Annotated in this window: 51 protein-coding genes, 1 rRNA gene, 1 pseudogene and 1 riboswitch (1 of these 54 running past the window's edge); of the genes and pseudogenes, 26 read left to right on the top strand and 27 right to left on the bottom strand. The window is 40.4% G+C overall.

Going from position 1 to position 57671, the window contains the following annotated elements:
- The 3 genes from ACJJVX_RS05950 to ACJJVX_RS05940 form a co-directional block, all read right to left on the bottom strand.
- Nucleotides 1-1201 carry the 5' portion of an aspartate aminotransferase family protein gene (locus ACJJVX_RS05950; protein ID WP_054204543.1) on the bottom strand. It extends 5 nt beyond the left edge of the window, so only the first 1201 of its 1206 coding nucleotides appear in the window; it begins with the start codon at nt 1199-1201; its stop codon lies beyond the left edge, outside the window.
- 379 nt (nt 1202-1580) lie between these two features.
- Nucleotides 1581-2741: an HDOD domain-containing protein gene (locus tag ACJJVX_RS05945; RefSeq protein ID WP_054204544.1), complete on the bottom strand. Its 1161-nt coding sequence runs from the start codon at nt 2739-2741 to the stop codon at nt 1581-1583.
- A 42-nt stretch (nt 2742-2783) separates the two neighbouring features.
- On the bottom strand, nt 2784-3365 hold the full coding sequence (locus ACJJVX_RS05940; RefSeq protein WP_054204545.1) for an aminodeoxychorismate/anthranilate synthase component II: 582 nt from the start codon (nt 3363-3365) through the stop codon (nt 2784-2786).
- Between the two features lie 414 nt (nt 3366-3779).
- Between ACJJVX_RS05940 and ACJJVX_RS05935 the strand changes: the two genes are divergently transcribed.
- Genes ACJJVX_RS05935 through ACJJVX_RS05925 form a run of 3 tightly spaced genes read left to right on the top strand, consistent with a single transcriptional unit; the run spans nt 3780 to nt 5197 of the window.
- Nucleotides 3780-4076, top strand: coding sequence for a hypothetical protein (locus ACJJVX_RS05935; protein ID WP_054452879.1), 297 nt, complete (start codon nt 3780-3782; stop codon nt 4074-4076).
- Nucleotides 4077-4112: 36 nt separating this feature from the next.
- The gene (locus ACJJVX_RS05930; protein WP_054452881.1) at nt 4113-5009 is read left to right on the top strand and encodes a TraB/GumN family protein; all 897 of its coding nucleotides are present in this window, start codon (nt 4113-4115) and stop codon (nt 5007-5009) included.
- Nucleotides 5009-5197 (top strand): hypothetical protein, encoded by a 189-nt coding sequence (locus tag ACJJVX_RS05925; protein WP_054452883.1) that lies wholly within the window; start codon nt 5009-5011, stop codon nt 5195-5197. Before ACJJVX_RS05930 ends, ACJJVX_RS05925 begins: the two co-directional genes overlap by 1 nt.
- A gap of 41 nt (nt 5198-5238) precedes the next feature.
- Here the strand turns inward: ACJJVX_RS05925 and ACJJVX_RS05920 are convergent, their stop codons facing one another.
- Nucleotides 5239-5634: a thioesterase family protein gene (locus ACJJVX_RS05920; RefSeq protein ID WP_054204549.1), complete on the bottom strand. Its 396-nt coding sequence runs from the start codon at nt 5632-5634 to the stop codon at nt 5239-5241.
- 33 nt (nt 5635-5667) lie between these two features.
- Between ACJJVX_RS05920 and ACJJVX_RS05915 the strand changes: the two genes are divergently transcribed.
- The gene (locus tag ACJJVX_RS05915; protein WP_054204550.1) at nt 5668-6372 is read left to right on the top strand and encodes a 2OG-Fe(II) oxygenase; all 705 of its coding nucleotides are present in this window, start codon (nt 5668-5670) and stop codon (nt 6370-6372) included.
- Nucleotides 6373-6502: 130 nt separating this feature from the next.
- Here the strand turns inward: ACJJVX_RS05915 and ACJJVX_RS05910 are convergent, their stop codons facing one another.
- The 6 genes from ACJJVX_RS05910 to ACJJVX_RS05885 form a co-directional block, all read right to left on the bottom strand.
- Entirely contained in the window at nt 6503-7735 is a 1233-nt protein-coding gene (locus ACJJVX_RS05910) for a cysteine desulfurase-like protein (RefSeq protein ID WP_064435718.1), read from the bottom strand.
- Nucleotides 7736-7744: 9 nt separating this feature from the next.
- Complete coding sequence (locus ACJJVX_RS05905; RefSeq protein ID WP_082355588.1) at nt 7745-8377, bottom strand: 2OG-Fe dioxygenase family protein; 633 nt, start codon at nt 8375-8377, stop codon at nt 7745-7747.
- 250 nt (nt 8378-8627) lie between these two features.
- Nucleotides 8628-11225 (bottom strand): bifunctional aconitate hydratase 2/2-methylisocitrate dehydratase, encoded by a 2598-nt coding sequence (gene acnB / locus ACJJVX_RS05900; RefSeq protein WP_405630933.1) that lies wholly within the window; start codon nt 11223-11225, stop codon nt 8628-8630.
- Between the two features lie 266 nt (nt 11226-11491).
- Complete coding sequence (locus tag ACJJVX_RS05895; protein WP_054204552.1) at nt 11492-12556, bottom strand: OmpA family protein; 1065 nt, start codon at nt 12554-12556, stop codon at nt 11492-11494.
- 465 nt (nt 12557-13021) lie between these two features.
- The gene (locus ACJJVX_RS05890; RefSeq protein ID WP_405630607.1) at nt 13022-14437 is read right to left on the bottom strand and encodes a protein adenylyltransferase SelO; all 1416 of its coding nucleotides are present in this window, start codon (nt 14435-14437) and stop codon (nt 13022-13024) included.
- 8 nt (nt 14438-14445) lie between these two features.
- Entirely contained in the window at nt 14446-15147 is a 702-nt protein-coding gene (locus ACJJVX_RS05885) for a DNA-3-methyladenine glycosylase I (RefSeq protein ID WP_170174031.1), read from the bottom strand.
- A gap of 180 nt (nt 15148-15327) precedes the next feature.
- Nucleotides 15328-15521: riboswitch (Lysine riboswitch) on the top strand.
- Nucleotides 15522-15658: 137 nt separating this feature from the next.
- Here ACJJVX_RS05885 and dapA point away from each other — a divergent pair.
- From dapA to ACJJVX_RS05860, 5 genes are all read left to right on the top strand, one after another.
- Nucleotides 15659-16543: a 4-hydroxy-tetrahydrodipicolinate synthase gene (dapA, locus tag ACJJVX_RS05880; protein ID WP_054452893.1), complete on the top strand. Its 885-nt coding sequence runs from the start codon at nt 15659-15661 to the stop codon at nt 16541-16543.
- A gap of 15 nt (nt 16544-16558) precedes the next feature.
- Nucleotides 16559-17299, top strand: coding sequence for a 2,3,4,5-tetrahydropyridine-2,6-dicarboxylate N-succinyltransferase (locus tag ACJJVX_RS05875; protein WP_054206877.1), 741 nt, complete (start codon nt 16559-16561; stop codon nt 17297-17299).
- A complete protein-coding gene (locus ACJJVX_RS05870) occupies nt 17299-18504 on the top strand; it encodes a PLP-dependent decarboxylase (RefSeq protein ID WP_405630604.1) in 1206 nt (401 codons plus the stop codon). Before ACJJVX_RS05875 ends, ACJJVX_RS05870 begins: the two co-directional genes overlap by 1 nt.
- Nucleotides 18505-18509: 5 nt before the next feature.
- Nucleotides 18510-19631 carry a succinylglutamate desuccinylase/aspartoacylase family protein gene (locus ACJJVX_RS05865; RefSeq protein ID WP_054452897.1) on the top strand — a complete coding sequence of 374 codons (1122 nt, stop codon included), beginning with the start codon at nt 18510-18512 and terminating at the stop codon, nt 19629-19631.
- Nucleotides 19632-19841: 210 nt separating this feature from the next.
- The gene (locus ACJJVX_RS05860) at nt 19842-20882 is read left to right on the top strand and encodes a phospholipase A (protein ID WP_054206880.1); all 1041 of its coding nucleotides are present in this window, start codon (nt 19842-19844) and stop codon (nt 20880-20882) included.
- Between the two features lie 55 nt (nt 20883-20937).
- Here ACJJVX_RS05860 and ACJJVX_RS05855 read toward each other — a convergent pair whose 3' ends face one another.
- On the bottom strand, nt 20938-21831 hold the full coding sequence (locus tag ACJJVX_RS05855) for a bifunctional GNAT family N-acetyltransferase/hotdog fold thioesterase (RefSeq protein WP_054206913.1): 894 nt from the start codon (nt 21829-21831) through the stop codon (nt 20938-20940).
- Nucleotides 21832-22064: 233 nt separating this feature from the next.
- Between ACJJVX_RS05855 and ACJJVX_RS05850 the strand changes: the two genes are divergently transcribed.
- The gene (locus ACJJVX_RS05850) at nt 22065-22754 is read left to right on the top strand and encodes a spermidine synthase (protein ID WP_054206881.1); all 690 of its coding nucleotides are present in this window, start codon (nt 22065-22067) and stop codon (nt 22752-22754) included.
- Between the two features lie 13 nt (nt 22755-22767).
- On the opposite strand, the gene ACJJVX_RS05845 is transcribed toward ACJJVX_RS05850, so the two are convergent.
- From ACJJVX_RS05845 to ACJJVX_RS05830, 4 genes are all read right to left on the bottom strand, one after another.
- A complete protein-coding gene (locus ACJJVX_RS05845; RefSeq protein WP_054206882.1) occupies nt 22768-24354 on the bottom strand; it encodes a PAS domain-containing methyl-accepting chemotaxis protein in 1587 nt (528 codons plus the stop codon).
- A gap of 297 nt (nt 24355-24651) precedes the next feature.
- Complete coding sequence (gene dtd, locus ACJJVX_RS05840; RefSeq protein ID WP_054452901.1) at nt 24652-25089, bottom strand: D-aminoacyl-tRNA deacylase; 438 nt, start codon at nt 25087-25089, stop codon at nt 24652-24654.
- Nucleotides 25077-26030 carry an alpha/beta fold hydrolase gene (locus tag ACJJVX_RS05835; RefSeq protein ID WP_405630600.1) on the bottom strand — a complete coding sequence of 318 codons (954 nt, stop codon included), beginning with the start codon at nt 26028-26030 and terminating at the stop codon, nt 25077-25079. Before ACJJVX_RS05835 ends, dtd begins: the two co-directional genes overlap by 13 nt.
- 31 nt (nt 26031-26061) lie before the next feature.
- Nucleotides 26062-26955: a virulence factor BrkB family protein gene (locus ACJJVX_RS05830; protein WP_405630597.1), complete on the bottom strand. Its 894-nt coding sequence runs from the start codon at nt 26953-26955 to the stop codon at nt 26062-26064.
- Nucleotides 26956-27042: 87 nt separating this feature from the next.
- Here ACJJVX_RS05830 and ACJJVX_RS05825 point away from each other — a divergent pair, with 87 nt between their 5' ends.
- From ACJJVX_RS05825 to ACJJVX_RS05815, 3 genes are all read left to right on the top strand, one after another.
- On the top strand, nt 27043-27699 hold the full coding sequence (locus ACJJVX_RS05825; RefSeq protein ID WP_054206886.1) for a DUF2959 domain-containing protein: 657 nt from the start codon (nt 27043-27045) through the stop codon (nt 27697-27699).
- A 142-nt stretch (nt 27700-27841) separates the two neighbouring features.
- Nucleotides 27842-28933 carry an MBL fold metallo-hydrolase gene (locus tag ACJJVX_RS05820; protein ID WP_405630594.1) on the top strand — a complete coding sequence of 364 codons (1092 nt, stop codon included), beginning with the start codon at nt 27842-27844 and terminating at the stop codon, nt 28931-28933.
- A 101-nt stretch (nt 28934-29034) separates the two neighbouring features.
- Nucleotides 29035-29568, top strand: coding sequence for a methylated-DNA--[protein]-cysteine S-methyltransferase (locus tag ACJJVX_RS05815; protein WP_054206888.1), 534 nt, complete (start codon nt 29035-29037; stop codon nt 29566-29568).
- Nucleotides 29569-29875: 307 nt separating this feature from the next.
- Here ACJJVX_RS05815 and typA read toward each other — a convergent pair whose 3' ends face one another.
- Complete coding sequence (gene typA, locus ACJJVX_RS05810; protein WP_054206889.1) at nt 29876-31699, bottom strand: translational GTPase TypA; 1824 nt, start codon at nt 31697-31699, stop codon at nt 29876-29878.
- A 509-nt stretch (nt 31700-32208) separates the two neighbouring features.
- Here typA and glnA point away from each other — a divergent pair.
- The 5 genes from glnA to ACJJVX_RS05785 all read left to right on the top strand — a co-directional run bounded on the left by glnA (nt 32209) and on the right by ACJJVX_RS05785 (nt 37307).
- Nucleotides 32209-33615: a glutamate--ammonia ligase gene (gene glnA / locus ACJJVX_RS05805; RefSeq protein ID WP_054206891.1), complete on the top strand. Its 1407-nt coding sequence runs from the start codon at nt 32209-32211 to the stop codon at nt 33613-33615.
- Between the two features lie 133 nt (nt 33616-33748).
- Nucleotides 33749-34261, top strand: coding sequence for a DUF4124 domain-containing protein (locus ACJJVX_RS05800; protein WP_231659121.1), 513 nt, complete (start codon nt 33749-33751; stop codon nt 34259-34261).
- A gap of 90 nt (nt 34262-34351) precedes the next feature.
- Entirely contained in the window at nt 34352-35422 is a 1071-nt protein-coding gene (glnL, locus tag ACJJVX_RS05795; protein ID WP_405630589.1) for a nitrogen regulation protein NR(II), read from the top strand.
- A gap of 17 nt (nt 35423-35439) precedes the next feature.
- On the top strand, nt 35440-36828 hold the full coding sequence (ntrC, locus tag ACJJVX_RS05790) for a nitrogen regulation protein NR(I) (protein WP_054206894.1): 1389 nt from the start codon (nt 35440-35442) through the stop codon (nt 36826-36828).
- Between the two features lie 20 nt (nt 36829-36848).
- Nucleotides 36849-37307, top strand: a complete 459-nt coding sequence (locus ACJJVX_RS05785; RefSeq protein ID WP_054452909.1) for a cyclic nucleotide-binding domain-containing protein — start codon at nt 36849-36851, stop codon at nt 37305-37307.
- Here the strand turns inward: ACJJVX_RS05785 and ACJJVX_RS05780 are convergent.
- Together ACJJVX_RS05780 and ACJJVX_RS05775 are read right to left on the bottom strand one after the other, a co-directional pair.
- The gene (locus tag ACJJVX_RS05780; RefSeq protein ID WP_054206896.1) at nt 37296-38099 is read right to left on the bottom strand and encodes an arylamine N-acetyltransferase; all 804 of its coding nucleotides are present in this window, start codon (nt 38097-38099) and stop codon (nt 37296-37298) included. The genes ACJJVX_RS05785 and ACJJVX_RS05780 overlap by 12 nt on opposite strands.
- A gap of 79 nt (nt 38100-38178) precedes the next feature.
- The gene (locus ACJJVX_RS05775) at nt 38179-40881 is read right to left on the bottom strand and encodes a putative bifunctional diguanylate cyclase/phosphodiesterase (protein ID WP_405630587.1); all 2703 of its coding nucleotides are present in this window, start codon (nt 40879-40881) and stop codon (nt 38179-38181) included.
- Nucleotides 40882-40943: 62 nt separating this feature from the next.
- Between ACJJVX_RS05775 and ACJJVX_RS05770 the strand changes: the two genes are divergently transcribed.
- Nucleotides 40944-41918: an extracellular solute-binding protein gene (locus ACJJVX_RS05770; protein ID WP_054206897.1), complete on the top strand. Its 975-nt coding sequence runs from the start codon at nt 40944-40946 to the stop codon at nt 41916-41918.
- On the opposite strand, the gene ACJJVX_RS05765 is transcribed toward ACJJVX_RS05770, so the two are convergent.
- Nucleotides 41915-42577, bottom strand: a complete 663-nt coding sequence (locus ACJJVX_RS05765; protein ID WP_170174023.1) for a hypothetical protein — start codon at nt 42575-42577, stop codon at nt 41915-41917. The genes ACJJVX_RS05770 and ACJJVX_RS05765 overlap by 4 nt on opposite strands.
- Nucleotides 42578-42633: 56 nt before the next feature.
- Nucleotides 42634-42921: a hypothetical protein gene (locus tag ACJJVX_RS05760; RefSeq protein WP_054206899.1), complete on the bottom strand. Its 288-nt coding sequence runs from the start codon at nt 42919-42921 to the stop codon at nt 42634-42636.
- 257 nt (nt 42922-43178) lie between these two features.
- Here ACJJVX_RS05760 and ACJJVX_RS05755 point away from each other — a divergent pair, with 257 nt between their 5' ends.
- The 5 genes from ACJJVX_RS05755 (at nt 43179) to ACJJVX_RS05735 (ending at nt 48372) form a co-directional block, all read left to right on the top strand.
- Complete coding sequence (locus ACJJVX_RS05755; protein WP_054206900.1) at nt 43179-43562, top strand: RNA-binding S4 domain-containing protein; 384 nt, start codon at nt 43179-43181, stop codon at nt 43560-43562.
- A 73-nt stretch (nt 43563-43635) separates the two neighbouring features.
- Nucleotides 43636-44055, top strand: coding sequence for a hypothetical protein (locus ACJJVX_RS05750; protein WP_054206901.1), 420 nt, complete (start codon nt 43636-43638; stop codon nt 44053-44055).
- A 367-nt stretch (nt 44056-44422) separates the two neighbouring features.
- Nucleotides 44423-47170 (top strand): aconitate hydratase AcnA, encoded by a 2748-nt coding sequence (acnA, locus tag ACJJVX_RS05745; protein WP_054206902.1) that lies wholly within the window; start codon nt 44423-44425, stop codon nt 47168-47170.
- Nucleotides 47171-47297: 127 nt separating this feature from the next.
- A complete protein-coding gene (locus ACJJVX_RS05740) occupies nt 47298-47561 on the top strand; it encodes a hypothetical protein (protein WP_054452915.1) in 264 nt (87 codons plus the stop codon).
- Complete coding sequence (locus ACJJVX_RS05735; RefSeq protein WP_405630583.1) at nt 47554-48372, top strand: hypothetical protein; 819 nt, start codon at nt 47554-47556, stop codon at nt 48370-48372. The genes ACJJVX_RS05740 and ACJJVX_RS05735 overlap by 8 nt, the downstream gene beginning before the upstream one ends.
- Nucleotides 48373-48381: 9 nt before the next feature.
- On the opposite strand, the gene ACJJVX_RS05730 is transcribed toward ACJJVX_RS05735, so the two are convergent.
- From ACJJVX_RS05730 to ACJJVX_RS05710, 5 genes are all read right to left on the bottom strand, one after another.
- On the bottom strand, nt 48382-48912 hold the full coding sequence (locus tag ACJJVX_RS05730) for a DUF4124 domain-containing protein (protein ID WP_170174020.1): 531 nt from the start codon (nt 48910-48912) through the stop codon (nt 48382-48384).
- A gap of 43 nt (nt 48913-48955) precedes the next feature.
- Nucleotides 48956-49693, bottom strand: coding sequence for an ABC transporter substrate-binding protein (locus ACJJVX_RS05725; protein WP_169328165.1), 738 nt, complete (start codon nt 49691-49693; stop codon nt 48956-48958).
- A gap of 99 nt (nt 49694-49792) precedes the next feature.
- Nucleotides 49793-50533: a phosphoadenylyl-sulfate reductase gene (locus ACJJVX_RS05720; RefSeq protein WP_054206907.1), complete on the bottom strand. Its 741-nt coding sequence runs from the start codon at nt 50531-50533 to the stop codon at nt 49793-49795.
- 43 nt (nt 50534-50576) lie between these two features.
- Nucleotides 50577-52274, bottom strand: coding sequence for an assimilatory sulfite reductase (NADPH) hemoprotein subunit (cysI, locus tag ACJJVX_RS05715; protein ID WP_054206908.1), 1698 nt, complete (start codon nt 52272-52274; stop codon nt 50577-50579).
- Nucleotides 52275-52338: 64 nt separating this feature from the next.
- A complete protein-coding gene (locus tag ACJJVX_RS05710; RefSeq protein WP_054206909.1) occupies nt 52339-54147 on the bottom strand; it encodes an assimilatory sulfite reductase (NADPH) flavoprotein subunit in 1809 nt (602 codons plus the stop codon).
- 409 nt (nt 54148-54556) lie between these two features.
- On the opposite strand from ACJJVX_RS05710, the gene ACJJVX_RS05705 reads away from it, so the two are divergent.
- The gene (locus ACJJVX_RS05705; protein WP_405630579.1) at nt 54557-56179 is read left to right on the top strand and encodes an endonuclease; all 1623 of its coding nucleotides are present in this window, start codon (nt 54557-54559) and stop codon (nt 56177-56179) included.
- A 231-nt stretch (nt 56180-56410) separates the two neighbouring features.
- Here ACJJVX_RS05705 and ACJJVX_RS05700 read toward each other — a convergent pair whose 3' ends face one another.
- Nucleotides 56411-56587 (bottom strand): hypothetical protein, encoded by a 177-nt coding sequence (locus ACJJVX_RS05700; RefSeq protein WP_161803869.1) that lies wholly within the window; start codon nt 56585-56587, stop codon nt 56411-56413.
- A gap of 563 nt (nt 56588-57150) precedes the next feature.
- Here ACJJVX_RS05700 and ACJJVX_RS05695 point away from each other — a divergent pair.
- A pseudogene (locus ACJJVX_RS05695) lies at nt 57151-57405 on the top strand (transposase); the annotation flags it as partial.
- A 146-nt stretch (nt 57406-57551) separates the two neighbouring features.
- Here the strand turns inward: ACJJVX_RS05695 and rrf are convergent.
- Nucleotides 57552-57666: ribosomal RNA gene (gene rrf / locus ACJJVX_RS05690) — 5S ribosomal RNA — on the bottom strand.
- Nucleotides 57667-57671: the final 5 nt, after the last annotated feature.

Below are 57671 nucleotides of genomic sequence, written 5' to 3'. Positions count from 1 at the left end.
CGTTCACAACTTTAGCTACTGCTTTTTCAAAGCGTGCCATACCTTCGCGAATATCCGCTTCAGGAATTACTAATGATGGGGTAAAACGTACAACATCAGCACCCGCAACTAACGACATTACGCCTTCACTTGTGCCCGCGACTAAAAATTCTTTAGCGCGACCTTTAAATTGTTCGTTAACAACAGCACCAATAAGCAAACCTTTACCACGAATTTCAGAGAATACGTTGTATTTATCGTTGATTGCCGTTAGTAATTCACGGAATAACGCTTCTTTCGCTTTCACGCCGGCAAGTACTTCTGATGTGTTAACAGTATCAAATGCTGCTTCACCAACGGCACACGCTAATGGGTTGCCGCCATAAGTAGAACCATGAGTTCCCACTTTAAGATGCTTAGCAATTTCAGTCGTTGTGATCATCGCGCCGATTGGAAAACCGCCACCAAGCGCTTTAGCTGTTGTTAAAATATCAGGTGTTACATCCAAACCTTGGTATGCGTATAAATCACCAGTACGGCCAACACCGGTTTGTACTTCATCAAAAATAAGCAACGCATTGTGCTTAGTACATAACTCACGAACGCCTTTAGCAAATTCATCCGTTGGTGAAATAATGCCGCCTTCGCCTTGCAAAGGTTCCATCATTACTGCGCATGTTTTATCTGAGATAAGCGCTTCAAATGCCGCTAAATCATTGTAATCACAATGTACGATATCGCCTGGTTTTGGACCAAAACCGTCAGAATAAGCAGCTTGACCACCTACTGTTACGGTAAAAAATGTACGGCCATGGAAGCCTTTGTTAAATGCGATGATTTGTGATTTTTCGGCACCAAAGTTTTCAAGTGCTAAACGACGCGCAAGTTTAAGGGCAGCTTCGTTTGCTTCTGCACCAGAGTTGGCAAAATATACTTTTTCAGCAAATGTCGCATCTACTAACTTTTTAGCTAAGCGCAGTGCTGGCTCATTCGTCATAACATTTGATAAATGCCAGATCTTCTCACCCTGCTCTTTTAATGCTTTAACTAATGCAGGATGACAATGGCCTAGACAATTAACAGCGATACCACCGGCAAAATCGATATATTCACGGTCTTGCTGATCCCATACGCGTGAGCCTTCGCCACGAACTGGAATAATGCTTGAAGGTGCGTAGTTAGGAACCATTACTTGATCAAATAAATCGCGATTAACTGTCATTTTATATCCTCTTAATTGTGAGCACACAGAGAGTGTGAATATCGAAATGATGGTATAAAATACCATTCTCTTTGGCGTAGATGAGCATAGCTTAAATTGCCAAAAAATACTCTCTGGTTCAATTTTCAGACACGCATTATTTCAGAATTTTAGTCATCTGTCTCTTAGAATACTTTCATACAGCCCTTGTAAATAAAGGGTTTGAGATATTATTTCAGAGATAGTGAATAACTATTTGAAAAAGAAAATCACAGTAAATTTGTTCTAAATTGCAGCCTATAACATGCCCAGCAGAGCTATTGAACTAAAATACAGCGCTACTGGTGAGCTTAATGATGAATGAATAGTCGCAAAAAAAATTAACAATTATTTTATAAAACTAGTCAATTTTAATATGAAAGTGTTGAAAATTAGTTTTTTCGAGTAGATTTAGCTCAGATTGCGTAAAGTTGAGGTGTTTTAGCCAAACAGTTTTTTCATCAGCTTCGATCAGTTGATGCTCTTCCAGAGTGATATATTGTGAATAGCAGCGAGCCTTCTGCATTAATACCGTTAATGGCAATAAAGATTCGCCTTTAGGAAGCGGTGCCGTTAGTTGCTCCATTACTGTATTAAAAGGCAAATAACGAAATGACATTTTCTCAATCACTTTTGCAGTTACTTTTAATGCATGCTGGCTGAGTAGCGTGCTTAAAAACAACGGATCTGGTTTAAGTTCCAGTAAAGCCGTATGTAAGTCTTTATGTTGCTCTTCGCGCGCGATAGACACTTTACGCTGCCAAACAAGTTCAAAAGTTCGTAAGTAAAGCCTAACTAAAGCAATTTTACCCACATCTAATAGCATCCCCAGCGTGAAAGCATGCATTTCATTCATACCATTTACCTTAGCCAACTCTTGTGCAGCAATAGCGCAGGCCATCGAGTTATCACGTAAGCGACGCTTTAATAATGGGAAAGGTTCAGTACTGTGTGGCATCCAGTGGCGTACCGCAAAGGTGGGGACTACAAACTGCAAGTTATCTAAGCCAATATAACGCAGCGCCAAAGATGGGTTATCAACTTTTACTGATGTGTGCTTATTACGCTGCTTACGGTAATAAGGCAGATTCACAAAAGAGACCAGTTCTCGACCTAACCAACTTAAATCATTTACTAGGGGCTCTAAACGCCCTACCGACGCAGATTTAACGGCTAAAACTTCTAAAATTGCAGGAACGTTATCCTCTATACCTATTGTTTCATGCAATACCGTGTCTATATCTGCCAATTGTTTATTCATGGCGGTTTCGATCACTTGATGTAATTGCTGGCTTGCTTGAGCGCGATACTTATGATGAGCCGTACTGGATTTTTGTCGCTTTTTTTGCGCAGCCATTTCAACTTCAAGTAAAGTGCGCTGCTTCATTGGCGCGCCATAATCAATTTCTAAAGTATGAATATAGCCGATTTGACGTTGCGCAAAACTGTGACCAAGCAGCAGATCATGAGCTCGCTGTTCAAGTACTTTTGCCGTTCTGTGTTCGCGCATTTCATCAGTCATTCATTAATATCTTTCTTTAAGTAAAATCAAACCAGTTTAAGCCTAGAACCGAGTTATAAAGTTGGCAAGTAATTCAAGCCCCTGCTCCGTTAATATTGCTTCAGGGTGGAACTGTACCCCTTCTAACGCTAAGCTTTTATGCACTAAGCCCATAATCTCATCAAACTGACCATCGCTGGTCTGACTCCATGCAGTGATCGATAGCTCAGCAGGCACACTGTTTTTTTCGACAACTAACGAATGATAACGACACACCGTTAGTGGATTAGCCAATCCTTTAAACACGCCTTCTCCTGTATGGCAAATAGCAGAAGTTTTACCATGCATCACTTGCTTTGCTTTTACCACTTTAGCACCCAATGCTTGTGCAATTGTTTGATGGCCTAAGCATATTCCTAATATAGGAAAATCACCTTTCAATTTGTCAACAACATCTAATGAGATACCAGCCTGATCGGGTGTACATGGCCCAGGAGATAACACTATATGTTGAGGGTTCAACTGTGCAATTTGGCTTACGGTGATTTCATCATTACGCTTTACTAACACATCCTGATCTAAACGCTGAAAGTATTGCACTAGGTTATAGGTAAACGAATCGTAGTTATCGATCATTAACAACATCTGGTTAGTAACTCATTTGTATTTAGTAGCTAAAAAGCAATATGATAATTCGCCCGCATTCTAACTCAATCAAAAAGAACTTTCAGTTAATTGTCGATTGAAAACATCATGCAGATGCAAAATTAACTTTTCATTTTGTTCATATTATCCTTTTACCGATACTAACCTTGATAAAAACACACAATAAAACCTTATCTTGCATCATAACCTTTAACGATAAACCATTGATTATAAATAAATTTAAAATCTAAAACCTTATAATTAAATTGCTCATATCTAGATAAGCGACTTATTCCCTATCACCCCTTAATATTCACTCATCGCTACCGCTTAGCGATAACATTTTTTAACTTAACATTACTTACCACATCACATATTGGTAGTAATACAGACTAAATAATAAAGGAATAAATCATGAAATCATTTACTAAAATCGCAACAAAAACCGTTTTAGCAAGTACGCTTGCAGCAACTTTATTTAGTGTAAACGCAGCAGAGAATGACATTGAAACACACACTATTACTCCTGTAACAGCCTCAGTACAAGTAAAGGAAGTAACAACAGTTGAATATGATTTCACGAGTGACTTTAACGCTTCAATTGAAAACCAATTAAATCAAATTGATGCTGCAATCAACAAAAAGATTGATAGTTCAATTCAAAAAATAAACCAAACAATTGCAGAAAAATTAGCAAGCTTGTTTAATTAATATCGTTTTTAATCACCAAACAATAAGGAATGAGGGATGTTCAATTTTCGCAAAAATTTATTAAATAAAAGCCTACTTATAGGCTGCTCTTTGCTAACTTTAAGTGCCGCCGCCCAAACTTCTGTTTGGCAAGTTAAGAAAGGTGAAGATACAGTGTATATCGGCGGCACTTTACATATTTTACCTAGCAGCCAAATGCCACTGCCTGCTGAGTTTGAATTTGCTTATCAGCAAAGCGATACCGTTATTTTAGAAGCTAAAATGCCTGATCCAACGGATGCTCAAGCACAAATGAATATGATACAAACATTGTCATATAAAAATGATGAAACGCTCAGTGAAAAGCTGACGCCACAAGTAAAGAAGCAACTTGAAGCTAAACTAGCACAATTTGGTACTAGTTTGAATGAGCTTAATAGCTTTAGACCATTTATGGTCAGTGTTGTTTTAATGTCAATGGAGCTACAAAAGCAAAGTTTAATTGGTGAAGGTGTCGATGCGTATTTTGCAAAACGGGCTAGTGCTGATAATAAACCACAGCAGTATTTAGAAGATATTGCATTCCAGCTGCGGTTATTTAAAGAAATGGGTGAAAACAACGAGAATAAATTCATTCAATCTAACTTAGACCAACTCAATGATTACAGCACTTTATTTAATAGCATGATGAAAGCGTGGCGCAGCGGCGATACTGAGTTGCTCAATGAATTAGTGGTATTACCTTTACTCAAAGATGATCCTGATACATTCAAAAAGCTTTTAAAAGATCGCAATTACAATTGGTTACCTAAAGTAGAAGCCATGTTTGGTAATGAGCAACAAGAGCTCGTCCTTGTAGGAGCAGCGCACTTGGTTGGTGAGCATAACTTACTATCGCTATTAACAGAGCAAGGCTACACAATTACTCAGCTAGATATCGCAGGTCAACAATAATGAATAGAACAGATAAACAGGCAATTTCTATGCTCACTATTTTTGCAACTTTAATGCTGGCGAGCATAGTGCTACCTAGCCAAGCAGCCACTGTGGACGCAACGACTGTTAATGCAAGTAGTGAAGTACTAACCACACTGCCCGCCGCCCAACAATGCCTTATTGGCAGTGATATTTTCTTACAGTGATGCAACCAACCAATACGCTGAAGCGCAACCACTTCAGCGTATTACTTATCGACTAAATGATCCGTTAACGCTGCTTTTTCATTTTGCGATAATGGGGTAGAACTTTTATTTATAAAATCATATCGCACCATGACTGTTTTCCCTACTGCACAGCATTTACCTTGCTGATATGCCTCTTGACGAATAACAAATGAGCTTGAACCAATATGTTCAACGGTTGATTTTACTTCAACCTCATGACCATAAAATAATTCCCCCAAAAAACTCACCTCTACTTTAGCTATGATCAATTTCCAATCATGTGGATTGAGATCTGGCGTAAAAAATCTAAAAATAGGTGCCCGCGTGGCTTCAAACCATACGGGGAGTACGGTATTGTTAATGTGTCCGAGCACATCTGTTTCACTAAAGCGCGGCATAATTTTTTCAATAAACATAATAATCCAATAATAATTATATAAAGGCAGCCCATGACGGACTTTATTCGCGTTTACGATAACGCCCTGAGCAAAGATTTTTGCAATAACTTTATTGCTGAGTTTGAACAAAGCCCGCATCTTAAGCAAGGGATGACATCGGGCGGTATCGATTTAAATAAAAAAGACAGCCATGATTTACACCTCAGTAACCACCCTGAATACACAGAACAACTAAAACACATTCAACAAACAACGGCCGGTTACGTATTTAAATACCTTGAAGAACATATTTTTATGATGATAGGTGCATTTGGTTTAAAAGTGTATCATCCAAAAACTGGCGTACCCACTGACTTGACGCAAGCGAACTTTGAAGAGGTGGGAAAACCTCAGCTACCACTACTTGTCCAGCAAATTTTTCGCTTAGGTAATATCCAAGCACAAAAATATCAAATCAATAAAGGTGGCTACCCATATTGGCACAGTGAAGTATACCCTCAGACTGGCCATAATGAGGCTTTGCATCGCGTACTGTTATTTATGTTTTATTTAAATGACGTGCAAGAAGGTGGTGAAACTGAGTTTTACTATCAAGAACGTAAAATATCACCAAAACAAGGTACCATGGTGATTGCTCCTGGTTACTTTACCCATACACATAGAGGGAATAAACCCATTTCAAATGATAAATATATTCTCACATCGTGGGTGTTGTTTAACCGCGCCGAGCAAATATATGGGCAACCACAATCGTAAGCGGTAAGCGGTAAGCGGTAAGCGGTAAGCGGTAAGCCAAAAAGTTTGAGTGTTGCCAATTATTATGCCAACACTTAAACAGGACTCGGGCAGCTTATAGCTTAAAACTTACAGCTTATGACTTATAGCTCTAAAGTAATTGATCAAACAAATCAAACAACTTATCTAGCTCTTCGATGGTGTTGTAATGCATACAACCGATGCGCACAACACCACCGGAATCTAATACACCTAGCTGCTTACATAAGCCTTGTGCATAGAAATTACCATCCCATACACAAATATGCTGCTTACCTAAAAATTCGGACACTTCACGTGGTGCGAGTCCTTCAAAGGTTAAAGCAAAAGTGGGAGTGCGCTCAGCTAAGCGATCTAAATCATCAATTCCAAACAGCTTAATATTAGGGTAATTAACTAAGCGGGTTAGGAAGTACTCACTTAATGCCATTTCGTGCTGTTTTGTTTTAGTAAATGCCACGGCCAATTTTTCACGGCGTGGGTGGCTGTCATCTAATTCACTTATTGCAGCAATGTAATCCACTGCAGCAATCAAACCTGCGAGTGCTTCAAAATTTTGCGTGCCCGTTTCCCAGCGACCTGGGATCACGTCTTTTGCTGGCTCTACTTTATAAGGCGTAAACCCTTCTAAGTGTTCGCGCTTACCATAAACCATACCTAAGTGTGGGCCAAAAAACTTATAAGCTGAACAGGCTAAAAAATCACAATCTAAGGCTTGAACATCAATCAGTTCATGCGGCGCATAATGCACGGCATCTACATACACCAATGCACCTACAGCGTGTGCAAGCTCAACAATGCGCTTAATATCGTTAATAGAGCCGGTTGTATTTGATGCATAGGTCACAGCAACTAACTTAGTATTGTTGTTTAGTAAGCTTTCAAAATGCGCTAAATCTAAACTGCAATCAGCTTCGCTAATAAGGGCGGTATTAACTTTAACGCCTTTATCTTCTGCTGCTTGCTGCCATGATGATACATTTGAGAAGTGATCTGCATTAGTAACAATGATCTCATCACTTGCTTGCCAGTCCCGTGAAATCGCGCGGCTAAAACTAAACGTTAGACTCGTCATATTTGCGCCAAATACAATTTGATCGCTCGATGGCGCATTGAGTAAATCAGCAGCCGCTTGGCGAGCATTAGTCATTAGTTCAACAGTTTTATCGCTTGAGAAAAAAGCACCACCTAAATTAGAGTTGTAATAACCTAAATAAGCCGACATGGCGCTTAATACTGATTGCGGGACTTGCGAGCCACCTGGACCATCTAAAAATATGGGCGACTTTCCTGCTACTTGCTGCATTAATGCTGGAAATTGACGTCGTAGTTTAGTTAAATTCATCGTTATTCCTTAAGCCGTCAACACAAAACAATCAAGGTAGCCTGCTTTACTCGCATCAATTTTATTCATTGGAGTCGCGTTGTGCCACACTTCACGGTCATTAATAAGCGCAAACATACCGTCTTTAATTTCCATTTTGAAACACGGCTCAGCTTGTTTGTTTTCATACACAAGTAGCTCGCCACCTTCTAAATTCTCATGTGAGACACCACAAATACACACATGGTCAAAACCATCTTGATGAATACCTTCGGGCGCTGGCGGTGTGTTGCTTTCAATTGCAAGCATGCGAAATTGATGAATTTCAATATCACGTTCTTCGCTTATACCTGTAATAGCACGAAACTCATTCACGATGCTTTTCATACCATTGCTTGCTAATAAGCTCGGCTCTAGATTTTCATAAGTGCGCTCTACATTACCTTGAAAAGTATTAATTGAATCATCTTGTACAAATGCTTTTGCAGCTTGCAATACTAGTTCATCATTTTGGACTTTAATCACTGAATAACGGCGTTTACGAAACGCACCATCGGCATAAGGATTAGCTGGGAGATTAGCAAATGATGGCTTTACCGCCTCGATATGAGCTTGGTTTACAAAACGAAGTTGTAGGAGGTTTTGGTTGTTTAATGCTGTCATAAAGATCTCGCCTAAAAATAAGAGGATTAACCCATAGAATAATGCGAGGATTTTAATGCAAACTCAGTAGATAATTGATTTTATATCGACACAAAGAAAAAATAGTTAACATTAATATTGCTCTAAATAACTAAAAATCAAATTAAATAACCAAACAAATTAGACTCTCCTGAATTGGTAGCTGAAATTGTTAGATATAAGAAATAAAAAAGCCTGCAGTGCAGGCTTTTATCTAACGATTAAGTAATATTTAAACTGCTTGCTGAATGATCACTTGGTCTGCTTTTTTAGTATAAGCAGGCATGCGATGGAAATTTAAATAACGGTATGTATCTGCTGCTGTTGCATTGATTTTCGCTGCATATTCTTGATATTCATCAGCCGTTGGTAGCTTACCTAAAATAGCCGCTACTGCTGCAAGCTCAGCTGATGCCAAGAATACATTTGCGCCATTACCTAAACGATTTGGGAAGTTACGGGTAGAGGTAGAAACCACTGTGGCTTTATCTGCTACACGTGCTTGATTCCCCATACATAATGAACACCCAGGGGTTTCGATTCGTGCACCAACACGACCAAAAATACCGTAGTAGCCTTCCTCTGTGAGTTGGTCTTTATCCATCTTAGTTGGCGGAGCAACCCACAGCTGCGTGGGAATGCGACCTTCAAAGCCATCGAGTAGTTTACCCGCTGCACGAAAGTGACCAATATTAGTCATACATGAACCAATAAATACTTCGTCGATTTTCTCACCCGTAACATCTGATAATAAACGTGCATCATCAGGATCATTTGGCGCACAAAGTATGGGTTCTTTAATGTCAGTTAAATCAATTTCAAGTACGTGTTTATACTCTGCGTCTGCGTCAGCTTCCATTAGTTCAGGATTTGCTAACCAGTCTTGCATTGCTGTAATTCGACGCTCAATAGTACGCACATCGCCGTAGCCTTCAGAGATCATCCACTTAAGCATTACAATGTTAGATTCAAGATATTCAGCGATAGACTCTTTAGAAAGTTTAACCGCACAACCCGCAGCTGAACGCTCTGCCGACGCATCAGATAATTCAAACGCTTGCTCAACAGTTAAGTGCTCAACGCCTTCAATTTCTAGTACGCGACCAGAAAACTCGTTGATCTTACCTTTTTTCTCAACGGTTAATAGGCCTTCTTTAATACCGTAGTAAGGGATTGCATGTACAAGGTCACGTAACGTGATACCTGGTTGTATTTCACCTTTAAAACGAACCAAAATAGACTCTGGCATATCAAGTGGCATTACACCGGTCGCAGCTGCAAATGCAACGGCTCCTGAACCTGCGGGGAATGAAATACCTAATGGGAAACGTGTATGTGAATCTCCGCCCGTGCCTACGGTATCTGGTAATAGCATACGGTTTAACCATGAGTGAATTACACCATCACCAGGGCGAAGAGAAACGCCTCCACGGTTCATGATAAAATCAGGGAGCGTGTGATGTGTGTTTACATCAATAGGTTTAGGGTAAGCCGATGTATGGCAGAAAGACTGCATTGTTAAATCTGCTGAGAAACCTAAACAGGCTAAATCTTTAAGTTCATCACGCGTCATTGGGCCTGTTGTATCTTGCGAACCCACAGTGGTCATTTTAGGCTCACAGTATTGACCTGGGCGAATACCTACAACGTTGCATGCTTTACCAACCATTTTTTGAGCCAAGGTAAAGCCTTTGTCAGATGCTTCCGTAACCGCAGGTACTTTAAACACATCTGTTGCACCTAAACCAAGTGATGCACGCGCTTTATCAGTTAAACCGCGACCAATAATCAGCGGAATACGACCACCTGCACGCACTTCATCTAAAATCACCTCAGATTTAAGTTCAAAAGTAGAGATAACTTCATCAGTACCGTGGCGCTTAACAACACCTTCGTATGGATAGATGTCGATTTGCTCGCCCATATTGAGTTCATCAACATTTAACTCGATTGGTAATGCGCCTGAGTCTTCCATTGTGTTGAAAAAGATTGGCGCAATTTTATTACCTAAACATACACCACCAACACGCTTGTTAGGTACAAACGGAATATCATTGCCCATAAACCAAAGCACAGAGTTAGTCGCAGATTTACGTGAAGAGCCCGTACCTACAACATCACCTACATATGCAAGTGGCAAACCTTTTGCTTTTAATTCTTCAAATTGTGTAATGGGGCCAACTTCGCCGCCTTTATCGGGTGTGATCCCATCACGTTCAATTTTTAACATTGCTAAAGCATGCAATGGGATATCAGGACGAGACCATGCATCTGGTGCTGGCGACAAATCATCAGTATTTGTTTCACCCGTTACTTTAAATACAGTCACTGAAATTTTTTCAGCAACCGCTGGCTTAGTCATAAACCACTGTGCATTTGCCCAAGATTCGATGATTTGCTGAGCAAAAACATTACCCGCTTTTGATTTTTCTTCAACATCATAGAATGCATCAAACATTAATAATGTGTTTGCAAGGCCCTTAGCTACAATTGGCGCTAATGTTTCGTCATCAAGTAGGTCAATCATTGGCGCAATATTATAGCCACCTAGCATGGTGCCTAATAATTCAGCTGCTTTTTCTTTTGATATGAGTGGTGAAATGGCTTCCTCTTTAGCAACCGCCGCTAAAAAACCAGCCTTAATGTAAGCAGCATCATCCACTCCAGGTGGCACACGATTTACTAATAAATTTAGAATAAACTCTTCCTCACCTGCAGGTGGAGTTTTTACTAATTCGATAAGATCAGCCGTTTGCTGAGCATCTAATGGCGCTGGTACGATACCTAACGCAGCACGCTCTTCGACGTGTGTACGATAATCTTGTAGCACAATATTTGCCCTCTTGGTGACGTTAAAGTAGCCAGCAGTGCGCGCTTTCACGAAACTTACCAAATACTTATAGAATTTTGACAATTAATTATAGAGCTTTTAAGTATAGATTAAAGCCCATACAGTAAAGCTAACCGCAATACCCACTATAAATAAAATAAATACAACTTAAAGAAGTCACTATTCACATGAATACCAATTGCGAATCATTATTATCAGACATAAAAAAACCCAGCACTTGGCTGGGTTTTTAAATACTATAACTATTAACGTTTAACTTTTACACGCTCAACAGTTGATACATGTGCTTCAACACGACGGTTTTCTGCGTGTGCAGCTCGTGTGTTAGCTGTATTTTTAAGACGCTCTTCACCGAAACCAACAGTAGTGATACGGTCTCTTGAGATGCCATCTTTAACTAACTCATCAGCAACATCATCTGCGCGCTTCTTAGAAAGTTTTTTGTTGTAACTTGCGTCACCCACAGCTGAAGCATGACCTTCAAGTAATACTGTTGTATCTGTATGCTCTTTTAAGAACTTTGATACTGAAGCAATATCATCGAAGTACTGTTGCTTAACCATTGCAGAATCATGCGGGAAAGTAACTAATAAGCTAGTTGTTACTTTAGTATCTTTATACAAAGTACAACCGTTAGCATCAACTGCATCAGCCATTGGTGTATTAGGGCAGTTATCATTTGCATCAGCAATATTATCGTTGTCGCTATCAGTAGGCTCTACAGCAACAGGTACTACAGCAGCAGTCACTGGCGCAGGTTTAACTGGCGCAGCTGACGAAGTTTGATTACCAAATAAGTAGCTTAAACCTAATTTACCAGCAACATCTGTGTAACCACGGTCAAGGCCTTGGTAGATAGACGTTTCAGCATTAAATGCAAAGTTATCTGTAAAGTAATGTTGGTAACCAGCACCTACGTTTGCAAAAGTAAGTTTTTCCATAACATCGATCTGTTTAAGACCGAAGATGCCATAAAATGGACCGCCGTCGATGTGGTAAAGACCATCGATACCTAAGCGATCGCCGCCCATACTTGTTTTTGTCATAGCAGGATTTGCATTTGAGATATCAAAATCCATATCAGCGTACTCAAGACGTGCACTCCAGTAATCGTTAAAACGATAACCTAGTTCAGCACCCCAGCCTGTTGAATCATCAACGTTAGTACCAGCGCTGCCACGTACATTTTCCCATGAAGCATCGTAATAATCGCCAAATGCGCCAATAAAGAAACCTTCTTTCTCAGCAGCGAAACTTGAAGCGCTAGTTGCAGCTAGTGCTAATGCAATTGTAAGTGATTTTAATTTCATTGTTTTCTTCCCATTTTAACAATTAAAACTGTAGCTAAGTAGTCCTAGCTCATTAAGTGTGCCCAGAGTACCGAATCTTTTGTTAATCATTACTTAACGAAAACACTTAAATTGTATTTTTTACAAAATAAAGTATTTATTAAAAATAAAGCGCCCTACATTATAGTTCAGATAAAAAACTTTACCTAACCTACTTAAATCTCGTACTGGATTAGTTAGTTAATAGATGACAACCATTTCCAGTTGAATAACATCTTAAGGAACAAGGCCTTTTTTCACTAATCCTAGTGGTGTGCATTATATTGGTTAATTTTAAATCAACAAGTAGAAAACGCATTTATTTCATATAATAAGTAAGAAATAATCATGAAAAATTCCTTTTATCATGATAAATGCTGTAGCTTGATTATTACCTTTAATAATTAACCCATTATAGGTCCGAAATACATCTATAAATTCATCAATTTAGGTACCACAAAAGGTTTTATATTGCGCACCGCCATCGGCAGGTGGTTGTAGCCATTGTGCGTTCTCTATCATTAACTTATACGGATTTTGCAGTGCAACTAAATATGCAGCCAATACCTCACTTGAACCTTTATTCTCAAATTCTTCAATAATAGCTTCAACAATATGGTTCCGTGGGATCATCATTGGGTTTGCCGCTCGCATTATCGCAAAACTATGTTGGTCGGTGCGTTTTAGCCACTTTAGTGACCACGCTTTTAGTGGCTGAGATATTACCTGCTCACCCTGCAGTGACTTGGTAAGCTCATCAAAGGTATTGGTATAATCTAATTTGTGGTCTTTTAATATCGCCAATAACTCAGCAACTAACTGCGCATCATCTGTATGGTGACCTGCAAAACCGAGTTTTTGAGCCCACATTTGCGTAAACGCTTGGTTAAACTGCTCAGCAAAACCATTTATTAATGGGCTAAGTAATTCGACGGCTTGTTCATCATCTTCGTGTATGAGTGGCAGTAAGCTCTCAGCCAAACGCGCGCAATTCCAGTTAGCTATGTTAGGCTGACTGCCAAATGCGTACCGCGCTTGTCGATCAATTGAGCTAAACACAGTATCAAAATCAAATTGATTCATCATCGCACATGGGCCGTAATCAATCGCCTCACCACTTATTAGTGTATTATCTGTATTCATCACGCCATGAATAAAACCAACCCGCATCCAACTTACGACCAAAGTGATTTGCTTTTCAATAACAGCTTTTAAAAATGCTAAGTAACGATCTGACCCTGTGGATTGAATTTCAGGGTAATGGCGCGCAATTGCACTATCAGCTAATGCCTGTAACGCTGACACGTCCCCTTGAGTTGCTAAATACTGAAAAGACCCCACTCTAATATGGCTACTTGCAACACGCGTTACTATCGCACCTTGCTGTGGTGGTTGCCTATAAACCGTTTCTCCACTGGCAACCACGGCTAAACAGCGTGTAGTCGGAACACTTAAGCCATGCATTGCTTCACTCATAATGTATTCACGTATCGCAGGGCCAATAGCACAGCGCCCATCACCACCACGAGAGAATGGCGTAGCACCGGACCCTTTTAACTGAATATCCCACAGCTGTTGATGTTGATCAGATACGGCACCCAATAAATGCGCGCGGCCGTCTCCTAAGCGTGGTGAAAAATGCCCAAATTGATGCCCTGAATACCCCAACGCAACGGCCGCAACAGTGCTGTTACTGGTATTTCCGCTAAAGATGGATGCGCGCTCTGACGGACTCACTTGAATATCGAGCTGTTTAGCTACCGCCTCATTCCAAAGTAATAAAGTTGGTGCAACAACAGGGCTAGGTAAATCAGGGACTGCAAAATCTTCTGCAATGTGAGTATAGCGACTAACAAGTTTCATTGGATTCCTTAGGCTTCGGTTGTTTGTATGCCAACGCGGTTATCACCCACGCTGTATGCCACTAATAAACTCAGCACTTGGAGGCTTAAGCCACTTTGCTGCTGTAATTCATTAAAAAAGTGCTGTGCGCTATTTAGTGATTTTTTAGTTTGCAAACCACCATCAATAATTTTATGCCCACGAAGATAAGCCTCAACATCACGCGACAACAAAAAGGTATCTTTGCCTAATGCGCGCAGTGTGTACGGGCCTGTGTTACCCCCTAAACGTGCACCGTGCTTTTTAAAATACGCCCACAAACCAATTATATCGTCACTTGGCCAATCAGCCACAAACTGACTAAAACTGCCATGCTGCTGAGCAACGTCGTGAATCATATATGCATTTTCTGGAATAGTTTGTACTTTTTTAAAGTTGCGAATAATACGTTCGTCAGTTGCTTTTTGCTCTAGCATATCAGGTGGCATCATCAGTAATTTTTCTACATTAAAGTCCCAAAAAACCTCTCTAAAGCCTGTCCATTTACTATTAATAACCGACCAATAAAAGCCGCTTTGAAATACCTTACGGGTAAACTCTTCAAGCCATGCATCATCAGGCAAGCATTTTAGTTGCTTATTAGAAAGCGGCGCGTAAAGCAATTGCTCAAGCATCGCTTCACTGCCTTTACGCTGCGCTGCTCGCTGATAAATTTCCTGAAATTTTTCCATTACTGAATACCCTTAAACCGACTTTGTTTGCTAGTGTACGAAAAAAAACATTAATACGTAACCACCCTCTCGAAGCGATCGTTCAAAAGCCAACTTGACACCTAGACGGCTAAAATGCTTTAATCACTGCCATTACCCCTATTTAAGGTGTAAGTTTTTTATTTAATGAAACTTACACTGTGGGCTAGAAGAGGTGCGTTATTCAGGTAACGTATGTGAGGAGCACACACTCCAATGATCATACGTGAGGGGAATTAACGCCGAGAAGTAACATTTTTTGTGAAGGGTTACTTCGGGCGACTGGGTTGAATCCCAGCGACTGTCACCAATAACAGCGCTGCTGTTAAATTTTTTGGTGGAGAGCTTCTGGTCTTAGCATGATAAGGCCATTGCGCCCTATTATATTAAGCCCATTCGCTCTTCGGATTATATTAGTTCGAATGACTACGATGCGGCGCACTTTCACGTACCCCACAGCATACTCATCGAACACTCTATAAGTTCGTTGTAGATGAAAAACAATTTTGATTTAAACAACTATCCTTTATGGACAGCACTTGTAACGCCTTTTACTGACGCTGGCGAAGTCGACTATGCGATTCTTGATCAATTAGTTGCGCAACAGCAAGCAGCAAATAACGGCATTTTACTGCTTGGCAGCACAGGCGAAGGCCTTGCCTTAACGCTTAAAGAGCAACAAGCCATTGTTGAACATGTATGCCAATTAAATCCGACCGTACCGCTTATGGTTGCTGTTGGCGGTATGAACCTCAAACAACAAATTGCTTGGGTTGAATACTGCAATAAACTGCCTATTCACGGCTACTTACTTGGCTCTCCTCTTTACGCAAAGCCAGGCGTGATTGGTCAAACCCACTGGTTTGAAAACCTACTCGATGCCAGTGTTCATCCATGCATGCTTTATAACGTCCCAGGGCGCAGCGCTGTTGATATTCCACCTGCCGTAATTAGCAATTTAAAAAATCATAAAAATTTATGGGCGCTAAAAGAAGCCAGTGGCGACATCGCCAAGTTTGAAGGTTTTAGAAATGCCGCACCACAGTTAGCTATTTTTAGTGGTGATGACGCACTTATGCCTTACTTTGCCCAAGCGGGTGCAAAAGGTTTAGTGTCTGTTGCAGCCAATGCGTGGCCGACACAAACCCATGAATTTGTAAAACGTAGCCTTAGCGGCCAACACCCCAATTTATTTGCCGATTGGTCACAAGCGATTCAAAGCTTGTTCGCCGTGGCAAATCCTATTCCCGTTAAAGTATTGATGCATTTACAAGGGCGTATTACTAGCCCGTATTTGCGCCCACCTTTAACGCACCTTGAGTTAACGCAAACTGATTGTATCAGTAATGCAAATAACACCATTTTATCTTGGCATTAAATACAGGTTTTTATAATGAGCTGGTTAGAACTATTAAATAATTTAGAATCGGGCGCAGTACGCGCAGCAACACAAGACGATAACGGCCAATGGCATGCAAACGTTGAAGTAAAAAAAGGTATTTTAGAAGCGTTTAAAAACGGCACTAATACTGAATTCGCTGGTGGTTTTGTAGATAAACATAACCTAGCACCACAAGAATTCACTGCTGAAAATGGTGTGCGTATGGTACCAGGTGGCTCAAGTGTTCGCCGCGGTGCACATGTTGCTAAAGGCACGATTATCATGCCACCAGCGTATGTAAACATTGGTGCATTTATTGACGAAGGCACTATGGTTGATAGCCACGCCTTGGTTGGTTCGTGCGCGCAAGTAGGTAAAAATGTACATTTAAGCGCTGCAGTACAATTAGGCGGCGTACTTGAGCCAATTGGCGCAAGCCCTGTAGTCGTTGAAGACGACGCATTTATTGGCGCAGGTTGTGTGATTGTTGAAGGCGTAGTCGTTAAAAAAGGCGCAGTACTTGCCCCTGGCGTACGTTTATCAGCCACTATCCCTGTATATGACTGCGTAAATGAGCGTCAGCTTGATAAAGGCGAACCTATTCCAGAATACGCGATTGTTATACCAGGTTCTCGTCCGGCATCAAACGCATGGGCACGCGAGCAAGGTTTAAGCATGTCATGCGCGTTAATCGTAAAATACCGCGACGAACAAAGCGATGCGTCATTACTTCTTGAAGAGGTTTTACGTTAATGACCTTTTTGAGCACGCCAGTTAAAACCGCCATTGATGAGTTATCAAGCCAGCTTGATACGCCATTTTTTGTGTATGACCTTGATACCCTAAACGCACACTTAGCGCGTTTAGTAACGCAAACACAGGTAAAGCTTTGGTATGCCGTTAAAGCTAATCCCCTATCTAAAGTGATTCAAAGCTTAGATAGCGCAGGCTTTAACTTTGATGTTGCAAGCAAGGGCGAACTTGAGCAAATACTTGCTCAAGGTATTAACAGCGAGCGCGTGCTCAACACCGGGCCTGCAAAGAGCCCGAAACAAATTAAACACTTTATTGAGCGCGGAGTACGCATATTTGTTGCCGAAAGCCTCAATCAAGTACGCTGGCTCAATGAGCAAGCAAGCTTACTAAACTGTCAGCTGCAAGTATTGCTACGCGTACAATTACGCTGGCCCGAAGGCGAAAAAAACCCACTAGGTGGCGATAGCTTAACGCCGTTTGGGCTCGGTTGTGATGAATGGCAGGCGCTAAATACTCGCGACTACCCTGCGCTAAACTTTGACGGCCTGCATATTTTTCAGTGGGGCAATATGCTCAGCAGTGACAAACTCGCAGAGCTCTGGTCACAAATGATTGCGCCGCTAACGCAACTTGCCGACGACTTAGGCATTAATTTAAAAGTACTCGATTTAGGCGGTGGTTTAGGTATTCCATACACGTTAGATGCGCCCACTCTAAGCTGGGATGCACTGATTGATGCACTTGCAAAAATTAAACGCGATGCTGGCGTAGATGAATTATGGATGGAACTTGGTCGTTATGCCGTAGGTGAGTGTGGTCATTACGCAACGCCTGTCGTTGAAAGTAAATTAAACTATGGCCAACAACAAGTGATTTTAAGCGGTGGAATAAACCACTTATTACGCCCAGCGGTAACCAGCCAAGACTTCCCTGTACGACTATTGCGTGAGTCAAACGCAACAACGCAAGCAATGAGTTTATATGGCCCACTGTGCACTGCGCTTGATTGCTTAGGCGAACACCATTTACCTAAGGATTTAAATGAACATGACTGGCTGGTATTTAGTCAGTGTGGCGCCTACGGATTTACCGAAAGCATGCCGTACTTTTTATGCCATGAATTAGCCGCCGAATACACGTTACAAAATGGCCAATTAACCTGTGTACGTCAAGCTGAAGATGCTAGCTACTACCTGAGGTAATTAATATGAGTACTACAACACCCATTAGCCAAGAAAACATTGTAGTCGGTGAAGTCGCCAATGGTTTACCGCTCACGATTCCAGTGTATCGAATTAAAGGCGATGGCAGCGGCCCTAGCGTTTACGTGCAAGCAAATATGCATGGCGCAGAAGTGCAAGGTAATGCCGTTATCTTCCAATTACTTGAGCAGCTTAAGTGCCTTAAACTCAAAGGCGATATCACTTTAGTCCCTTACGCGAATCCTATTGGTTGCAATCAAAAATCAGGGGAATTTACCCTCGGTCGCTTTGATCCAATAACGGGCACCAACTGGAACCGTATGTATCACTGCAACAGTAACTTAGCGGTGCAATTTGCCGAGCAATACGCAGATGCAGATGATCACACTTTAAAAAGCGCATTTAAAGCCGCGCTGATCGATGAAGTCGATCAGCAATTAACGGGCCCCGCGTACCGCCTAACCACAGGTAAACGCATTGCTCTTAATTTGCAAAAGCTCGCCCACCAAGCAGATATTGTTTTGGATTTACACACGGGGCCAATCTCTAGCCAGCATTTATATTGCCCTGATTATGCGAAAGCCAGCGCCAGCTACTTTAATATTCCCCATGTGTTATTTATCCCAAATGACTTTGATGGTGCAATGGACGAAGCCAGTTTTTGCCCATGGTGGCAATTAACAGACGCACTTGCCAAACAAGGTCGTGAGTTTGCCGTGCAGGTTGAAGCGTTTACCGTGGAGCTTGGTAGCCAAGAAAAAATTGATTTGAGTGCAGCATTTGATGATGCCAATAGTATTTTAAGCTATCTAAATCATAAACAAGTATTACTTGATGCACCTCACCTGCCAAAAGCGATAACTCGCTATGGCTGCAATTTAAATGACTACCTTGCCTATTACGCACCAATGGGCGGCATGGTCGAATATATTGCGCCATTGGGGGGTCACATCAAAGCGGGTGAGCCAATTGCAAAAGTACTGCGCATGGAGCGTTATTTAAGTGAGCAGCCTTTGCAAACACTCACACTTGATTGTGATGCCATCGCAATTTTGCACTTTGCATCAGCGAGTGTAAACCAAGGCACTGAACTGTATAAATTTTTTACTAACGTATTTGAGCTTTAACTTTTGTGTAAAGCTCACTCCCATCTCATTGCGTGAGAGCAATATCACCTTAGGGTAATATTGCATTGAACAAGCGGCTACGGCCGCTTTTTCTCTTTTTGCATAGTATAAAATCAATTCAAATAGATAAGTTCAGTAAAAGTTCACCATCATTAAGTTAAAAACACGGTATACTTTTAACAACACACGGTTTTTCTCAAAGGAATAATAATGACTTGGCGCTACGGGATTCTATTTACTACATTGTTGTCCAGCACTGCAATTGCACAACAAGCACAAATCGAAAAAAAGAACGAACAAAGCAGCAATATTGAACTCGTAAAGCAATGTATTTTAAATGAAGCTATTGCTGGTGATGGCAACCAAACGCTAGACCAACTTCGTAAAAAGTGTTCAGCACTTGATGAAAGTAAACAAATTACAGCACTTGATAAACGTCAAGCCCGTGAACAAGTAAGCCAGAAAAACCGCAATGTCATAACTCCGCACAAACGTAATTACATATTGCCTTTGTCATATGTATCAAACCCAAATGTACGCCCGTTTGATGGCTTAAATGAATTAACCCAAGACAGTGACGGCGAACCACTTGATAATCTTGAAGCAAAGTATCAACTATCAATCAAAGTTCCTTTATATAACGACTTTGATGATGAAGATCAGGCTGTATATTTTGGCTTTACATTGCAATCATTTTGGCAGCTTTATAACAAAGAAATCTCATCTCCATTTCGCGAAACAAATTACGAACCGGAGATCTTTTGGGTTAACTTCCTCGATCCTGAACATGTGCTTTGGGGTGATGAAATGGCAATTTCAATTGGCGCAGTACACCAATCAAATGGTCGAAGCCAACCCAACTCGCGATCATGGAACCGCATTTATGCTGATTTCATCTGGGAAAATGAAGGATTTGTTTTTAGCTTTAAACCTTGGTACCGCATTTCAGAAGAAAGAAAAGAAGACCCTATGGTAGCAAAAGGCGATGACAACCCTGATATCCATAAATATATGGGGTACTTTGAATTTTCAGGCGCATATCGCTGGAACGAACACGAATTTAGTTTTATGACCCGCAATAATTTAAATTCAGATAATCGTGGTGCTATTCAATTAGATTGGTCTTTTCCTTTATGGGGTAGGCTACGCGGCTACGGGCAATACTTTAACGGCTACGGTGAAAGTTTAATTGACTACAACGCAGATATAGAGCGCATCGGCATCGGTATACTCTTGACTGATCTTCTATAAGCACTATTTAAAAAGCCAAGTATTCACTTGGCTTTTTATTTAGCATATAACAGCGCTATTTTTTAATAATAAATTGCCCTTCAAATTCAGCGACCAGCACATCGCCATCGTATATTTCAACAGGCACTAAATAACTGGCTTTACCTTCACTTTCAAGCTCGGCTAGCTTTCCTTTACAGCCACTTAAATCAACACTCCCACGAGGCTCATTATTCAACGGCTTTAAATATTTAATATTAGCATCGGCCAACACTATATTACCTTCAAGCTGCGCTTCTTTAAGCGCTAAGTAAGTCGCTCCCCACCCAGTTAATGTCGCTAAGCTATAAATAGATCCTGCAAACATCGTATTGTGCAGGTTTAAATTAGCATCCAAGTCTGCACTGGTCGTGAATTGCCAATCGGTGTAGCTCTCCACTTTAATACCCATTGCATCACTGATCGGGATCGACTCACGCCATGTATTTTGCAATACTTGAGTCCAATTTGGATGACGAAACCAGCCTGGCTCAGACGGCTTTTGCTTTATCATTTTCCAATGCTGTACATCGTCATAGGCTAAATGGGCTTTTTCTTTTAATTCGTAGCCGTGGCGCTTATAAAAATCCAATGCGCGTTCACGCGCATACAACACAAGCTCACCTGCATCTTGTGTCCATGCTAATTTTTCAAGTTCATGTAATAAGCGACTGCCAATATGCTGATTTCGATTACCTTCAGCCACGGCCATATAACGGACTTGTGCTTGTTGGTGATTATTAAAATGAAGCCGTGCAACACCTAACACTTCACCTGCTTTATTCTTTATAAAACGATGTTCAGCATCTTGCTCTAAATCATCTTGCTCAGAGCCACGCGGTTCATTCCAAGGCGCGCGCAGTACCTGCCAACGTAATTGATAATAAGCTTGCCAATCTTCGCTACTTTGTGGTGTTGTCACCTGAAACATAATCACTCCTGTTGCAATCAAGGCCGCCATAAACAACTCATTAAATTAAAACATCTACACACGCGAGCGGTTTATTTAATAAGAATGCGGTCTGTTATTATTTGCAAACTACCATACTCGATTTGATAAACACTTGGAATACGACTTTGGTTAGCCAAGAGAAATAACTATTGTTACCTGTAAAACCTAGCGGACAAGCTGGCACTTTACCTTGACTCATCTATTCTCATGTAATGGAATATTTATTAAAAGCAAACGGGACAGTAAAACAGTGTTTTGTTGAAGACTGTCACCGTATAGGGCAATTACTATATTGGCAAAAGTGCGGCGCTGATTGCATTCAAGTGCGTGAGTATAAACAACTTCGTTGGTTACTCATCAACGACACACTTCAATCAGTGGTAACAACGGACGATCCCAGTCAGCTACACTTTCCTCACTTACAGCACTTGGCAAAGTTATGGCAGTCAATTCCAGTTCCACAAAGCATATTGGAGCTTGGCCTAGGCGGTGGTGCTATACATAACTATCTACGACTCACCTACCCTAATTGCAATCTAATATCGATAGAAAAAAATCCGGACATAATTCATTGCTACACACATTTTTTTGATAAAAAAAGTGACTCAAATTTACGATGTTTAGATGCTGAAATAGAGCTTGAAAGAGAGCAGGTATATGACTGGATTATACTTGATTTATTTAGCAAACTCGATGTTCCACTATTTTTATACAAGCAGCAGTTTTATCGAAAAATCTATAAAAAACTATCAAAAAATGGCTGCCTGTTTATTAACTTCCTTTCCCAACATGACTCTCAATTAAAACAACTCGAATCGATATTACTTAGTACATTTTCAATACAACCCACCATAAAGCACATCTCTGGTTATGCAAACCATATTGTACTGTTGAAAAAATAACGGTCTATTTACTCTACTTTGATTTTTGCGCCCAAAAATGTTGCGCGATACTATTTAGAGCAGTTGAATGCGTTTGTAAAGCTGCGCATTTAGCAATATTTTGCTCAGAAGATTGTAAACCGCTTTCACTATAATCCTTAATTTTTGTAACATTTTCAGTTATCTCTTCCGCAACTTTCACTTGCTGCTCAACTGAAGTCGCAACCTGAATATTAAGATCCAGAATATGATTCATCTCCGTGCTCATATACTCAATTGATGTTTTAGCTTGGGTCGTTGAATCCACACTACTCGATACGCGTTGCTGTGCTTTTTCCATTGCGGCAACAGCGGATTTTGTACCTTGATTTATCTTCTCTATTGTCTTCACAATTTCTTCTGTGGACTGATGGGTTCTATTAGCCAAAGTACGAACCTCATCTGCAACAACAGCAAAACCACGACCTTGCTCACCTGCTCTTGCAGCCTCAATTGCTGCATTTAAGGCTAATAAGTTAGTTTGTTCTGCAACCGAACGTATAACAGCAACTACATCATTAATAGCTGCACCATCTTTTTCTAATTGCTCTACAACGCTTGCTGCATTGTTAACATCATTACTTAGCTCGTTCATATTATTAACTGCTTCTTCAACCTGTAATAAACCTTGTTGAGCATACTCATGTGTCGATTTTGCTGCGCTTGATGTTGCATGTGCATTACTCGATACTTCATTAAAACTTGCAGACATTTGAGTAATTGCCGATGCCATGGAGTCTGTTTGCTGATATTGCATAGACACACGAGAATGATTTTGTGACAACTCATGCTCTAAACTATTTAATGCATCGCCCATATTCACTGATGCATCATTTATACGCCCTACAATCGCTCCAGCTTCTTTACTTAACACCTCCAGCGCCAGTAACACCTTGTTCGCTGCATTATTATTTCCCGTATAAATATAGGTAGCTAATGGATCATCTACTATCGATTGTGCTTTTTCGATTACTTTATGCCATTGCTTTGATTGCCATAATAAACTGGTCAATAATAAACACATAGGGATAAGCGGTAACCCTAGTGCACTACCTAAAGAGGCTTGAGTGAAATTAAAAATCAAAAAGGCTGTTAATAAATAACAAAATAAAACCCCACACACCATAAACATTGTCGCAGAAGCCTTCTCCCACCAAGGGATTCTAAATTCCCCTCCGCTTTGTAATTTTTTGTATAAATTTTCAGCTCTATTTTTAACAGAGTCTTTTGGCCTCACCCTAATCGACTGATATTCAATTTGACCTGTCGCTGTCTTTAAAGGGCTTGCATAAGCGTCGACCCAATAATGGTCACCATTTTTACAGCGATTTTTAACTATTCCCATCCACGATTTACCTGATTGCACACATTGCCAAAGGTCAGCAAACGCAGCAGGAGGCATATCTGGGTGACGAACAATATTATGATACTGACCTATTAAATCAGCTTCATCAAATCCAGAAATGGCTATAAAATCTTTATTTATATACTTTATTTTACTATCGGGAGATGTAATCGAGAGAATATTAACAGAGGAAGGTAACTCGATGTTCTTTTGGGTTACGGGCTCATTTTTACGCATTATTGATTCACTACCTTTGTAAACACCAATATTATTGAAGCGAGGCCCTACTCAAGCTTGCTTGCCACTTTTTAGGCTCTACGGACTTTTTATTATTGTAGTAGGGAATCAGCTAATGGGTATAAATAAGCAAAAATATATACCCAAGTCCCCAAAATATCAGTTTATGTAGGAATTAAAAGCGATGTAGGCAGGCATTGATTGTAAAGGATGGTTATTCCCTTGTTAAAATAAATAACGCAATATAAATCGTTTTAAATCAACTTTTGGCATCTTGAAGTGAGTTGGGTAGAGTAGCTATATAGTGAGCAAAAAAGTCACTGGCCCGTCGTTACATAAACTCACCTGCATATCAGCAGCAAAGCGTCCTGTTGCAACGCTCAGCCCCGCAGCTTTTGCTTGGTCTACAAAGTATTCGTATAGCTCATTTGCCTGAGCAGGTGTAGCCGCAGACGAAAAGCTCGGCCGCATACCTTTTTTTGTATCTGCAGCAAGTGTAAATTGCGAAACAACCAGTAATTCGCCTTTTATATCTTTCAAGCTGAGATTCATTTTATCGTTTTCATCACTGAATATTCGATAGTTACTCACTTTATGAAGTAGTTTATTTGTGGTGTCTTTATCGTCATGTTTTTCAACACCTAATAACAGTACTATTCCTTGTTTTATTTGACCTACAAGCTGATCATCTACCTCTACCTTTGCGTGTTTTACTCGCTGGATTAATCCTTGCATTTATTCCTCGTTAATTTGATATACATAAGATCGGCTGCTCGCCTTGCTGCCGCTAAATATACCTGATTATCAACACCGTGCCCAACACCATCTAAAATCAATAGTTGTGAGTTCAGGCTACTTGCAAGTCGTTGAGCAACACTAAAGCGACACACTAAATCTTGGCGTCCATGAATAAACCAAATAGGTAAATGAGATAAACAGTCGCCATGCTGCGCTATATGATTATCATCTATAAAGCAGTGATTAATAAAGTAGTGCACCATTAAACGCGCCATATTTAAACCATGCTGCGGGCAACTAAGCGTCCATTGTAGCGACTGCTTCCCTTGACTTAAAACAGCCTCCCACTGGCACCATAACTTAGCAAATCGACTGGCACTTATTTGATTCTCACTAGCCAATTGCTGTTCGTAGAACGCTAAAATACTCATTGCATCAGGTAAATCATGAGAAAACTTAGCGTATAGCTCAGGGTAAAACTGCGCACCGGCACCTTGCGAGCTGTATAACCACTCTAAATCAGCATGTGCAGCTAAAAATGTACCACATAAAATCAACCCAAAAACATGCTCTGTATGCTTAATTGCATAAAGTAAACATACGGTTGCCCCCCACGAAGCGCCAGATAGCAACCATTTAGTAATGCCTAGGTAAGCCCTCAAATAATCAAGATCTTTGATTAAGTCAGCCGTTTCATTCGCGATAAGGTGATGAGGAGTTGATAAACCGCAGCCTCGTTGGCTATATAAAATAATGCGGTACCGGGTTGGGTCAAAAAAGCGGCAGTTGTCAGCATGTAAGCCCACACCGGGCCCGCCATGACAAATCACAACGGGTAAACCATTGGGGTTACCGTATTCTTGCACATGTATCTGGTGTCCATCCCCCACACTCAAATGAAAATCGTGGTAGGGGGTTATGTTCGGATATAACGGCATATTGCTGGCTCCTAACAAAACACATTGCTATTTAACGGATGTTTTCCTCCTCATCAAGAATGATCCCAGGCGTATCTTCGATATCTTTTGGGCTTATGCACACGGTAAACTCAGCACCGAGCAACACCACAACCCACGACAAATACACCCAAACAAATAAGATGGGGATTGTAGCCACCGCACCATAAATAACTTCGTACGAAGGAAAGTGACTAATATAAAGTGCAAAACCTTTTTTAGTTAGCTCAAAAAGTAACGCCGCAAAAAAAGCACCCGGTATCGCAGCTCTAAACGATACTCGCGTATTAGGCACTAAAGTATAGAGCATAATAAAGCCAGCCATAGAAATTAAATAAGGCAGTAGTTTAAGTAAAAACCCACTGAATCCTGGAATCCCTTGATCAGCAAACGACACTAAAGATACTATGTATGAAGTCACACCAATACTTGCGCCTAATAACAATGGCCCTAAGCTTAATACCATCCAATAAACTGCAAACGAAATCATCATTGGGCGTTTATGTTTTATGCGCCAAATTCTGTTCAGTGTTGCGTCCACATTGCGGATCAAAAGCAGTGCTATTGCGGCTAAAAAACCGATACCGACAGCGGTCATTTGATTGGCATTACCAGCAAAAGAGCTAATATGCTCCTTAATCACATCAGAGGAAGTCGGTACAAAATTGGTGAATAAAAAATTTTCTATTTCGATTCTTGTAGATTCGAACCCCGGAAAAGCCGAAAATATTGCCACGCCAACTGCTATCAATGGCACTAAAGATAACAAAGTAACATAGGCTAAATAACCTGCATTAACAGTGATTTGGTCATCAATGCAACGATTTATATACTGCATCCACCAACCAGGTTGTTGACGTATAAACGAAGCTGCTTGCTGCCTATAGTGCGTGACCTTATCGCTCATAAAGTTAACTTTTTACAAAATAATTTTGATTATCATAGCAATCGCCCACATAATTTGCAGTATCAACGGATTTAAAAAGAGATCTCAATGAAAAAAAGTACATTTCTCAGCGCACCACTTTTAGCACTCACCCTAGCTTTATCGGGTTGCCAATCTGCCTATTACTCAGCAATGGAGTCTGTCGGTGTACATAAACGCGACATACTCGTTGATCGTGTAGAAGAGGCAAAGGAATCACAAGAGGAATCGCAAGAAGAATTTCAATCAGCATTAGAACGCTTAACCACTTTAATTAACTTTGACGGTGGCGAGTTACAAGAGGCTTATAACCAACTTAATGATGATTACGAGTCAAGCTTGAAAGCTGCTGAAGATGTAACCACCAACATCAATAAAGTTGAAGACGTTGCGGACGCGTTATTTGACGAGTGGGCAGATGAACTTGAGCAATACAAAAGTGCATCTTTAAAGCGTGAAAGTAGCAAAAAACTTAATTCGACTAAGCGCCAATTTGACCAACTACTGCGCTCAATGCGAAGTGCCGAAAGCAAAATGGAGCCAGTACTTTCATCGTTAAAAGATAATGTATTGTACTTAAAGCATAACTTAAATGCGCAGGCTGTAACCGCCATAAAAGGCGAATTTACAAACCTTAAACGCGATATTCAAATATTGATGAATGATATGAACAAGTCAATTGCTGACTCAAACAAATTTATTGAACAAATGAATAAAGCAGGATAATAATCCTAGGATCTAAAACTATTAAGCCCATTCACTGTAATGGGCTTTTTTATTGTTATTTTTTGTTACTTTTAAAATGTTTTTTAATCGGCTGTTTTTGGTACACTTTTATGTAGTTAAAATTACAAAGCGTAAATAAACAATGAAGGTATACGGTGTTGGTTTAATCATTGCTTCGTGCTTATTGGCCGCGTGTGGTACGCCCAATCAAGTGACCCAGATAACCGCACCAGATGCTGTTATTGCACAATACAAAGAGGGTGATCGTGCTGGTCGCTACCATAATGTATACCCAAAAAAGCAAAATTACCCGACCACCTGCGAAACTGACTGCTACCCTGCTCACCCCGATTTGCTGTGTGAAACGAGCGCTGAAAACTGCCAGTATCAAGGTAGGCAAACACTGCCACAGTTAAATACCAACTACACTGTCCGCTGGCTGGGTCACGCTAGTTTTTCGATCAATACCCCAAACGGTCAGCATATATTATTTGATCCCGTAAAAGCGCAGTTTGATTCCCCCGTTGATATCGCATTTAAACTTACAGGAGGCATCTATCGTCAGCCTGGTGCTTGGTTAAATGAGCAAGAGTTAGCCGGTATTGATGCCGTTATGTATTCACATATCCATTATGATCATTTCAATAAAGCCGATATAGAACTCATAGGTAATAAGCCCTATTACTTAACGCCACTTGGTATGGCGGATAACTTTCCTACAGGTGGTTTTAACATCAGCGAAATGCCGTGGTACTCAAAAACCAATATTGATGATTTAACGATCCACGCAGTGCCAGCTCATCATTTTAGCAATAGAGTACTTATTCCCTACATCTACGATGATGACAATAAAGACTCATGGAATGGCTGGTTGCTAGAACAAAATGGTAAAACTTTATTTTTTGCAGGCGATACGGGCTATTCAAAACACTTTCAAGACATTCAGCAAAAATATGGCGATATAGATGTATGCCTAATACCCATCGCTTCTTACTATCATAAAGAAAACGGCAAATGGTATCGCTATGTCCATACCACACCGGAAGACGCGCTAAACGCAGCACAAGAGCTTAATTGTAAAGTTATGATACCGTGGGGCTATGGCAACTCAAGTTGGCAGATGGGCGATCACAGCAGCCATTCTGCGTTACTGCGTTTATTGCATATGTATAAAAAAATGGATTCACAAGTACCGCTATATATTCTTAATGAAGGTGAAAGTGTGCAATTGTAGTCATTAACAAGCTGTAGAGCATTCGACGATATTACTGAGCGAATCAGACAATGTACGTTTTAGCGAAACCACTTAACTTTTCAACTAGGGAGACGACTGCAATGTTTGTCGATTATATTGATACACCGCTAGGGTGTGTTGAATTTAAAGCATCAGATAAAGGCATTACCCAAGTTATATTTTCTGGGGAAATAAAAACCCACGTCATAGCCAGCGATATAACAACTGAGTGTAAAAAACAGTTACATGAGTATTTCGCAAAAGCACGCAAAGAATTTGACCTACCCCTTGATCCTAAAGGAACAGATTTTCAAAAATCAGTGTGGTACTGCTTATCAAACATTCCCTATGGTGAAGTCGTCACGTATTTAGACATCGCTAAAATGGTGAATAAGCCCAAAGGCTCTCAGGCCGTTGGCGGCGCTAATGGCCGAAATCCTATTAGCTTAATTGTACCGTGCCATAGAGTGATAGGCAGTAATGGCTCACTCACAGGCTATGCAGGAGGAATTGAGCGTAAATTGTGGTTACTCAGCCATGAAGGCTTTGAAGTTAAGCCATCAAAAGAAAGCCAACAACTCGACATTCAAAATGTGATTCATTCACGACAAGCCAAAACCGAGTTTTTAGCTTAACCTCTGCCCTGTTATTATTCACCTTGAAATTACTGAGTTACTTAAACTGTAGGTCGAGATTTATCCCGAAAAAGTAATTACGTTAGCGCCTGCGCGAGGTAAATTCCCACCTATGGTGTTAGCTTTAGTGTCTAAATCTGTTTTAGGTAAAGCTTTATGTGGTTGTCTTTCACCTACAACCAATCTACCCAACCACGCTTGTTCTAATCTGACCGCTTATAGCTTACAACTCTTGTTTTCACCCACTAAAAAGCCGCTGTATCTTACAATACAGCGGCTTTTGAAATCATTATTCTAAATTAATAGATTATGACTTAGGTGCACGACCCGCACGTTTACGTTCGTTTTCTGTAAGGTGACGCTTACGGATACGAATGTTTAGTGGTGTAACTTCTACTAACTCATCATCAGCAATAAACTCAAGCGCTTGCTCAAGTGAATAGTTAAGTGCTGGAGTTAATGTTTGTGCTTCATCTGTACCAGATGCACGAACGTTAGTAAGTTGCTTACCTTTAAGCGCATTAACTGTAAGGTCGTTATCACGGCTATGAATACCGATAACCATACCTTCGTATACTTCAACACCGTGACCGATGAATAAACGGCCGCGCTCTTGTAAGTTAAATAATGCGTTAGTAAGTGCTTTACCTGTTGCATTTGCAATCATTACACCGTTCTTACGAACACCTAGCTCGCCACCTTTGTGCGGACCGTAGTGATCAAACGTGTGATAAAGTAAACCAGAACCTGATGTTAACGTCATGAACTCAGTTTGGAAACCGATTAAACCACGGCTAGGGATCATAAAGTCCAAACGCATACGGCCTTTACCATCTGGGGCCATATCAGTAAGCTCACCTTTACGAAGACCAATTTGTTCCATGATAGAACCCTGGTGCTCTTCTTGACAGTCAATTGTTAGTGTTTCATACGGTTCTTCTAACACACCATCAACTGTACGTAAGATTACTTCTGGACGAGATACTGCTAGCTCGTAACCTTCACGACGCATGTTTTCGATTAAGATACCTAGGTGTAATTCACCACGGCCCGATACACGGAAGCTATCAGGGTTATCAGTATCTGCAACACGAAGTGCTACGTTGTGTACTAATTCTTTGTCTAAACGCTCACGGATATTACGTGATGTTACAAACTTACCTTCTTTACCACAGAAAGGTGAGTTATTTACAGAGAATGTCATTGTTACTGTTGGCTCATCAACACTTAGTGGTGGTAATGCTTCAACGTTGCCAGGGAAACAAACTGTATCAGAGATCTTAAGCTCACCAATACCTGTTACTGTTACGATATTACCTGCGTAAGCTTTATCAGTTTCGATACGCTCAAGGCCAAGGTAGCTTTGTACTGCACCGATTTTACCGTTACGTTTAGAGCCGTCAGCACCAATAATAGTAACTTGTTGGTTAGGAGCAACAGAACCACGTTTGATACGACCTATACCGATTACACCAACATATGAGTTGTAATCAAGTTGAGAGATCTGCATTTGAAAGTCACCTTCAGGATCTGCATCCGGTGGTGATACTTCATCAACGATCATCTTGAACATAGGTTCCATGTTGTCTGATGGCTCGTCTAAATCTAGTGTTGCCCAGCCGTTGATAGCTGAAGCGTAGATTACTTTAAAATCTAACTGTTCGTCAGTTGCGCCAAGGTTGTCGAATAAATCAAAGATTTGATCCATAACCCAATCAGGACGTGCACCTGGCTTATCAATTTTATTGATAACTACGATCGGCTTTAAGCCCTGTGCGAATGCCTTTTGCGTAACGAAACGCGTTTGCGGCATTGGACCTTCTTGAGCATCAACAAGTAGTAATACTGAGTCAGCCATCGAAAGTACGCGTTCAACTTCGCCACCGAAGTCGGCGTGTCCTGGAGTATCAACGATATTGATATGGTAATCGTTCCATGAGATGGCTGTGTTTTTAGCCAAAATGGTAATACCACGTTCTTTCTCAATGTCGTTTGAGTCCATCACGCGCTCTTCGTTACCGCCGCGTGTTTCTAATGTACCTGATTGCTCAAGTAGTTTGTCAACCAGTGTTGTTTTACCGTGGTCAACGTGCGCGATAATCGCTATATTTCTTAACTTTTCGATGCTCATATATTCACTCAGAGAAATTGAATCTCAATGATCCTGCAGGGGCTTTACGCTCTCACCCGCGTTTTCACGAGATGTCCCAGCATTGGATTTAAAAGGGCGCATATTATCCCCTATAAATGACATGGATGAAAGTTTATCCAATATATATTTCAAAACTTTCTTAATAGTTCCAATAAGTATCTGTTTTATATATGACATTTTTATTAATTTAATTTCTGAATTAACTCTTATTTTGTACATTCAATACATTTCATGCCATATTTTGACAGTATTTTATAAGTAAGTTAGTTTTACAGCTGTGTTTATAATTCATACAAGTCGTACCAAATCCCGTTACGCACCAAAATGATCTTTTAACGCTTCATATTGGTGCAACGCAATAGGTAGCATAACGTAGAACTATAATTTTTAAACTTATAAACAAAGACTTATAAATATGGCACAGAAAACGCTTACTATAAACAAAAGCAATTATGCAGCAAAAATAAAACCCAACAGTTGGAGGACACATGTCACAATCGGTTTTAGATTTTATTAAAGAAAATGACGTTAAGTTCGTTGATTTACGCTTTACTGATACAAAAGGTAAAGAGCAACACGTTTCTATTCCTCATCACCAAGTTGATGAAGATTTCTTTGAAGACGGTAAAATGTTTGACGGTTCTTCAATTGCTGGCTGGAAAGGTATTAATGAATCAGACATGGTATTAATGCCTGTTGCTGAATCAGCTAAGCTAGACCCTTTCACAGAAGAAGCGACATTAATCTTACGTTGTGACGTCGTTGAGCCTGCAACATTACAAGGTTATGAGCGCGACCCGCGTTCAGTTGCTAAACGCGCTGAAGAGTATATGCGTTCTACAGGTATTGCTGATACAGTTTTATTTGGCCCTGAACCTGAGTTTTTCGTATTTGATGATGTTAAATACAAAACGGATATGTCTGGTTCAATGTACAAAATTGATTCTAAGCAAGCTGCTTGGAATTCAGATAAAGAATATGCAGATGGCAACACAGGTCACCGTCCTGGCGTTAAAGGCGGTTACTTCCCAGTTGCTCCAGTTGATGATTTCCAAGATTGGCGTTCAGCTACGTGTCTCGTTCTAGAAGAAATGGGCCAAGTAGTAGAAGCACATCACCACGAAGTAGCAACCGCTGGTCAAAATGAAATCGCGACTCGCTTTAATACGATGGTAATTAAAGCAGATGAAATCCAAGAGATGAAATATGTTATCCATAACATGGCTCATTTATATGGCAAAACTGCGACTTTTATGCCTAAACCAGTTGTTGGTGATAACGGTTCTGGTATGCATTGTCACCAGTCTTTAGCTAAAGACGGTGTTAACTTATTCGCAGGCGACAAGTACGGCGGTCTTTCTGAAGATGCACTTTACTACATCGGCGGTATTATCAAACACGCTAAAGCAATCAATGCGTTTGCGAATGCATCGACTAACTCGTACAAGCGTTTAGTACCAGGTTTTGAAGCGCCAGTTATGCTTGCATATTCTGCACGTAACCGCTCTGCATCAATTCGTATTCCAGTGGTTCCGTCTGAAAAAGGTCGTCGTATCGAAGTACGCTTCCCAGATCCAACAGCTAACCCATACCTTGCATTTTCTGCAATGTTAATGGCAGGTCTTGACGGTATCAAAAACAAGATCCACCCTGGCGATGCAATGGATAAAGATTTATACGACTTACCTGCTGAAGAAGCAGCTGAGATCCCAACTGTTGCGGCATCACTTGATGAAGCACTCTGTGCACTTAGCGCAGACCGTGAGTTCTTAACGCAAGGTAACGTATTTACTGATGACTTAATTGATGCTTACATCAAACTTAAGAGTCAGGAAGTTGAAAAGCTTAACATGACAACTCACCCAGTTGAGTTTGAAATGTACTATAGCTGCTAATAACGCTGTAGAGAAAATTATCTAATAGATAATATATATGTGTTCTCAAGGCCCGTTTTACGGGCTTTTTTTATGGTAAATTTGGTCATTATCCACTACAGTTTAATTAGTGCAAAAAATGCAGGACTGTACAGTGAAAAAAACAATTTTATTACTTTTAAGCATGTCTTTAGTTAGTATTAACAGCTACGGCGGTGACAAAAAAATCTACTCGTGGAAAGACAAACATGGCGTACTGGTATTTTCTGACAGCCCTAGAGCAGGAGCCCAAGAAATTAAATTATCAAGCCAAAATTTATCTATGCCCGCTGTTGATATTACCGTGTTAAATGAAGACAAGCCCGCTGCGGTGGTCAACTTTAAAATTGTTATTGCTTCACCCACTAATGAAGAAACTGTCCGTGAAAATACAGGGTCTGTTTACGTTACTAGTAGAATAGTTCCACGCTTTGAGAGCGGTTTTAAAATTCAATTACTCGTTGATGGTGTCGCATTCGCTAAGCCGAGCAACACGGGTACTTTTGCACTTCGTGATGTAAACCGCGGTGAGCACACATTGCAATTGAAACTATTTAACTCCGAAGGTTCTGTGGTCTCGGTTAGTGAAAGCAGCACTTTTTTTATGCATAGGGCATCGTCTTTGTAAGAATAGTGTTTTTTCTACCACGACACATTTCTTGTACGTAACTCTGTGATAAGCTGCTAAATATCATCAACGCACTAAAATGGTGCAACCATGCCCAACAATAAAATTTTCCGCCCCGAACTCCTCGCAAGTATTTGGCAAAATCTGACTACGGCCGTTATTTTACTTGATGAACGTTTTACCCTTGTGTACGCCAATGACAGTGCGAGTGAGCTATTAGGCTTAGGCCCTAAACGTATTTTAAAACAATCTTTCGATAGCCTATTTAGTTACCACTCAATTGATTTAAAACGAATAGCGCAATACGCTTTAATTGATGGTGTAGATTGCCACCAGCACAGAGCTGACGTAGTTTTCGTTGATTCTCGCCATGCTAAATTAGCGATTAGTGCACGACGCGTTATGCTAGAAAATGCCTATTATATTTTGCTCGAATGTCGGCAAACGGATGATGAAATCCGCCACGATCAAGCTTCAAATCAAATGCACCAATATCAAGCTGCACGTAACCTAATTAGGGGGCTTGCGCACGAAATAAAAAATCCTTTAGGTGGTATTCGTGGAGCGGCGCAATTATTGCAGTATGAGGTTGATCAGCAAGAACGGGATGAATGCGCTGAGCTAATTATTGAGCAAGCAGATCGCTTGCGAGAACTAGTTGATAGATTACTAGGGCCGAATCAATTACCGCAAAAATCATACGGTAATATTCACCAAACCTTGGAGTCGGTTATCAGGTTAAGTACTCTCGACAACTGTGCCAACATCAGTTTAGAAAAAGATTACGACCCGAGTATACCCGATGTGTTTATTGACCAAGGTAAAATTCAGCAAGTTGTGCTCAATATCGTACGTAATGCGCAGCAAGCATTAGTGAATGGTGGTGTAATCAAAATTAAAACACGCATCAACCAGCGCCAACGACGCCCCGGAAAACCCCCTAAAAAGGCCTTGCAGATACAAATTTCAGACAATGGACCAGGTATCGATCCTAGCATTAAAGAAACGCTATTCTACCCCATGATCACGAATAAAGAAGGTGGTTCTGGCCTAGGCCTTTCGATAGCGCAAACCTTGATCGACCAACACAATGGCTACATCGAGTGTGATAGCTGGCCTGGTCATACAGAATTTAATATATATCTGCCGTTTGTAGATTAAGCGGTTTTGGAGCACCTATGAAAACAGTTTGGCTTGTAGATGATGATGCATCAATTCGTTTCGTACTTGAAAAAGCCCTCACCCGTGCAGGATTTAACGCTGAAAGCTTTTCTAATGCACAAGATGTCCTCACTGCACTTAAATTTAGCCAACCGACTGTGCTTATTTCTGACGTACGTATGCCCGGAATGGACGGTATGGCACTGTTAGAACTAATAGCAGAGCAAAACCCAGGGCTGCCAGTTATTATCATGACCGCGCATTCAGATTTAGATTCAGCAGTCAATGCGTTTCAAAAAGGTGCTTTTGAATACTTAGCCAAACCATTTGATTTAAATGAAGCCGTCAGCCTTGTTGAAAGTGCGTGCCGTGCGAATGCGACAAAAAAGACCAAGCGTAAGCAAGCTCCCCCCAAAAGTGCGCACATTATTGGTGAAGCCCCCGCTATGCAGGAGGTGTTTCGTGCTATAGGTAAACTATCGGCATCAAGCATGAGTGTGCTCATTAATGGTGAGTCTGGTACAGGCAAAGAGCTTGTCGCCAGTGCTTTGCATAACCATAGCCCACGAAAAGAAAATCAATTTATTGCTTTAAACATGGCCGCCATTCCTAAGGAACTGGTTGAGTCAGAGCTCTTTGGGCACGAAAAAGGTGCCTTTACAGGTGCTGATAGCGTACGTAAAGGCCGTTTTGAACAGGCTAATGGCGGCACCTTATTTTTAGATGAAATCGGTGACATGCCATTGGATGTGCAAACACGCTTATTACGCGTATTAGCAGATGGTGAATTTTACCGTGTTGGTGGGCATCAAAGTATTAAAGTGGATGTGCGTATTATTGCTGCAACACATCAAAACCTTGAAGATCTCGTTAAGCAGGGTAAGTTTAGAGATGATTTATTTCACCGTTTAAACGTCGTCAGGTTACGCCTTCCCGCGCTACGTGAACGCACCGAAGATATAGAACGCTTAGCGCAACACTTTTTGCATAAAAGCGCCAAAGACTTGCAAGTAGAAAGCAAAATTCTTAGCCCAAAAGCAACCGATCAACTGCGCTTATTCAACTGGCCCGGAAATGTTCGTCAATTAGAGAACACTTGCCGCTGGCTAACCGTTATGGCACCGGGTGAATTGGTCAGTGAGCAAGATTTACCTCCTGAGATTCTCGAAGTAGAGGCGTCGCAACAAGAAGGTGACTGGCTCGATGCATTTCAGCAATGGCTGAATCAAGAGCTTAAACAAGGTAAAGAGAATATTTGGCCTAACGTACAAGCTCAATTAGAAACCCGCCTGATTAAAACGGCACTAGCCAACTGCGCTGGACACAAACAAGAAGCAGCAGTAAAAATTGGCTGGGGTCGTAATACATTGACCAGAAAATTAAAAGAGCGCAATATTAATTCATAAAATAACAATATTGGTTTTTGATGAAGTTAATCGAGCACATTCCTCTCATAAAACAGATGGAAATTATTAATAGACTGAATTTTTTTAAAGAGTTCTCACTCAACGAACGACAAGTTTTGCTTGAATCATTCAGTCAATTATATTTAATTAGCCAAAGCCGTTTTTTATTTAAGCAGTTTGATAACGACAAACGCTTATACATTGTTCTCAGCGGTGCCATTGTTGTCTATAAACACAGCCACTTACTTGACTTAGGCACAATTGAGCCTGGTGAATTTATTGGTGAAGGCGCATTTATTAACAACCGAGAGCGTAGCACCAGTGCACGCGCCAAAAGCGACACTATCGTGCTTGCTATTACACCTGAAGCACTGACTCGCTTACCTAATGTGATCCGCGAAAAAATTAAAGATCGTATTATTGAAGGCATGAGTGAACGCATTACAAAATTAAATGACTACCTTGAATCACGCGGCTAATTTGCATTTAAACAGCTTCTCAACGAATGTCTCAGGTACCTGAATTTTAAATACCTCTGTAATCAACTGATACAATTGCGCTGAACTTGTAATGGCTAATTCGGTGCTGTGCTTGTTCTTTTCATTCCAATAAAAATACTGATTGTTACGAATTAGAAAGCGCTCTGAGTCGGCTATACGCGATACAACTAAGTTATTTACAAATGCGGCACTTTGATGTTGATGACTATAAAAGTGAGCAATCTCACAATCACTTTCATAAAATTCACCGAGCTCAATACGATAAATATATTTGAGCTCTGGCTGAGTTTGCTTAACTTCAATGAAATTATCAGTACGTTTTACTTGGTATGTATTCACCCCTTGCTGATGCAACCCTGATTTATCAATAGGCAGCGGTATAATTGGTGTACTAACACCAAAGCCAACATCAATTAAATATTGCTTGTTATCCAAGGTGAGCAGAATGAGACGATGTGAGCGTGGGTTTTGTGTTTGGCCATTGAGCATTACACGGCCAATAAGTATTTTTACATCAAAACCAAGCGCCTCTAGTGCAAGGTGAAAAATTTTATTGTGCTCAAAGCAATATCCGCCCTCGCGCTGCTCTATCAAACGCTCAAACAATATTTTAGGCTCTAAACTTAGCACTTTATCTTGTAGTGCATTGATGCTGCTAAAGCTGTATTGCGCTAAATGCGCGGCTTGCATGTGTGAGACTAAATCTAAATCAAGCTGAGCATGCGTGTTAACTAATAGTGTCGCAAGGTAGTTTTTTATATAAGTGGGCATAGTTAGTCCTTTAAGGTATATAGGGTATCTAGAGTATGCACACATCTTAAAACCTCAAGCTAAGTTGAGGTCAATACTTTTATGCAATATTCAAACATGCGTAGTTCTCGTTATATAATTGCTCGGCATATTGTTCTGACAATGGTCGGCTCATTAAGTACCCTTGCGTGTAGTGGCAATATAGCTTAGATATTTTTTCAAGTTGATTGTCAGTTTCAATGCCCTCTGCAGTGACTGTTAAATTAAAGCTTTTTGCGATCGCACAAATTGCCTCCACTAATTGCAAAGAATCTTTACGGTGCTCTAAATCATTAATAAACGAGCGATCTATCTTCAATCCTGTCACGGGCAAACATGTCAACCGAGATAAACTGCTATAGCCTGTGCCAAAATCATCAATGTAAATACCAAACCCTAACGAATGCAAGCGCAGCAATGGCTCTATTAAACTGTCTTCTTCTGCCATCATTGCCGACTCTGTTAATTCTATTTTTATTTGTCGACAGCTGATAGAGCTCCGTTGCATTCGCGATTCCAACCAATCTAAAAACCCTTGACTATGTAGCTGAATAGGCGAAACATTAATACTTATAAATACTTCATTTCCTGATAGTGACTCAATAAAACTTAGAGCGCGCTCAAATACCCACTGACCTAGTTGAACTATTTTCCCGCACTCTTCAGCGATTGGAATAAATTCAGCAGGACTCACGTGACCTAAAGTTGGGCTATACCAGCGTAATAGCGCTTCAAAACCGTTTAGTTTACGGCCTTGGTTACAAAACATAGGCTGCAGGTGCAATGCTAACTCATCACTCACAGAGGATTCATGCAGCATTTTTTCAACTTGCAATTTACGTGATACCTCATCAGCAATACTATCACTATAAATATAATAACCATTTTTACCGCGTCGCTTTGCTTCATACATAGCAACATCTGCATCATGCAATAGCTTTTCCGCCGTGCACTCATTACAGGGTGCTTTAAATGGTCGCACGCCAACACTGCCACTCACCGTGTATTGCTGCCGTTGATAGGTAAATGGCCTACGGATCTCGCCCAGCAAATCCTCCATTACCCCTTCGAGCGGTTGTAGTAGCTTGTGCGTTTTAATTAAAATAGCAAACTCATCCCCGCCTAATCGAGCTATTGAGCTACAAAAACCCATTAATATTTGCATTCGGGCGGCAAATTCAATAAGGAGTTTATCGCCAGCTATATGCCCTAAAGTATCATTAATTAATTTAAATCTATCGAGATCGATATACAGTAAAATAAAATCATCTTGGGTGGCTTTTCTTTTTACTTCAAGCGCATCTAAGAATGTTTGCCTGTTCAGTAAATTGGTCAGCCCATCATGCTGTGCTTTATACTTTAATTGCTCATGAAACAAGGTGTGCTGAGTGATATCAATCAAACGCCCCTCATAACGACGATTCCCATCATGTGTTGCCCAATTACCTGTTTGCCTTAGCCACAACGACTTGCCTTGACCATTCACCCCTAACCACTCAAATTCTTGATGATTACTTTGCTGTTGTAAATACGACAGCCACTGTTGCTGAGAATGTTCATCAGCCATTAGTTGACTAAAACGTATTGATGTTGATTGCTTATGATTACTTAATAATAGTCGCTGGAAGGCCGGATTAGCCTCCAATATATGGCCATGTTCATTTAGTACAAACAGCCCTTCGTGGCTATTTAAAAACACACTTTTATATTTTTTTTCTGCCGCTAGTTGCTGCTGTAATGCAATAAGCCGCTGACTGGATTCCCGCTCTAATTGCTGATTCGTTTTTGCCAAACATGCAGTACGCTCAACCACTGTTTTGTTCACTAGTTCATTACGATTAAGCAACGTCCTTACATGGAGTAACACCATTAAACCACAAAGTAGTGCAATCACTTCAAACGCTATAATCAAACAAATACTGTCATCGAGTAATGAATGTGACAATTGCTCTTTGCTATATAAAGTAAGCTTAATAGGCTCACCAAAAAAATTTACCTCACTACTCGCGCCAGCTGCCAACTCAGATAACGAAAACGTATTTTTCCAATCAGAGCTAAAAATCAAACGGTCTGCGACAGCGACTTGTAAATGCTGCTCTGTTCTCAAATACACATCTGAAAAAAGACTATCGAGTAGATTATCAAGTAAAAAACTAATCCCTAGTACGTGTCTAAAACCATCTACATCGCCTTGCTCGATCAAAATACTCCATTTGTTCTCACGGTTTGGCCAGACGAGAAGATACAACTGGTTACTCGCTTGCAAGCGCGCAACATGTGCGTTATTAAGTGCCACACTTTCTCCAACTGTATGGCCATACTCTGCCACTGGTGCAGCGCGGTTTATAACGAGCATATGCTCGGCATTTGCTTCTACACCTTTAATTTTAAAATCAAAATGCCCAGCCTTTTTAAGCGCCTGCGTTAAAACTTGCTGTTGTTGTGGCTTAATTAACGCATACGACTCCAACCGCAATGGAACATCAATGCCCTGCAGTTGTGATTGTGCCAGTTGTAAAAATAATTCAGGTTCATATCCATTGAGTTGCTGATAGGCGTCAATTGAGTAAAGTAAATGCGAGATATGTAACAACTTAGTCTTTAAAAGCTGCTCATGGGTGGTTAATTGCTTTTCTAATGTTTGCCGCGTTTCATTTTGGTAGTAGCTATGCAATATAGAACCAACATAAAGCATCATGAAAAAATACAAAGCGAAAAGTAAGTAACCTATTTGCATAGGCTGTTTCAAAATATTTAATTTCACAATATAGACTTATCATTTAGATTATGTACACTAATTGAATACGATAATAATTCTTATTTGCGATGATTAAAAGTAAACTTTACCTTTTATTTCTATTTTCGGTACTAAGTGCTGATTTTACGTTCGCTAATCAAAGCGAAATTAACATTTACTCTTTTCGAAAGCAGGAGCTCATTGCACCTTTACTTAACGATTTTGAACAAACCACTAAAATCAAAGTTAATTTAGTCAATGGTAAATCTCAAGAACTATTGCGTCGTTTAAACAATGATGGTGCCCAAAGCTTAGCTGATATAGTGCTGAGCGCTGATTTGGCCCAATTGCATAATCATCGCCACCTTTTACAACCTTTCAACGATTTTGCACAGCTGATCAATGTACCTACCCAGCTGCGAGATACTAATAATCTGTGGTTAAGTGTATCAATACGAGGACGGGCATTATTTACCAGCGATACAACACACGTGCCTACACCAATCTACTATGGCGATTTACAACAACCACAATACCAAGAAACATTTTGCGTACGGGACTGGCAGCACAGTTATAATCAAACCTTGTTTGCTGGTCTACTTGCCAGTAATAACAACCAAGACTCAGCTTGGATACAACACGCAAATAAGTTATTGGTAAAACGCCCCAGCGGCTCTGATAGAGATCAGCTAAGGTCATTAGCGCAGGGAAAATGCCAGTTTGCTTTCGCCAATCATTACTATTTAGCAATGTTACAAAACTCTCAGAATAAGCGCGATCGCGATATGGCCAGCAAACTCTCTATCAACTGGCTTAAAAATCAGCAAGGGTTAACACCTATATCAACAACCACTGTGGCTATCGCCAAATATGCGCCAAACGCTGATAATGCAAATCGCTTTATTGAATACCTAATAAGTGACAGCGCACAAAAAATGTACGCCAGTTTGCTGGCTGAATACCCGGTCACCAGCGTAATTAAAAACAGTGAGTTTAAACCTGCGCTCGAAGGCGTTAAACGCAGCATAGGTTTATTAGATCAAGCTAAAGCAATCAGTCCTTAATCCATATAAACAATCTGTAATGAACAATTTAGCCATTGTGGACTCCCAACATGCGCAGTATAGCGAAATGTATCTGAGGGTTTTTCCCCAAAAGGTGTGGCGACCAAAGGGGTTGAATGCGTGTATGACTGCGAAGTACCTCTATAATTGATGATTACATAGTCCTCATAACGCCCCCACTCTAACTGAGCACGAGTACCATTTAATAATGTAAACGCGACCACGTTTTCGTGAAATGTCACTTGTAAATCGTTGTATCTGTCTTCGGAGCAGTTAGTTGTACGCATTAATTTGGGCATATTAAAGCCCGGCTCAATGTGCTCACCTCGTAGGTAAAAACCAATGTTACCATCGCTATAATGATGGTTTGCCACTGATACATAATTTAGCTGTGGTTGGTAGCCCATCAACTGCATAATATCAGCAAGTGACTGTGTTTCATGTGTGAGTAATTTATCTTGTGAGGTGAGCAATGTAGCCGCAGTAAACTCTTTCGGTATAGGCAATTGGGTAAATTGATAAGGTAATGTCTGCAGTTGTAATTGCTTTGTCAGTTGCTGCTTTTGTATTGCAGTTAAGCCTTGCGTATATACATAAACAGTCGGTTGTTGACACGCTGTTAGTAATAACAGCATGGCGATTAAAATTCCATTTTTCATAGTCACCTCAAATAGATTACAAACATAGTCTATTTGAGTTTCTCTTTTATAGCAACCTAATTTACTTGGCTATCAAGCCACGCATCAACACTTTTACGCGTATACAAAACGTCTTTAAATAAACGATGCCGCTGAAATTCAAGTAGCTTTTCTTTGCTATTTTCACCGCAACTCAATTGACTGTGATTGTCGTTAAAACGCGAAATTAAAGAAAAACCACGATCTGATCTATCAGGCACTTTTTTTACAATTTTGCTAAGTTCAGATCGTACATCGTCAGCGGTCATAAATCCCGAACCTTCCAAGCCCATTAGCTCTTTTTTCATGGCTGATCTAACGCCCATTTTAAATCTCCAGTACTGCGGCATTTGTAATTAAATGGCCAACTAAATATCGAATTCGACTCGAATAGCAAATTGCAGGCCAGCTGTTCGGGCGGATACTACGCGTGAAATACTACCGTTTTCTTAAAGACAGAGAAAAACACTAAAAAGTTGCACATTAATTTTATTTAATGCTTCGCTGACTTGAGACAGCTAGATGCAAAAATCACACTAAGCCTTTATACTATAGGCTGTGCCCTACCTTAATGAGATCGAACATGAACCAAGAATATATTGAAATTGAATTAGAAGAAGAGCCAATTGAGCTATGCAAACTCTTAAAAGTTCTTGATTTAGTCGAAGGTGGCGGCCAAGCCAAAAATCTCATCACTGAGGGCTACGTGGGCGTTAACCATGAAATTTGTACAATCAAGCGGAAAAAATTATACAGTGGCGACATCCTTGAATTTGATGGTGAGCACTTTCAACTGACATTAAGTGAAACGGCAATCCCAGCTGAGCGCTCTGCTTCATCAACACAGCCTGAGCCACAAAAGAACACTGAGCAAGCAGCTAATGCCCCCGCAAAAGCCAAACGTAAACGTGTTAAAAAACCAAAGGTTGATGAAAAAACAGGCCGCCGTCCTATTTCATTTGGTTAATCGACTCCAGACTTGTAAAAGTAGCCGTAATCGACTTAAATTACCTTTTGAATAATGATTAAAAAGGTAATTTATGACCCCTCCAGACTGGTTAAAATCCGTAGCTTGGGCCGCCCTTGCTTGGAACTTACTCGGGGTAATTGCGTTTATTATGCAGCTATTTATGACCCCTGATATGATCAGTAAACTGCCTATAGAACAACAAGCTGCTTACTCAAACATTCCCCTTTGGTCAACGATTGCCTTTGCGGTAGCCGTATTTGGCGGCGCACTAGGCTGCATTTTATTATTACTTAGAAAAGCCATTGCACGAGACGTTTTTGCACTTTCACTTATTGCAATTTTTATTCAACAGTTTTACAACTTCATCGTTATTAACAGTATTGAATTGCTCGGTGCCAGCGCCGTATTTATGCCACTATTTGTAATCGTAATTGCCATTACTTTGCTACTGCTGAGCCACACAGGCAAACAACAAGCTTGGCTACAATAAAGTAGCCTAAGAGGCACGCCTTGGTTTGATCACTCATGCTTGAAATATCAATTTTCGGCATCATCTCTACTATACTTGCTTGTATAAAAATAATACAAAAATAGACTGGTATGCACTTTGCATTTTAATCAATTAATCAATTAATCAATTAATCAATCAAAGGTTACGCTCATAACACTTAATACCAATCGTGTTAAGTTACTGACCACTTATAGCGAAATACGGCAGAAATTTTGACATGTACTTGTTCTACATGAAAAATTTATAACGCAGTTAGCGCTTTATTTAGCCCGCTAAAATGGTTAAATATTTAAGTCGATTGGTATAAGTACTATTTAAGGATATTCATCTAATTAAGGGGCACATAATGAACAATAGTTTTGACACCCAAAAACAACTCACAATCAATGGCGAACAATTTCATATTCACTCACTGCAAGGTTTAGGCGATCAGGCTAAGCGACTACCATTCTCACTAAAAATACTACTCGAAAACTTACTGCGTAATGAAGACGGCGTTAATATTAAAAAACAAGATATTAAAGCACTTCTAAATTGGGATTCACAAGCCAAGCCCAGCGCTGAGGTTGCATTTACGCCTGCTCGCGTAGTCATGCAAGATTTTACCGGCGTACCTGCAATTGTTGATTTAGCCGCAATGCGTGATGCTATGGAAAGACTCGGTGGCGATCCAGCTAAAATAAACCCACTCTCACCTGCAGAGCTGGTAATTGACCATTCAGTACAGGTAGATGGTTACGGCGAAGATGGCTCTTTTGATTTAAATGCCAAACTTGAGTATGAACGCAATAAAGAACGCTATGAATTTTTACGTTGGGGTCAAACCGCCTTTGATAACTTAAAGGTCGTGCCACCTGCCACCGGTATTGTTCATCAAGTAAATTTAGAATATCTCGCTCGTGTGGTATTTAACGAAGAGCGCAATGGTCAACGCTTTGCTTATCCTGATACATTAGTCGGCACTGATTCGCATACTACTATGATCAATGGTTTAGGTGTACTTGGTTGGGGCGTAGGTGGTATCGAAGCCGAAGCCGCAATGCTTGGACAACCAATTAGCTTACTTATCCCGCAAGTCGTTGGTATGAAACTCAATGGCCGCTTACCTGAAGGCACCACAGCTACCGATTTAGTACTCACGGTAACTGAAATACTGCGCAAGCATGGGGTGGTAGGTAAGTTTGTTGAGTTTTATGGCGATGGGCTTGCTGATTTACCACTGGCTGATCGTGCAACCATAGCTAATATGGCCCCCGAATACGGCGCAACCTGTGGTATTTTCCCTATCGATGATGAAACCATAAATTACTTACGTTTAACCAATCGCGATGAAACTCAACTCAAGCTGATTGAAGATTATGCAAAACACCAAGGTCTATGGCGTAACGATGGCGATGAAGCCAATTACACCGATACATTAGAGCTCTCATTAAATGATGTAGTGCCTAGCCTTGCAGGACCAAAACGTCCCCAAGACAGAATTGCTCTCGATCAAGCTGGCGATATTATTGGTAAGCATTTAAAAGGTTTTCAAGATGAACGTCTTGCTAAACGCGACAATAGTGATGAACAACAAGCTCGTATTGAAGATGAAGGTCCAACAACGAATCCTGACGAGCCAATCAACGAAGCACAATTTATGGGCGCTGCAAAGGTAAACTTTAAAGGCCAAGAATTTGAACTTAAAGACGGCGCTTGTGTTATTGCTGCTATTACCAGCTGTACTAACACCTCAAATCCAAGTGTTATTTTAGCTGCCGGTTTAGTTGCTAAAAAAGCCCGTCAACTAGGTATTAATGTTAAACCATGGGTTAAAACATCGCTCGCACCAGGCTCACAAGTGGTAACTGATTATCTCAAAAATGCAGATCTAATGGATGACTTAGATGCACTAGGCTTCAACCTTGTTGGTTACGGTTGTACTACTTGTATTGGTAATTCAGGCCCGCTTGCAGATGAAATCAGTGAAGCAATTCAGCAACATAAATTAGTAGTGAGTTCTATTTTATCAGGTAACCGTAACTTTGAAGGGCGTATTCACCAAGATGTGAAAATGAACTTTTTGGCGTCGCCGCCACTGGTCGTCGCTTATGCAATTGCAGGACGCACAGATATTGATGTGTATAACGAACCATTAGCGCAAGATGCTAATGGTAACGATATTTATCTTAAAAATATTTGGCCTAGCGTCAGCGAAGTAAATGAACTCGTGAAAAAAACCGTCACTAAAGAAATGTTCGCTACCAGCTACGGCAATGTTTATAAAGGGGATGATCGTTGGCAGCAGATAAAAATTCCAGATGGCAAATTGTATGACTGGAATGACGCCTCAACCTACATTAAAAAAGCACCATTTTTTGATGGTATGAGCATTGAGCCTCCTGGTATCCCTGCAATTAGCGGCGCTCGCTGTTTAGCTAAACTTGGCGATTCCGTCACCACGGATCATATATCCCCTGCTGGCGCAATTAAAGCAAGCGCACCTGCGGGCGAATACTTGCAAGAAAATGGCGTAGAAAAATCACAATTCAACTCCTACGGATCTCGCCGTGGTAACCATGAAGTGATGATGCGCGGCACCTTTGCCAATGTTCGATTAAAAAACTTACTTGCTCCAGGTACTGAAGGCGGGGTAACTCGTACTCAACCCGATGATGAATTAGCCAGTATTTACGATGCGGCTATGGCTTATCAACAACAAGGTGTGCCATTAGTTGTGCTAGCGGGGGCTGAATATGGTACTGGTTCATCGCGTGATTGGGCAGCAAAAGGCTCGTTATTACTTGGTATTAAAGCCGTTATTGCGCAAAGTTATGAACGTATTCATCGCTCTAATTTAATTGGTATGGGTGTACTACCACTGCAATTTAAAGCAGGAGAAAGTCATGAGTCTTTAGGTTTAACAGGTCAAGAGCAGTTTGATATTGAAGACCTGTTCGATAAAACTAAAGAAGTGTGTGTGATTGCCACTAATAACGAAGGTAAAAAAGTCAGTTTTAGCGCCGATGTACGTATTGATACTCCCAAAGAGTGGGATTACTACAAACACGGCGGCATTTTACAATATGTACTGCGTAATATGCTCAGTAACTAAACACTTTGATGACTGGGCTTTGCAGTGCTTGACTGCTTAGCCCTTTATTATTTCTTTGATGTAAAACAAGTCAGCCTACAAATTATTAGCTACACTTAATTCACGTTATCAATGGTATGCATCGAGTATGACAGAGCAAAAAACGATACAAGTACTTAAGGTGTTTATCATACTTGGCATATGCCTTATTTTAGCTGGGCATTATTTATTAACATCTGACATTTTTGGCGAACAAAATAGTATCCGCGGCATTATGATTAGTGCAATTTGCATTGCGGTAGGGGTTTTATTTTCTCTACCAACAAAAATCTATCTCACCATCATACTAATGAAGTTAGAAACTGAACACCAAACACATGCACCCACAAGTAAGCATGCTACAGATGAGTAAATTTCGACTTATTAAAAACACCTCAGTTATTAGTCTATTACTGCTGGGGATCTCATCCAATACCATTACTGCCCATGAAAAGCTAACAATCGCTTCTGGAAACTTCGCCCCTTATTTCATTCAAAATGAAATCATCGGTAATGGTTTCTTTGATAATGTCGTCGTAGACGTTCTTAATAAGCAAGGTTATACCAAGCTAAAAATCATCCCGTTAAATAACGATGCAATTCAACGTTATTTTGATAATCAAGTCGCAGATATTGCCATTAACTACACAGCTCAGCCACCCAAAGGAGCATTTCCTTCACGGTTTAGAATCAAGTTTATGAATAGAGTGATTATGCACTCATCCGAATGGGCGGAAAACATAACCAACTTAAGCGATTTAAAAGATCTCACTGTAGCGAGCTTTATTGGTGCGTCACAATTATTTGGTAATGATTACCGTAAACTAACGCAGCAAAAAAACATAAATTACTCAGAGATTGGTAACCAACAAGCACTTAACAAACAGCTGCACACTAATCGTATTGATGTACGTATAGGTGATTACCTTATGTTTCATTGGAATACAGCACACTTAACCCAATTAAGCCCTAAGCAATTTATTTATCGCGATATTTTAAACTATGACGGCTCATATATTGTATTTCAACAATCAGCCCTTAGAGATGAATTTGATGATGCTCTAATGAGAATGATGCACTCAGGGGAATTGGATAAATTAACCCAACAATGGTTAACTCAGTATAATCTTCCTAGCGTCGATCATCAGTTTTTTGCTAACAATACAGCCTCACTCCAACCCTAGACTATAGGCTTAATTATTCGACTCTAAAGCTTGAGTGCGTTGCTCTAACTTTGTCTTTATTTGCTCTGCATCATCGAATAACTTTTTAATTACCACCGGGTCATAAACACTATTTGAGCTTTTAGGAAGAGTTAAATTACCAGCTTTTGCACTCCCTTTTAATATTGATGTGTCTTCGGCTGCAATGACTGTAATATCTTTAGGATCGAGTACTAATCGCTCACTTTTACCATCAGGGTTTGGTTGATCAGAGTAATGCCATTGACCACTTTTATCTTGCCATTTGTAAATTGTAGTGGCTTTTTCAGTGCTATCACCTGATATTTTTTCTACAACCTGATTACTTGTTTTTACTACAGCATCAACCGCATGATCTAAAGCTCCGCTCGACAAAGCGACCATTTGCTCTTTAATATTGTTCGATGTACTGCCGATATCTTCACTATTTAACCACGTTTCACCATCTGGGCGCTGTAAGTAAAATAAGGCTGTAATGCTAATTAGCAAGATCATTGTTGCTAAGTACGCAAAATATTTCATAATCAATCCTTTGGGTTAAAAGTAAGCCATTCATAAACTACCTTTACTGGTAGCGGCTAATTATACTAGCAAGCTCTTTACTTTCTTTCAGCTCTTTTAAAAAAAGATTAAACTCTCGAACAAGCTTTCTTCCCTTTGGAGTGTATGAAAATTGCAACTGAAGTGGTGCTTTACCAACATTGAAATCACTTATAACTAATTGCGATAGGTGCGGGTGTTTTTTGATATACCAATTCACCACATCTCTCGACATAATGGTAAAGCGCTTACTCATAGGTGTATCACTATAGAGACTTTGCAGTATATCTAGATCTGAATAAAAGTTCTCACGATGCAGTACGTTACTATTCACTAGTAATTCATATTTTGGATAAACATAACCAAACCGCCCTAGTAATATCCCGTCTTTTAAACTATTCAACTCTTTAAAGTCAATTAGCTTAGTGCCATGAGACACTACCAGTACGTCTTCGACTATCGCTATTTCTTGGCTCCAATAATAAGATTCATCACCGATAAGCCAAACCTCTGATTCCATCCGCGCATCAACATAGCCTTGCTGTAACATCTTCGCGGATCGTTTTTCTGGTGCAAATATATACTCAATATCTACCTCTGAAGCCTCTGAAAAAAGAACCAGAAGCTCGTTTAAAATACCTTTATGCTGCGTGTCCACAAAATGATAGGGCGGGTAGTCTTCATCAGGCAATGCAATACGAAAACTATCCGCAACTGCAGAAGGTGACATAAGTAAGAAAAAAAGCAGACAGAATTGTTTCATAAATGCGATTCACATAACAAACTGGTTATTAAGCATACTACATTTACAAAAAAAACGCAGCGTGTGCTGCGTTTTTAAAATAATACTAATTAAAAAGAATTAAATTCCATCGCCGTCAATATGTAGACCACATTCGCGATTTAAGCCAAAGAAACGCGTTTCTTCTTCAGTCATACCCGGCTCTAACTTACGTGTAGTATGCACATCTCCCATCGACACATAACCTTGCTCCCATAATGGGTGATACGATAAACCGTGCTTAGTTAAGTACTGATACACATCACGGTTTGACCATTCAATAATAGGATAAACTTTCACTGTGCCACGGCTAATTTCAATCACTTGCTTATCAGCGCGCGATGATGCTTGATCACGACGTAAGCCGCTAAACCATGTGCCTGCGTCAATATCTTTTAATGCGCGAGTCATTGGCTCAACTTTATTAAGCTGATTATATTGCTTAATACCCGCTTCACCTTGCTCCCATAGCTTACCGAATTTAGCCTCTTGCCATGCTGGGCTAAGGTGCGATTTATACACTTTTAAATTCAGTGATAAACGCTCGGTTAATTGCTCAATAAACTGATAGGTCTCTGGAAATAAATAACCAGTATCAGTAAGAACCACGGGAATATCTGGCTTTTGCGAGGTTACTAAATGCAACATCACAGCGGCTTGAATACCAAAGCTTGATGATAAAAATTGTGTGTCAGGCAAATTTTCAAGTGCCCACGCTACACGCTGCTCAGCAGTTAGCTCTTTAAGCATGCCATTTGCGTCAGCCAGCATCGCTGCTTGGCTTTCTTTATCAAGCTTTAAAATGTTTTTAAATTCACTCATAGTAAATTCCAAACCTTAGCCGATGTGTTGCATCGGCTTTAAATTATGCGTAAAAGTCGGTGACTGAGACTTTAACTTCAGCGACTATGCCTTTGCGGATCACAAAATCACCAAAACATTCGCCGTCATTACGTTCACTCGCCCATTGACCTATTAATTTATCAAAGGCTTCTAGATATACATCTTCACCGACATTTTCTAAATACAACTTAGGAATACGTGTGCCTTCAAGGTTACCACCTAAGTACACATTGTATTTACCTGGGCCTTTACCAACTAAACCTGCTTCTGCAAGCATTGCGCGGCCACAGCCATTTGGGCAACCAACAACACGCATAATGATGCTGTCATCAGGAATACCATGCTTAGCAAGTAACGCTTCGGTTTTTTCAATTAAACTTGGTAAGTAACGTTCAGCTTCTGCCATCGCTAATGGGCATGTTGGCAGTGCCACGCATGCCATTGAATTTTTACGCTGCTCTGAATCTTTGTCGTCAATCAAACCATGGTTACGGGCAATTTCTTCAATCACTGCTTTTTGATCTGCTGGCACACCGGCAATGATCAAATTTTGATTTGCCGTCATACGCATATCACCTTGGTGAACTTCTGCAATTTTACGACAACCTGTTTTAAGTGGTTTACCTGGGTAATCTAAAATACGACCACTTTGAATAAATAATGTTAAGTGATGCTTACCATCAATACCTTCAACCCAACCAATGCGATCCCCTCGATGAGTAAACTCAAACGGGCGACTCGGTGCAAATTTAACACCTGAACGCGCTTCAACTTCGGCCTTAAATACATCAGACCCTACACGGTCTAGCGTGTATTTAGTTTTTGCATTTTTACGGTTTGAGCGGTTACCCCAATCACGCTGAACAGATACCACATGCTCAGCAATTTTTAGCGTATCTTCTAACGCGATAAAGCCAAAGTCATCGGCTTTGCGTGGGTACGTTGCAGTATCGCCATGAGTCATAGCAAGGCCACCGCCCACTAAAACGTTAAAACCAACTAGCTTGCCGTTATCAGCAATTGCTACAAAGTTTAAGTCATTCGCATGCACATCCACTTCGTTATTTGGCGGAATGGTTACCGTAGTTTTAAACTTACGTGGTAAATAATTAGACCCCAAAATTGGCTCTTCTGTGGTCTGTGCTTTTTCGCCATTTAACCAAATTTCAGCATAGGCTTTAGTTTTTGGTAATAAATGTTCAGAAATTTTCGCAGCCCAATCGTACGCCTCTTGATGAAGCTCAGACTCAACTGGATTAGTTGTACACAGTACATTACGGTTAACGTCCCCAGCTGTAGCGATTGAGTCAATGCCCACGCTATCAAGCATTTGGTGCATGCCTTTAATATTTGGCTTTAATACACCGTGAAACTGGAATGTTTGACGGGTCGTTAAACGAATACTGCCGTAGCTGGTTTTGTCATCGGCAAATTTATCAATCGCTAGCCATTGTGCTGGCTGAATAATACCGCCCGGCATACGTGCTCGTAGCATTACGTTATGAAGTGGCTCAAGCTTTTGCTTGGCGCGCTCACCACGAATATCACGGTCGTCTTGTTGATACATACCGTGGAATCGGATTAACTGAAAGTTATCAGCAGTAAAGCCACCGGTGATCTCATTTTGTAAATCTTGCTCAATCGTGCCGCGTAAAAAGTTACTTTCTCTTTTCAAACGCTCGTTATCAGAAAGCTTTACGTTTTTATCTTGTTCGCTCATGGTAAATCCTAAATTAGTTACAGTGACGGCTGTTAACTTTTAACAAAGTAAGCAACGTTTAACTTTAATAAACGTCTTTCTGATAGCGGTTGGCGCTACGTAAATCTTTTAAATACTGTTCAGCGTCTTCATCGTTTTTGCCACTATTTTCTTTGATGATATCAACTAAGGCTTGATGAACATCTTTCGCCATGCGGTTTGCATCACCACAGATATAAAAGTGCGCGCCGGCTTCTAGCCATTCAAATACGGCTTTGCTGTTACTACGTAACTTATCTTGTACATAGACTTTCTCAGCTTGGTCGCGGCTAAACGCCACATCAACTTGGCTTAATAGACCAGATTTTAAGTAACCTTGAATTTCTACTTGGTATAAGAAATCTTGCGTAAAGTGTGGGTTACCAAAGAATAACCAGTTTTTACCTGATGCTTCACGGGCATCACGCTCTTGTAAAAATGCACGAAATGGCGCAATACCGGTACCTGGGCCTACCATGATCACCGGTGTTTCATCATTCGCTGGTAAACGGAAGTTATCATTATGCTCGCTGAATACTTTAACTTTACAGCCTTCTTCAGCACGACGTGCTAAATAACCAGAACAACCACCTAAATGCTCGCTACCAAATGCATCAAATTCAACAAGGCCAATCGTTAAGTGCACTTCGTCTTCTACTTCAGCTTGGCTTGATGCAATTGAATACAAACGCGCTTGTAACTTACGCAGGCAATCAACTAATGTTTGCGCTTCAAGCACAGCTGGATTTTGACGGATCACGTCGAAGATTTGACGAGGTTCAATGTATTCACGCATTGCCGCTTTATCTTCAACTAGCTTTAATAACTCAGGCGTACCTGTCGCGATTGCATATTTTTCAACAAAGCCAGGGTATGACTGAGTGAGCTCAAGTTTCTCGATTAATGCATCACGAACACTTAATTCAACATCACCTAACTTTACGCTCGTTGCACCATCAATTTGAGTCAGTGTCAGCACTTCATCAACTAATGCTTCATCATTTAGGAAGTAAACACCTAGTGAGTCACCCGGCGTATAGGTAATATCTGAGCCTTCTAATGAAATTTCAACGTGACGAACATCTTTGGTTGAATCACGGCCAGTAATCTTTTGTACTAAACTCAGCTCTGCCGCAAATGGGTTTTGCTTGGTATATTGGCTGGCAGCAATTGCTGGTGCACCAAATGAAACCACTTGCCCACCAGTTGCACCTTGCTGCGCTTTTAAATCAGGTTCAAACGCATCAAGTGCACCCGTGATCCACGTTGCCGCTTCATCATCATAATCAACATCTAAATCAGCGCGCTGATAAATAGTCTCTGCACCTAATTTATTTAAACGCTCTTCAAAATCTTTTGCCGTTTGGCAGAAGAACTCATAGCTTGAATCGCCTAAACCAATAACCGCTATTTTAACACCATCAAGCTTAGGTGCTTTTTTGGTTGCTAAAAATTCATGCAATGTTTCCGCATCTTCTGGCGGCTCACCTTCACCGTAAGTTGAAACCACGACCGTAAGGAATTTTTCTTTTTTCAGGGCTGTTGGCTTGTAATCAGACATGCTTACTAGTTTCACGGCTAAACCACGTGATTCAGCCTGTTCTTTGAGCTTAGTTGCAACGCCTTTTGAGTTACCAGTTTGCGAGCCATATAAAATGGTCAACGCTGCCGCCTCACCTGCACTTGGCGCAGCACCTACAACACCACCTAAGTTGGCCGTATTGGCATTCGCAGCAAGGTAACCACTTACCCAAGCTTGCTGAATTGGATTAAGCTCAGCCACTAAACCTTGCAGCTTTTGTACTTGCTCTTGCGATAGCGGACTTGCTAGCGCATTAAGTTGACCTAACAACATGAATTGATTCCCCGTAACCCTGAAAGTTATCTGCGAAATGACACTATTTAAGTTAATCACTTTGCCTAAAATTTGCCTCAACTCTATGGCTACAATCTAGCCTTAGAGGATTCTTTGAGTGTGAAGAATAACGGGGTATGGGCGAATAAAAAAAGAATAGAATCTGCTTTGTTATTCCATTTAGTTATGAACTTATATAAATACCTTCAAAAACAGATTAAAAGCTAAAATTTGAGCAATTTAAGCTTTTACTTATAAATAGTAAATAAAGCGGTAACAAAAATAGTTCATAATTAAATCACTTATATTTGCAAACAACTGAACATTAACAATTATGCAACATTGAAGTTGTAAGGTATATTATTCTAGTTCAGTTATAGAACATAAAAATAAAATAAAAGGAAACACCATGTCACACGGGACATATAAAAAGCACATACTAGCCAGTACATTATTGTGTACTTCACTATCAAGCGCAGCCACCATTACTAATGGTGGCTTTGAAAATTGGGTAAACGGTGCACCAGAAGGTTGGAGTACAATTGATTCTGGCATTGCTCTTTCAGCGAATAGCTCAGTAGTTAATTCGGGAGTATTAGCTGCTAAAGTAGTCGTCACAACCGCCAGCCAAAGTAGCACTGATCTATTACAGCAAGTTAACGTAGAAGCGGGACAAAGTTATTTATTCTCAACGTGGGTTTACCACACTGAAGGAGGTGTTAAAGCGCGCCTATTCGCCAACGGTTATCAAAGCTATTCAAATCCGGCACTATTAAACCAATGGCAAGAAATAAGTTATCAATACACCGCTTCGAGCAACACCACTATTTCTGTTGGACTGCGTTTTTACGATGTAAATGGCTTTGATGGCAATGAGACTGTGTATGTAGATAGCTTCACACCAACCGCAACGGTTACACCCCCACCGCCAGGCTGTGCTGATAATACTGTAGATTTAACACTCGCAACCGATAACTATGGCGAAGAAACCAGCTGGCAAATTACCAATCACCAAAATATTACGGTTGCATCGGGTAGCAGTTATACCGGCAACACAACTTATAACGAACAAGCCTGCCTTATTGATGGTGATTACACCTTTAGTATTTTTGACAGCTATGGTGATGGTATCTGCTGCTCATTTGGCAATGGCAACTATACATTAAACCAAGGACAAACAGCCATTGCCAACGGCGCTAGCTTTGAGCACTCACAAGCTACACCTTTCACATTAGGCAATACCGATCCTGTTACCCCACCCGTTGACCCTACAGGCTATTATGTAACTACACAGGGACTTACAGGCTACGCTTTAAAAACTGAGCTTTATAATATTATTAAAGGTCATAACTCACAGGGTTATTCTGCCATTTGGAGTTTTTACGATAGCGCATCTCGTGATAAGTATTTTGAAAATGACAACTCAATTCTCGATCGCTATTCAGAAAAACCAGCCGGGCAAGATAGCTTTAATTATGTAGCAGTGACTAATCAATGCGGAACTTATCGCAGTGAAGGCGATTGCTACAATCGAGAACACTCTTTTCCTAAGAGCTGGTTTGGCGGTAAAATTGAACCTATGAACTCGGATGTACATCATATTTTTGCAACCGATGGTTACGTTAATTCAAAACGCAGTAACTTTCCATTTGGTGATGTAGGCAGCGCAATATATATCTCAAGCAATGGCAGCAAACTTGGCACCGCTTCAAGTTCATTAAATTATTCAGACACTGTATTTGAGCCAATTGATGAATTTAAAGGTGACTTTGCTCGCGCCTACTTTTATATGGCAACACGTTATGAGAACGTTGTTGGTAGTTGGCAAAATAACACCACTTACAGCAACGCAGTACTTAATGGCACATCAAACCAAGTGTTTGAAAACTGGGCGGTAACTATGTTGGTTAATTGGCATAATAGTGATCCTGTCAGTCAACTTGAACTAGATAGAAACCAAGCCGCATTTGAGCATCAAGGTAATCGCAATCCATTTGTCGATCATCCTGAATTTGTAGAGATGATTTGGTAAAAAGACTCAAGCTAGGTTAGAAAGAAATAGCCCTCTTAACTGCGAGGGCTTTCTATCATCTAATTTGTAACATTATTTTTACAATAAAAATTAGATACTTTTTATTAACAAGTGCCAACATTTCATATTAAACAATCAGATTGTGGAGAATTGCTAAATACTCTAAAGGAATATTAATTATCAAGAAATTCACTATATGAGGGAAGATAGTAAAACCAACCCAATTGAATGTTAATTCCAATATGTAGTCAAATATGTGTTCAAATACAATGAACAAAAAACCTCATATCCACCAAGAAAACCACTTGAATCAGAACTTTCTTGTTTTACTTCTGGTTTTTCCTTATAGGTATTAATTGTGACGAAAACACAGTCTTTATAATTACTTTTATTATTCTTTTCTTCCATTATTTTTCCTTATTTAAAGGCACAACTGAACCCACATTAAGGTTACCTTGACGTGTATTGTTTATTTTTGTTTGAAGTAGAGTTGTGCTTGTGGGCTATTGAAATGATACATTACGATTGGATAACTTAGAGGTATTTTTAGTTAGCACCTCCTTTCTTGATTAATTTGATATGGTATATAACTTAAATGATTACTTATTTTTCCTTATTAACCACTGATAGAGCCATTATAAACCCAAAAGAAGATCCTGCCAAAAAACACAAAATACAATTAAAAGTCAAATTTAAATAAGCAAAAAAATCAGCAATTTACAAATAATAATCTTAACGTATTAATAGCATTCCTTTGTGGTGACATAAATGTAATGCCAGCGTATACGCTTGCTTGCTGTTTCATTATTCTTTGAGGGCGAAGACAGAACGAATATTGCTAAGCGGCTAAATACAGCACGCGGCAGTATCAATAAATGGAATTAATATCAAAAGCCACAGAGCCGGGACGTCAGTAGTTGTGATCGTTGATGGTGCTGGTTGACATACTATTTATTGATACTGTACAACCATTTAATAATATAACGTTGATAAAGCTTCCACCTTACTCCCCAGAATTAAACCCAATGGAGCAAGTATGGAGTTGGCTACGGCAACACTGTCTATCAAATCGTGTATTTAGTGGTTGTGAAGAAATAGTCGAACAGGTATCGCAAGCGTGGAATGGATCCATCTCAGTTCCTGGTACGGTTAAAAATGAGAGATTGGATAAAATTGACTTAATCTTTATGCAGATTGGTATTAACTCAGTACGATGTAGCTCGTGATTTATCGCGACAACCGATATATGGGGGTGTATTGCTTTCAGATGAACGCCTGAGCGACATTGACCACCTTGCACCTTGCTCACTTTTTCACTTTCCTGCAGACGTAAAAAAGCCCGACTCAGTGAGTCGGGCTTTCTTTATTTGGAGCCTGGCGATGACCTACTTTCACATAACAAATGCTACACTATCATCGGCGCTGTTTCGTTTCACTACTGAGTTCGGCATGGGATCAGGTGGGTCCAAAACGCTATTGTCACCAAGCAAAT

Source organism: Pseudoalteromonas sp. Ld20, from assembly GCF_045064175.1.
Lineage (GTDB): Bacteria > Pseudomonadota > Gammaproteobacteria > Enterobacterales > Alteromonadaceae > Pseudoalteromonas > Pseudoalteromonas neustonica.
This window is presented reverse-complemented; position numbering and strand designations above follow the sequence as displayed.

Excerpts from the sequence above, each read along its gene's own strand:
- ACJJVX_RS05940 (WP_054204545.1), bottom strand. The coding sequence starts at position 3,365 with ATGTTGTTAATGATCGATAACTACGATTCGTTTACCTATAACCTAGTG.
- acnA (WP_054206902.1), top strand. The coding sequence starts at position 44,423 with ATGAACAATAGTTTTGACACCCAAAAACAACTCACAATCAATGGCGAA.
- ACJJVX_RS05895 (WP_054204552.1), bottom strand. The coding sequence starts at position 12,556 with ATGAAATTAAAATCACTTACAATTGCATTAGCACTAGCTGCAACTAGC.
- ACJJVX_RS05885 (WP_170174031.1), bottom strand. The coding sequence starts at position 15,147 with ATGGAAAAATTTCAGGAAATTTATCAGCGAGCAGCGCAGCGTAAAGGC.
- ACJJVX_RS05920 (WP_054204549.1), bottom strand. The coding sequence starts at position 5,634 with ATGTTTATTGAAAAAATTATGCCGCGCTTTAGTGAAACAGATGTGCTC.
- ACJJVX_RS05725 (WP_169328165.1), bottom strand. The coding sequence starts at position 49,693 with ATGAAACAATTCTGTCTGCTTTTTTTCTTACTTATGTCACCTTCTGCA.
- ACJJVX_RS05860 (WP_054206880.1), top strand. The coding sequence starts at position 19,842 with ATGACTTGGCGCTACGGGATTCTATTTACTACATTGTTGTCCAGCACT.
- ACJJVX_RS05830 (WP_405630597.1), bottom strand. The coding sequence starts at position 26,955 with ATGAGCGATAAGGTCACGCACTATAGGCAGCAAGCAGCTTCGTTTATA.
- glnL (WP_405630589.1), top strand. The coding sequence starts at position 34,352 with ATGCCCAACAATAAAATTTTCCGCCCCGAACTCCTCGCAAGTATTTGG.
- ACJJVX_RS05945 (WP_054204544.1), bottom strand. The coding sequence starts at position 2,741 with ATGACTGATGAAATGCGCGAACACAGAACGGCAAAAGTACTTGAACAG.
- ntrC (WP_054206894.1), top strand. The coding sequence starts at position 35,440 with ATGAAAACAGTTTGGCTTGTAGATGATGATGCATCAATTCGTTTCGTA.
- ACJJVX_RS05825 (WP_054206886.1), top strand. The coding sequence starts at position 27,043 with ATGAAAAAAAGTACATTTCTCAGCGCACCACTTTTAGCACTCACCCTA.
- ACJJVX_RS05905 (WP_082355588.1), bottom strand. The coding sequence starts at position 8,377 with ATGACAGCATTAAACAACCAAAACCTCCTACAACTTCGTTTTGTAAAC.
- ACJJVX_RS05765 (WP_170174023.1), bottom strand. The coding sequence starts at position 42,577 with ATGAAAAATGGAATTTTAATCGCCATGCTGTTATTACTAACAGCGTGT.
- ACJJVX_RS05755 (WP_054206900.1), top strand. The coding sequence starts at position 43,179 with ATGAACCAAGAATATATTGAAATTGAATTAGAAGAAGAGCCAATTGAG.
- ACJJVX_RS05710 (WP_054206909.1), bottom strand. The coding sequence starts at position 54,147 with ATGTTGTTAGGTCAACTTAATGCGCTAGCAAGTCCGCTATCGCAAGAG.
- ACJJVX_RS05780 (WP_054206896.1), bottom strand. The coding sequence starts at position 38,099 with ATGCCCACTTATATAAAAAACTACCTTGCGACACTATTAGTTAACACG.
- ACJJVX_RS05705 (WP_405630579.1), top strand. The coding sequence starts at position 54,557 with ATGTCACACGGGACATATAAAAAGCACATACTAGCCAGTACATTATTG.
- ACJJVX_RS05850 (WP_054206881.1), top strand. The coding sequence starts at position 22,065 with ATGGAATATTTATTAAAAGCAAACGGGACAGTAAAACAGTGTTTTGTT.
- ACJJVX_RS05760 (WP_054206899.1), bottom strand. The coding sequence starts at position 42,921 with ATGGGCGTTAGATCAGCCATGAAAAAAGAGCTAATGGGCTTGGAAGGT.
- ACJJVX_RS05815 (WP_054206888.1), top strand. The coding sequence starts at position 29,035 with ATGTTTGTCGATTATATTGATACACCGCTAGGGTGTGTTGAATTTAAA.
- ACJJVX_RS05700 (WP_161803869.1), bottom strand. The coding sequence starts at position 56,587 with ATGGAAGAAAAGAATAATAAAAGTAATTATAAAGACTGTGTTTTCGTC.
- ACJJVX_RS05935 (WP_054452879.1), top strand. The coding sequence starts at position 3,780 with ATGAAATCATTTACTAAAATCGCAACAAAAACCGTTTTAGCAAGTACG.
- ACJJVX_RS05870 (WP_405630604.1), top strand. The coding sequence starts at position 17,299 with ATGACCTTTTTGAGCACGCCAGTTAAAACCGCCATTGATGAGTTATCA.
- ACJJVX_RS05915 (WP_054204550.1), top strand. The coding sequence starts at position 5,668 with ATGACGGACTTTATTCGCGTTTACGATAACGCCCTGAGCAAAGATTTT.
- glnA (WP_054206891.1), top strand. The coding sequence starts at position 32,209 with ATGTCACAATCGGTTTTAGATTTTATTAAAGAAAATGACGTTAAGTTC.
- ACJJVX_RS05910 (WP_064435718.1), bottom strand. The coding sequence starts at position 7,735 with ATGAATTTAACTAAACTACGACGTCAATTTCCAGCATTAATGCAGCAA.
- ACJJVX_RS05820 (WP_405630594.1), top strand. The coding sequence starts at position 27,842 with ATGAAGGTATACGGTGTTGGTTTAATCATTGCTTCGTGCTTATTGGCC.
- ACJJVX_RS05925 (WP_054452883.1), top strand. The coding sequence starts at position 5,009 with ATGAATAGAACAGATAAACAGGCAATTTCTATGCTCACTATTTTTGCA.
- ACJJVX_RS05735 (WP_405630583.1), top strand. The coding sequence starts at position 47,554 with ATGAGTAAATTTCGACTTATTAAAAACACCTCAGTTATTAGTCTATTA.
- ACJJVX_RS05740 (WP_054452915.1), top strand. The coding sequence starts at position 47,298 with ATGACAGAGCAAAAAACGATACAAGTACTTAAGGTGTTTATCATACTT.
- ACJJVX_RS05785 (WP_054452909.1), top strand. The coding sequence starts at position 36,849 with ATGAAGTTAATCGAGCACATTCCTCTCATAAAACAGATGGAAATTATT.
- ACJJVX_RS05750 (WP_054206901.1), top strand. The coding sequence starts at position 43,636 with ATGACCCCTCCAGACTGGTTAAAATCCGTAGCTTGGGCCGCCCTTGCT.
- ACJJVX_RS05890 (WP_405630607.1), bottom strand. The coding sequence starts at position 14,437 with ATGAAACTTGTTAGTCGCTATACTCACATTGCAGAAGATTTTGCAGTC.
- dtd (WP_054452901.1), bottom strand. The coding sequence starts at position 25,089 with ATGCAAGGATTAATCCAGCGAGTAAAACACGCAAAGGTAGAGGTAGAT.
- ACJJVX_RS05720 (WP_054206907.1), bottom strand. The coding sequence starts at position 50,533 with ATGAGTGAATTTAAAAACATTTTAAAGCTTGATAAAGAAAGCCAAGCA.
- ACJJVX_RS05865 (WP_054452897.1), top strand. The coding sequence starts at position 18,510 with ATGAGTACTACAACACCCATTAGCCAAGAAAACATTGTAGTCGGTGAA.
- dapA (WP_054452893.1), top strand. The coding sequence starts at position 15,659 with ATGAAAAACAATTTTGATTTAAACAACTATCCTTTATGGACAGCACTT.
- cysI (WP_054206908.1), bottom strand. The coding sequence starts at position 52,274 with ATGAGCGAACAAGATAAAAACGTAAAGCTTTCTGATAACGAGCGTTTG.
- ACJJVX_RS05875 (WP_054206877.1), top strand. The coding sequence starts at position 16,559 with ATGAGCTGGTTAGAACTATTAAATAATTTAGAATCGGGCGCAGTACGC.
- ACJJVX_RS05730 (WP_170174020.1), bottom strand. The coding sequence starts at position 48,912 with ATGAAATATTTTGCGTACTTAGCAACAATGATCTTGCTAATTAGCATT.
- ACJJVX_RS05855 (WP_054206913.1), bottom strand. The coding sequence starts at position 21,831 with ATGTTTCAGGTGACAACACCACAAAGTAGCGAAGATTGGCAAGCTTAT.
- ACJJVX_RS05845 (WP_054206882.1), bottom strand. The coding sequence starts at position 24,354 with ATGCGTAAAAATGAGCCCGTAACCCAAAAGAACATCGAGTTACCTTCC.
- typA (WP_054206889.1), bottom strand. The coding sequence starts at position 31,699 with ATGAGCATCGAAAAGTTAAGAAATATAGCGATTATCGCGCACGTTGAC.
- ACJJVX_RS05770 (WP_054206897.1), top strand. The coding sequence starts at position 40,944 with ATGATTAAAAGTAAACTTTACCTTTTATTTCTATTTTCGGTACTAAGT.
- ACJJVX_RS05835 (WP_405630600.1), bottom strand. The coding sequence starts at position 26,030 with ATGCCGTTATATCCGAACATAACCCCCTACCACGATTTTCATTTGAGT.
- ACJJVX_RS05930 (WP_054452881.1), top strand. The coding sequence starts at position 4,113 with ATGTTCAATTTTCGCAAAAATTTATTAAATAAAAGCCTACTTATAGGC.